This window comes from Oceaniglobus roseus (assembly GCF_002869745.1).
Lineage (GTDB): Bacteria > Pseudomonadota > Alphaproteobacteria > Rhodobacterales > Rhodobacteraceae > Oceaniglobus > Oceaniglobus roseus.
Genome location: NZ_PNOS01000005.1, coordinates 1 through 56,312, shown reverse-complemented (window position 1 = coordinate 56,312; position 56,312 = coordinate 1). Strand labels below are relative to the sequence as shown.

Here is a 56,312-nt window from a genome sequence, read left to right as displayed (position 1 = left end):
GATTACCTGCGCCAGGCGGTCGCCGACAAAGAGGCGGAGTTCGGCCGGATCGAGGTGCAGGACGTGACCACCCAGTGGGGCGTCTTCGCCATCGCCGGACCGAAGTCGCGCGAGGTGCTGAACGCGCTGGTGAAGGATGCCGACCCGGCCACCGTGCTGTCGAACAAGCGATTCCCGTGGCTCTCGATGCGCGAGATCGAGCTGGGGATGGTGCCCGTGCGGGCGATCCGCGTGGCCTATACCGGCGAACTCGGCTGGGAACTGCACCACCCGATCGAGATGCAGAACCACCTGTTCGACCGGCTGATGGAGGCGGGCGAGCCCCACGGCATGAAGCTGGTGGGCGCGCGGGCGCAGAACTGGCTGCGGCAGGAAAAGTCCTATCGCGCCTTCGGCACCGAGCTGGGGCGGGACGCGACGCCGCTGGAGGCGGGACTCGACCGTTTCGTCGACCGCGGCAAGGACTTCCGCGGCAAGGCGGCGATGGAGGCCAAGGGCATCCGCTCGATGTGCGTCACGCTGCTGGTGGACGGACCCGCCGATGCCAGCCCCTGGGGGCGCGAGGCGCTCTATCTCGACGGCGAGCGGGTGGGGCGGCTGACCTCCGGCGGCTGGTCGGTGGCGCACGGCAGGAGCATCGGCATGGGCTACGTGCGGCCGGACCTGGCGGCGCCGGGCACGAAGCTGAAGGTCCGGATGCTGCGCGAGCTGTGGGATGCCGAGGTGACGGTGGACAGCCCCTACGATCCGGAGAACGCGAAGATCCGGGTGGACGGGTAGGGGTCCGACAAGGAAGACCGCGCTTCTTGAACCTGAGGGTGAGCGGGGGAACATCTCCAATGCCGCCGCTCCGCACATGAGGCGGCCCCCCGATCGCGGGCGGGGGAGAAGCCCCCGTCCGTCGTGCCGGAGGCGTGCCTTCGGCGTGACGGGGCGCTCGGGGGCTGGCCGGCCCTGCCGCCGGGCATGACATCTCCGCGGGTGTGCCCGGAGTTTCCCAAACTCCGGCACCTCGAACCGCAAGATTGCGTTCCGCCGTGGCTCGGTGCCCGGCGCCGCCCGTGGCTCATAATACCCCGAGCCCCGGCAAGTTGCCCATCGGCACCTTTCCCGCCTCGCCTTTGCCGCCGCCTTCACAGGCCCACGCCCCGGGTCTATGGTCCCGCCACGCCGCAGAGGACCCGCACCTTGCCCCATGCCGCCCCCCGCCGCCGTGCTCTGATCGCCCTGGCGCTCGTCCTCGTCGCCGCGCTGTCGCTCTGGGCCGTCGCCACCTACCGCGACAACCCGGTGACGGCGCGGGCGCAGGCCTATTCCCAGACCATCGCCGCCACCGCCGCCGCCACCTATGTCACCCTCCGATCGCTCAATGCCTTCCTGTCCACCGCGCAGGAGTTGGAGGTCGGCGTCTCCTTCATCGGCTCGGGCTCGGCGCAGCCCCTGAAGGTGCTCGAGCCCATCGACGACACGGTGGAGCGGATCGCGGGGCTGATCTTCGGCGTCATGGTGGCGACGGGCATCCTGGCCGTCGCCCTCGGACCCGTCAGTGCCGTCGGGTTCGGCATGGTCGCGGTCGCGGCGGGGCTGTGGCTGTTCACGGTCATCCTGTCGCCGCGGCGCAGGCTCCGGCGGCTGCCGCGCAGGCTGGCCTGGTACGGCGCCTTCCTCGGGCTGGCGCTGCCGCTGGCGCTGGTCGCCTCGTCGCAGCTGGCCGGGCGGCTGACCGATGCGACCTACGAGGCGAACCGCGCGGTGATCGCGGAAATCACGCAGACGCTGGACGCCGATGCGCTGGACGGGGAGGAGGGCGCGTTCAGCCTGACGATCGGCGCCATCGACGATTATCGCCAGCTTGCCGTCAGCATCTGGAACCGCGCCGACGAGCTGATCGCGAGCCTCGTCGCGCTGCTCGCCGTCTACGTCTTCAACATCTTCATCCTGCCGCTGATGCTGATGGGCGGGCTGTTCCTGGCGGTCCGCTTCCTGGCCGTGGCGGAGGAGCGCTGAGGCGCCCGCGACGCCCCGGGGCGCGGCGCTACCTGACGCTGCGCCGCTGGACCCAGGCCGCCCAGGCGGCGGGGCTGCCGCCGAAGGCGTTCAGGTCGGTGTTGCCGACGAAGCCCGGCACCTGCCCGGTCGAGGAATACTGCCAGAAGGTCCAGCGCGCCCCGGGATAGATGTTCTCCGGGTGCCGCGCGACGGCGCGCAGCCAGGTCTCTCCGCCAAGGCGGGCGATCTCGTTCCTCTCCCAGAAGTCGGGCGTGGTGTAGATGATCGGGCGCTGGCCGTAGTGGCGGGCGACGATCTCGATGAAGCGCGACACCTGCTCGCGCACCTCCGCGGCCGGGGGCCGGTAGGTGCAGGTGGGCGAGAACGGGTTCCATTCGAGGTCCACGACCGGGGGGAGGCTGCCGCGTTCCTTCGGGACCGTGTTGATGAAGTTCTGCGCCTGCACCTCGGGTGTCGTGCAGAAGTAGTAGAAGTGGTAGGCGCCGCGCAGCACCCCCGCCCGGCGCGTCTGGGCCCAGTATTCGGCGAAGCGGTCGTCGACGCGGTCGCCCCCCTCGGTCGCCTTCAGGAAGGCGAAGTTCACGCCCGATGCGCGGGCCGCCGCCCAGTTCACGTCGTTCTGGAACTTCGAGGCGTCGACGCCGTGGACCGGCCATTCCTCGGGGCCGCGGCCCTGCCAGTCGGTCGGGTTCGAATCGCCGAAGCGGGGCGCGCCGGGGGCCGTGGGTTCGGGGGCGGAACCGCCGCCGCAGGCGGCCAGCAGCACGAGAAGCAGCAGGGGGATGAAGCGTGTCATGGGCGGACCGTGACCGCCTTTCGGCGCCGACGCAAGAGCGGCGACGCGTCTTGCCCGGGGTGCCGCCGCAGGGCCGTTGCCGTCCTGCCGCCCCCGCCCCCGCCGCGGTCATTTCGCGGCTGACGCCGGGTCCGGATCGCGGTAGCGATGCCGGGGCAGCGACAGGGAGAACGACGGCATGGATGCGAAGGCGATAGCGATGGGGGTGGCCTTCGCCATCATGTGGTCCTCGGCCTTCACCAGCGCGCGGATGATCGTGACCGCCGCGCCGCCCCTCACCGCGCTGTCGCTCAGGTTCCTGATCTCGGGCCTGCTCGGCGTGCTGATCGCGCGGGCGATGGGGCAGACATGGAAGCTGACGCGCAGCCAGTGGAAGGCGACGGCGGTGTTCGGGATCTGCCAGAACGCGCTGTACCTCGGGCTGAACTTCGTCGCGATGCAGAAGATCGAGGCCGGGCTGGCCGCGATCATCGCCTCTTCCCTGCCGCTGCTGGTGGCCTTCGCGGGCTGGATGTTCCTTGGCGAGCGCACGCGGCCGCTGGGCCTTGCCGGGCTGGCCGCGGGGATGTTCGGGGTGCTGCTGATCATGGGCTCGCGCCTGTCTGGCGGCGTGGACGTGCTGGGCCTGGTGCTGTGCTGTCTCGGGGCGGTGGCGCTGACCGTGGCGACGCTGTCGGTGCGCGGCGCGTCGAGCCCCGGCAACCTCCTGATGGTCGTGGGGCTGCAGATGCTCGTCGGCTCCGCCTGCCTTGGCGTCGTCGCGCTCCTGACCGAGAGCTGGGCGGTCGAATGGTCGTCGCGGCTGGTGCTGGCCTTCGCCTATACCACGCTGGTGCCGGGGCTGGCGGCGACGCTGGTGTGGTTCGTGCTGGTGGGACGGATCGGGACGGTCCGCGCTTCGACCTTCCACTTCCTGAACCCGTTCCTGGGCGTCGCCATCGCCGCGCTGCTTCTGGGCGAAAAGCTGGGGCCGCTCGACATCGTGGGGGTGGCGATCATCACGGCCGGGATCTTCGCCGTCCAGATCTCGAAAGCGCAGCGGGTGCCGGTGGTGCAGAACTAGGGCGCGGCGCATCGGCCGGGGATGGCCGATGTCTTTTCCCGCAAGGAACATGGCCCCGCGGCGGGTGTTGGTCAGTCAAATGGAAAAGGGAGTTTTTCCAATGACTGAAGCAGCAATGAAAGACCCGGTCGAGGGCAGCCGCATGGTCTCCTCCGGCGACGTGACCGGCACCGCCGTCTACAGCACCGAGGGCGATCACGTGGGCGACATCGACCACCTGATGATCGACAAGGAAAGCGGCCGCATCGCCTATGCGGTGATGAGTTTCGGCGGCTTTCTAGGCATTGGCGCGGACGAGGTGCCGGTGCCGTGGAACGCCCTGCACTACGACACCCGGCAGGGCGGCTACGTGACCGGGATCACCCAGTCGCAGCTGGAGGAGCGACCGCGGCAGGACAGGGACTGGCAGCGCGACCGGGCCTGGGAAGAGCAGTACCACAGCCACTTCGGCGCGCCGTTCTACTGGGTCTGATCCGACCCTGCGACACGGACAGGAGAGGGGCCCCGCGCGGGCCCCTTTTCTTCGTTCAGAGGTCGGCGCGCGGGATCCTGAGGACCTGGCCCGGAAAGATCACGTCGGGATCGCTCAGGACATGGGCGTTGGCGCGGAAGATCGGCTGGAAGTCGGAGTTTCCGTAATGCGCCTGCGCGATCTTCGTCAGCGTGTCGCCCGGGCGCACCGTGTAGGGCTGCCATCCGTCATAGCCCGGCAGGATGCGCGGGCCGAACAGCACGGGGACGATGGCGGTGGGACCGTCCGCGTTGCCGGTATCGTCGGCGAGGGTGACGAACAGGCGGTCGAGCCGGAAGGCGTTGATCTCGGGGACGGCGATGGAGGCCTGGAACTGGCGCAGGCCAAGGGCCCCGACCATGGCGATGGCGTTGAACTCGTCGTGGCCGTCGGAGACGCGGATCGACAGGGTGCCTTCGAAGGCGGTGGCGTTGCCCGCGATCAGGATGGTCGGGCCGACGAGGTCGAAAGGCTGGGGTTGCTGGATGTCGAGGGTAACGGGCATGGCGGTTCCTCCCTGCGCTGGACGCGCGGAGGATACACCACCGCGCGCCACACGCAGAGCGGGAATTGACCCTGCGTCAGCCGATGGCGCCCCTTTGCCCACCGGTCTGTGCCCGGTCGAGCAGCAGGTGGTCGAGCAGGACGCAGGCCATCATCGCCTCGCCCACCGGCACGGCGCGGATGCCGACGCAGGGATCGTGGCGTCCTTTCGTGATGATCTCGGCCGGTTCGCCCGCCTTGGTGATCGTCGCGCGGGGTTTCAGGATGGAGCTCGTCGGCTTCACCGCGAAGCGCACGACCACGTCCTGCCCGGTGGAGATGCCGCCGAGGATGCCGCCCGCGTGGTTGCTGGAGTAGACCGGCCTGCCGTCGTTGCCCATGAAGATCTCGTCGGCGTTGGCCTCGCCGGTCAGGGCGGCCGCCGCCATGCCCTCGCCGATTTCCACGCCCTTCACGGCGTTGATGCTCATCATCGCGGCGGCGAGGTCGGTGTCGAGCTTGCCGTAGACCGGCGCGCCGAGGCCCGGAGGGGTGCCCTTCGCCGTGACCTCGATCACCGCGCCGCAGGAGTTGCCGGACTTCCTCAGCGTGTCGAGGTAGGCGGCCCAGTCCCCGGCGGCCTGTGCGTCGGGGGTCCAGAAGGGGTTCCGGCCGATCTGGTCCCAGTCGAAGCGGGCGCGGTCGATGGCGTGGGGGCCCATCTGGACCATGTAGCCGGTGATCGTCAGGTCCGGCACCAGATGCGCCAGCGCCGCCCGCGCGACGCCCCCCGCTGCCACCCGCGCCGCCGTCTCGCGGGCCGAGGAGCGGCCGCCGCCGCGATAGTCTCGGATGCCGTACTTCTGCCAGTAGGTGATGTCGGCATGGCCGGGGCGGAACTTCCCGGCGATGTCGCCGTAATCCTTCGACCTCTGGTCGGTGTTGCGGATCATCAGCTGGATCGGGGTTCCGGTCGTCCTGCCTTCGAAGGTGCCCGACAGGATCTCGACCGCATCGGCTTCCTGCCGCTGGGTGGTATAGCGGTTCTGGCCGGGCTTTCTCTTGTCGAGCCAGGTCTGGATCCCTGCCTCGGAAATCTCCACCCCCGGCGGGCAGCCGTCGATGGTGCAGCCGAGCGCGGGTCCGTGGCTTTCGCCCCAGGTGGTGACGCGGAACAGGTGTCCGAAGGTGTTCAGGCTCATGCGGCGGGCTCCGTGTTTCGCCGACTGTCTAGGGGGATGGGCGGCGCGAGGGAAGGGGCGTCATCCGCCGCTGGCCTTCACGATCAGCCGCTTCAGCACCGCCAGCTGCGCCTTCAGGTCGTCGATGTCGGCCGCGGCGTGCTTGAATCCGGCCAGCGTGGACTGGAGGAAGGCGGCCAGCTCCCGCGGGCAGAGACCGGCCGCCTCCAGCCGCGCGGCATCGGGGGCGAGGGCGGCGGCGATGGTGTCGACGTACAGCGCGCGGCTCTGATCCGCCTCGTCGGCGGCGAAGCGCGACAGGTCGGCCATCAGGTCCGCCGCCTCGGGCGTCTCCTCGAGCATCCGGCGGGGATGGACGGCGAGGGCGAGGAAGATCGCGTCGAGCCGGTCCTCGAAACTGCGGGCCGTGGCCGCGCCGGCCTGCACCTCGCGCCGGGTCTGGAGGCAGAGCTGCCGGATCGAGGCGCGGATCACCTCGTCCTTGCCCGGAAACACCGCATAGAGCGTCTGGCGCGAGATACCGGCCTCCTGCGCGACGTCCTCCATGGTGGTGCGGCGGACCCCGTATCGGCGGATCACGCGCAGGGCCGCCTTCGCGATGGAACTTTGCCGGTCTGTCATCGGTTCAAGTTGACAAGGCATCGGGCCTTGTCAATCATACAACGTGACACAGTTTGTAATGCTGTAAAGTTCGACGCCCGCATAGGGTGATCTTTCCCGTTGGTTCAGTCCCTCATTCTTCCGAAAGGATCCCCGATGACCTCTTTCACGCTCAACGGAAAGGACGTGTCCGTCGACGTCCCCGACGACACGCCGCTGCTCTGGGTTCTGCGGGACGAGCTGCGCATGACCGGCACCAAGTTCGGCTGCGGGATCGCCCAGTGCGGCGCCTGCACCGTGGTCGTCGACGGGATGAGCCGGCGGTCCTGCGTCACCCCGATCTCGACCCTCGAAGGCGCCTCGATCGAGACGATCGAGCAGCTGGAAGGCCCCGAGGCCGATGCCGTGCGCGCGGCGTGGGAGGAGATCGACGTGCCGCAGTGCGGCTGGTGCCAGTCGGGCCAGATCGTCAGCGCCACCTCGCTTCTTCGGATGATCCCGAAGCCGACGGACGAGGACATCGACAACGCCATGGCCGGCAACATCTGCCGCTGCGCGACCTATGTCCGCATCCGCCAGGCGATCCACAACGCCGCCGACACGCTGGAGGGCTGAGCCATGACCATCACCCAATCGCGCCGCGCCTTCCTGGGCTCCGGTGCCGCCCTCATGATCGGGATGACCCTCCCGTTGCGCAGCCGCGCCCAGCAGGGCCCGGCGGCCGCGCTGGACCAGGGGGCGGGGGCGGCGATGCCCGACGCCTTCGCGCCGAACGCCTTCATCCGCATCGGCACCGATGACACCGTGACGCTGCTGTCCAAGCACATCGAGTTCGGCCAGGGCCCCTATACCGGCCTTGCCACGCTGGTGGCCGAGGAGCTGGACGCCGACTGGTCGCAGATGCGGGCCGAGGGCGCGCCGGCGAACAACGAGCTCTACAAGAACCTGTTCTTCGGGTTGCAGGGCACGGGCGGATCGACCGCCATCGCCAACTCCTACATGCAGATGCGCAAGGCGGGGGCCGCCGCGAAGGCGATGCTGGTCGCCGCCGCCGCCGAGGAATGGGGCGTCCCGGCCGGGGAGATCACGGTGTCTAAGGGCGTGGTCTCTCACCCTTCCGGCAAGTCCTCGGGATTCGGCGCGCTGACCGAGAAGGCCGCGGGGATGACCGCGCCGGACGAGCCGGTGCTGAAGGATCCGAAGGACTTCGTGCTGATCGGCACCGACCTGCCGAAGCTCGACACGAAGGCCAAGTCGACGGGCGAGGCGCAGTTCACGCTGGACGTCTACCGCGACAACATGAAGACGGTGGTGGTCGCCCATCCCCGCGTCATGGGCGCGACAGTGAAGAGCTTCGATTCGGCCGAGGCCGAGGCGGTGCCGGGCGTCACGGCGGTGCGCGAGATCCCCATGGGCGTCGCCGTCTATGCCGAGTCGACCGCCGCGGCGCTCAAGGGCCGCTCGAAGCTGAAGATCGAGTGGGACCTGTCGAAGGCCGAGACCCGGTCGAGCGACGAGATCATGGCCGATTTCAGCGCCTCCGCGAAGGAGGGCGGTGTCGTCGTCGAGGAGGCCGGCGATTCCGACGCCGCCATCGAGGGCGCGGCGACGGTCCACGAGGCCGAGTTCCGCTTCCCCTACCTCGCCCACGCGCCGATGGAACCGCTCGACGCCGTGCTGGAGCTGAAGGACGGCAAGGCCGAGGTCTGGGCGGGGGCGCAGTTCCCCGGCGCCGACCAGCAGGCTATCGCGCAGACCCTGGGGCTGAAGCCCGAGGACGTGACGCTGCATGTGCTTTACGCCGGCGGCAGCTTCGGCCGCCGCGCGCAGACGATCCCGCAGATGGGCATGGAGATCAGCGCCATCGCCAAGGCCGCCGGCGGCGACGGCGCGTGGAAGCTGGTCTGGACGCGCGAGGACGACCTGGCCGGCGGCTTCTACCGCCCGATGACCGTGCACCGGATGCGCGGGGGCCTGGACGCCGACGGCAACATCGTCGGCTGGCAGGATACGGTGGTGAACCAGTCGATCATGCTCGGCACGATGATGGAGGGGCCCGACGCCAACGGCAAGGATGCGACTTCCTACGAGGGGTCCACGAAGATGCCCTATGACCTGCCCGCCCTGAAGGTGGACTGGGTCAGGAAGGAGAACCCGGTGTCGGTGCTGTGGTGGCGCTCGGTCGGGCACACGCACACCGGCTACGCCACCGAGGTGTTCCTGGACGAATTGCTGGAGAAGGCCGGGAAGGATCCCGTGCAGGGGCGGCTCGACCTCATGAAACCCGAGGCATCGCGCGACCGCGGGGTGCTGGAGGCCGTAGCCAAGCTTGCGGGCTGGGACGGGCAGAAGGTGAAGAACGGCCGCGGCTACGGCGTGGCGGTTCACGAGAGCTTCTCGACCTACGTCGCGCAGATCGTCGAGGTGTCCGAGGTGGACGGCAAGCCGAAGGTGCACAAGGTCTGGTGCGCCGTCGATTGCGGCGTGGCGGTGAACCCGAACGTCATCCGCGCGCAGATGGAGGGCGGCATCGGCTATGGCCTCGGCACGATCCTGCACAATGCGCTGATCCTCGGGAAAGGCGGCGAGGTCACGCAGCTGAACTTCGACGACTACCCGATGCTTCGGATCAACGAGATGCCCGAGGTCGAGGTGGAGATCATCAAGAGCGCCGAGGCGCCGACCGGCGTGGGCGAACCGGGGCTGCCGCCGGTGGGTCCGGCGCTGGCCAACGCCTGGCGGGCGCTGACCGGCACATCGGTCACGTCGCTGCCCTTCGGACAAGCAGGAGTTTGAGAGAGATGAAGACGCTGTTCCTGGCGGCCGCCCTGGCCGCCACCCCCCTGCTTGCCTTTGCGCAGGATGCGCAGGAGCTGAAGGCGCCCGACGCCTTTTCCGACATCGCCGACGAAGGCGAGCGCTCGGTCGCGCTGTTCGGCGAGATGATGAAGGTCATCGAGCATCCGCGCTGCCTGAACTGCCATCCGGCGGGCGACACGCCGCTGCAGGGCGACGACATGCACCCGCATGTTCCGCCGGTGGTCCGGGGCGAGGCCGACTTCGGCGCGCCGGGCATGAACTGCACCACCTGCCACGGCTCCGAGAACGTCGCGTTCCTGACCGGCAAGGGCTCGATCCCCGGCCATTCGCCCTGGCAGCTTGCGCCGGTCGAGATGGCATGGGTCGGCAAGTCGGCGCCCGAGATCTGCGCCCAGCTGAAGGATCCCGAGCGGAACGGCGACCGGACGCTGGCCGACCTGCACGAGCATTTCGCCGAGGACGGGCTCGTCGGCTGGGGCTGGCACCCGGGCGAGGGGCGCACGCCCGCGCCGGGCTCGCAGGAGGTGATGGGCCAGCTGGTGCAGGCCTGGATCGACACGGGGGCGGCCTGCCCGGAAAGCTGATCCGCGTCACCGCAGTGAGATACGGACGGGCAGGGGCCGCCGCCTCTGCCCGTTTTTCGTCCTTCAGGGCCTGCCGCCGCGGGCCACGTCCATAAGTCCCTGGCGCAGGTCGTCGGGGCCGATCCCGCTCAAGCCCGCATCGACCGCGTCGTGGGTCGCGCGCCAGACCGGCAGCGCCGCCTTCAGCCTGTCGCGCCCGAGGTCGGTGAGGCTCAGCCGCTTGGCGCGGGCGTCCTTCGTGTCGGCCGCGGCGGCGATCAGCCCCGCCCGCTCCAGCGGTTTCAGCGCCGCGGTCAGCGTGCTGCGGTCCATGCCGAGCAGCGGCGCGATGTCCGACAGGCGGGGGCCGTCGGGGCGGTTCAGGGACATCAGGATCGAGAACTGCCCGTTGGTCAGCCCGAAGGGCCGCAGTGCATCGTCGAAGCGGCGCGCAAGGACGCGGGCCGCGCGCTGGACATGCAGGCACAGGCAGCGGTCGCGCACCTCGTGGGTGGCGGAAAGGGGCAGGTCGGGATCCATCATCGTCATTTATATTGATATCAAACTATATCGGGGTCAAGCTGAAGCGGCGAATCGGAGAAGATCATCAGGGAGGAGAGGCCGATGGCCTATGTGAGCGGATTTGTCCTGGCGGTGCCGGAGGCGCGGAAGGCGGAGTATGCGCGACACGCCGAGGAGATGTGGCCGCTGTTCCGCGACAACGGCGCGCAGGAGATGTGGGAAAACTGGGAAGCCGACGTGCCCGAGGGCAAGCTCACCTCCTTCCCGCTCGCCGTGAAGCGGGAACCGGGCGAGGCAGTGGTGTTCTCGTGGATCCTGTGGCCGGACCGCGAAACGTCGGACCGGGCGTGGGAGGCGATCATGAAGGACGAGCGGATGTCCACCGCCTCGGAACCGCCGTTCGACGGCAAGCGGATGATCTGGGGCAGCTTCGAGACGCTCGTCCACGTGAAGGAGAAATGACGCCATGGGAATCGTGATCTCGACCTTCGAATGGGTGCCGCCGTTCGCGCAGGGCTGGGTGCGCGACCTTCGCCCCCGCTGGGCGCTGGCCGAAGCCGGTCTGCCCTACGAGGTGAATACCCTGGCGCGGGGCGAGGGGGACGGCGCCGCCTACCGCGGCTGGCAGCCCTTCGGTCAGGTGCCCGCCTATCGCGACGACACGGTGGAGATGTTCGAGAGCGGGGCGATCCTGCTGCACATCTCGCAGATGTCCGACGTGCTGCGCCCGCGGTCGGAACAGGAGGCGGCGCAGGTGTCGGCCTGGGTCTTCGCCGCGCTGAATTCGGTCGAGCCGCGGGTCGACAACCTGATCCTGCCCGCCGTCTTCCACCCGGGCGAGGACTGGGTCGAAGGGTTCCGGCCCGTGGCCGAGCGGCTGGTCGAGTTCCGGCTGAAGTCGCTGACCGGCTGGCTGGAGGGGCGGACCTGGCTGACGGACCGCTTCAGCGTCGCCGACATCGTCATGGCGACGGTCCTGCGCGCCCTGCAGGAAGAGCCGGTGCTGGGCCGCTACCCGGTGGTGAAGGCGTACCTCGACCGTTGCCTTGCGCGTCCCGCCTTTGCCGAGGCGATGGAGGCGCAGCTGGCGACCTTCCGCGCCCACGAACCCGCCTGAGCGGGAACCGTCCTGCCGCGGGCGTCGGCCCGCCCGCGGCTTCCGGGGCGGGGGCGGCTGGGCTATCGTCGGGAAAAACCTGCCCGGAGGTCGCCCCATGCCCCTGTCCCGCCGCCCCGAGAACGGGCTGTCCCATGTCCGCGGCGACACCGACTCGCCGCTGCTCGACGTCACGATCCCGAAACTGCTGGCCGACACCGTGGCGCGGTTCGCCCCGCGCGAGGCGGTGGTGTTCCGCGCCCATGGCATCCGCTGGACCTGGGAGGCCTTCGCGGCCGAGGTGGACCGGGTGGCGGCGGGCCTGCTGGCGGCGGGGATCGCGCCGGGGGACCGGGTCGGGATCTGGTCGCCGAACCGCCCCGAGTGGCTGCTGATCCAGTTCGCCACGGCGCGCGTCGGGGCGATCATGGTCTGCCTCAACCCCGCCTACCGTGCCCGCGAGGTCGAGTTCGCGTTGAACGCCGCCGGCTGTCGGCTGCTGGTCATGGCGCGCCGCTTCCGCCAGTCCGACTATGTCGCGATGCTGGAAGAGCTGGCGCCCGAGCTGGCGCAGGCGGCGCCCGGCGCGCTGCGTGCCGCCCGCCTGCCGGAGCTGCGCGACGTGGTGGTGACCGGGGACGATCCCGCGCCCGCCGGAATGCGCAGGTTCTCGACCCTGCAGGCGCAGGCGGATCGGGGGACACTGGACCGTGTCTCGGCCGGGCTGACGCCGGACGACCCGATCAACATCCAGTTCACCAGCGGCACCACCGGCGCGCCCAAGGGCGCCTGCCTGACCCACCGCAACATCGTCAACAACGCCCATTTCACCACGGCGACCATGGCCTTCACCGAGGCGGACTCGCTCTGCATCCCGGTGCCCTTCTACCACTGCTTCGGCATGGTGATGGGCACGCTCGGCTGCGTCACCAAGGGCGCGCGCATGGTGATCCCGGGCGAAGGCTTCGATCCGGCCGAAACGCTCGCCGCGGTGTCGGAGGAGGGGTGCACCGCGCTCTACGGCGTGCCGACGATGTTCGTGGCCGAGCTTGGGCTGCCGGAGTTCGCGGACTACGACCTAGGCAGGCTGCGCACCGGGATCATGGCCGGCGCGCCCTGTCCGATCGAGGTGATGAAGAAGGTGCAGGGCCGGATGAACATGACCGGCATCACCATCGCCTACGGAATGACCGAGACTTCGCCGGTGTCGTTCCAGTCGAACATGGACGACCCGCTGGAGCAGCGCGTCAGCTCGGTCGGCCGCGTGCATCCACATGTCGAATGCCGGATCGCCGATCCCGAGGGGCGCACCGTCCCCGTCGGCACCCAGGGCGAGCTGATGACCCGGGGCTACTCGGTGATGCAGGGATACTGGGGCCTGCCCGACCGGACGGCCGAGGCGATCGACGCCGAGGGCTGGATGCACACCGGCGACCTGGCCGTGATGGACGGCGAGGGATACTGCCGGATCACCGGGCGGCTGAAGGACATGATCCTGCGCGGCGGCGAGAACATCTATCCGAAGGAGCTGGAGGACGTGCTGTTCGCCCATCCCGCCCTGGCGCAGGCGCAGGTGTTCGGCATCCCCGACGACCGGCTGGGAGAGGTGGTCTGCGCCTACGTGGTGCCGCATCCGGGCGCGGCGCCGTCCGAGGACGAGATCCGCGCCTTCTGCCGGGCCGAGATGGCGCATTTCAAGGTGCCGCTGCATATCCGCCTGCGCGAGTCGCTGCCGATGACGGTGACGGGCAAGCCGCAGAAGTTCGTCATGCGGGCGGAACTGATGGTCGAGCTCGGCCTGACCGACCCGGGAGCATGTGGCGCAAATGCGGCGGAGGCGGGCGGCTGAATCGCCCTAAGGTTGAAAAAACCCAATGAATGTGGGGGTTTGGCAACGACACGGCGCCGGATTGAGCCGGGTCTGCAAACGGCGTGTTGCCGCGGGACGCTCCTCGGATACGCTTTCCGCAACGACAAGCAGAGCAGGTATCGGGCGGAATGTCGGGCGTGCAGGGTACGTTCGTCGTCTCCTGGTCGCAGACGGAAGTGGACGGAATGCAGGGTGCGCCGCTGGGTGCGCTCGGGCCGGGGGCGTGCTGGCGCTGGAGCGGGGAACCGGTCCGCGTCGACGGGCCGGGCGACGTCCTGATCCTGAGGGGGCCGATCGACGACGAGGAGCTGAAGCGGAGGGCGGCGCGGGCGGCGCGCCGGATCCTGCGCCGCACCCTGTCGCTGCGCGACGCCAGCCTGTCCGGCGGCCCGGACGAGCCGGTGTTCGACCGCTTCTTCGAGGTCAGCGACGGGCGCACCGTCTTTGCCGTGACCCTGATCGAGATGCCGGAGTCCGCGCGGCCGCTGCTGCTGTTCATCGACCGCATCCCGCCCCGCGACACCGACCTGTCCGTGGTGCGCTGCCCCGACGAGCAGCGCCTTCTCGGCCCGCGCAGACCGAAGCCGCCGGGGGTGATCTGCTTTGCCGACGGCACGCTCCTGCGGACGCCGCGGGGCGAGGTGGCGGTCGAGGACCTGCACCCCGGCGACCTGGTCGAGACCCGCGACAACGGCGCCCAGCCGGTGGTCTGGAGCGGGTATCGCCGGATGACGGGCGCGCGGCTGCACGCGCTACCCGACCTCAGGCCGGTGCGCATCCGGGCCCATGCGCTGGGCCTTTCCTGCCCGGCGCCCGACCTCGTCGTGTCGCCCGGTCACAGGATCCTCGTGCGCGGCGCGGCGGCCGGGGCCCTGTTCGGCGAGGCCGAGGTGCTGGTCGCCGCCGTCGACATGGTGAACGACCGCAGCGTCACGATCGAACACGGGCGGCGCGACGTGGTCTATCGCCACGTCATGCTGCCGGGGCACCAGGTGGTCTGGGCCAACGGCGTGGCCTGCGAAAGCTTCCACCCCGGTCACACCGACCTGTCGAGCATCCCCGAGGACCAGCGCGCCCTGCTGTTCGCGCGCGATCCCGCGTTGCAGGCCGATCCGGGCTGCTTCGGCGCCCCGGTGCGCCGGATGCTGAGCGGACCGGAGGCGGCGGTGCTGCTTCAGGAGGCGCGGGACGCGGCGCGACGGTCGGGGAGGAGACTGGCCGTTGCCTCTTGACTCCGCGCACCCAGAGGATATGCAGCGCGCCTGTCTGGTGCTGCGCCTGCGCGGCGTCCGGATCGTCATTGGTGTTGGTGGCCCCCGCAAGGGGAAGCCTGTCGGAGTCCGGTTCATCAGAGCCGGGGTTCAGAGGACAACGCCCTTCCCTGTCGCCCCCCGGCCCACGCGCCACGGGGTGACGCCCTGAAGAAGGAGATCAGACGGTGACCAAACGCACCTCTGCCAAGTACAAGATCGACCGCCGCATGGGCGAAAACATCTGGGGCCGCCCGAAGTCCCCGGTCAACCGCCGCGAATACGGCCCCGGCCAGCACGGCCAGCGCCGCAAGGGCAAGGTTTCGGACTTCGGCCTCCAGCTGCGTGCCAAGCAGAAGCTGAAAGGCTATTACGGCGACCTGACCGAGAAGCAGTTCAAGCGCATCTATGCCGAGGCCGCGCGGGTCCGCGGCGACACCGGCGAGAACCTGATCGGCCTGCTCGAGCGCCGTCTGGACGCCGTCGTCTACCGCGCCAAGTTCGTGGCGACCGTCTTTGCCGCCCGCCAGTTCGTGAACCACGGCCACGTCACCGTGAACGGCCAGCGCGTCAACATCCCCTCCTACCGCGTGAAGGAAGGCGACGTGATCGAGGTCCGCGCGAAGTCGAAGCAGCTCGTCACCGTGCTGGAAGCCGTGCAGCTGCCCGAGCGGGACGTGCCGGACTACCTCGAAGTCGACCACAACAAGATGACCGCGACCTTCGTGCGCACCCCGGGCCTCGGCGACGTGCCCTATCCGGTGCAGATGGAGCCGAACCTCGTCATCGAATACTACGCCCAGAACTGATCGGGCCGTGGAGGCGGCGCGACGGAACGTCCTTCTGGTCAGTTTCGACGACGCCGCCGCCTACCAGGATTACCGCAACGTCTTCGGCGAGACGTTGCGGACCCCCAACCTCGACCGCATCTGCGCCCAGTCCGCGGCCTTCCGCGCCGCCTATTGCCAGGCGCCCATCTGCGGCCCCTCCCGCGCCAGCATGATGACTGGCCTCAGCCCCCATCAGCTGGGCGTGCTGGACCATTCCACCGAAGTCTTCGACGTGATCGGGCCCGAGGGCATATGGTCGTCCCGGCTGAAGGCCGCGGGCTTCTACTGCTCGTCCGGCGGCAAGGTGCATCACCGCTACAAGCCGCTTCCGACCGCCTATCACCGCGCGCTCTACAACGATGGGCCGAAGACCTTCCGCAGCGACATGAAGATGCTGCCGGACATCGACAAGAAGAAGTACGGCGGCAACCGCGGTGGCTGGGGCACCACCGATCCGAAGGACGACGCGACCTACCACGACCACCAGTCGGCCGATTCCTTCATCGACTTCATCGAAAGCTACGACCGCGACGCCCCCTTCTACCGCGAGGTCGGCTTCTACAGCCCCCATGGCCCCCACTACACCCCCGCGCGCTTCAAGGAGATGTACGACGCCGACGCCTTCCGCCCGCCCGCCGAATGGGCCGCGGGGTTCGATCCGCACCCGTTCACGGACGAGCGGATGCCGCAGAACCCCAAGCTCGGCAAACCGCGCTGGTGGCGGGAGAGCGTGCGCAACTATTTCTCCGCCCTCAGCCACGGCGACCACCACCTTGGCCGGGTCTGGGACGCGCTGAAGGCCTCGCGCCACGCCGACAATACCGTGGTCGTCATCGTGTCCGACCACGGCTTCCACCTTGGCAACCGCAACCGCTTCCGCAAGGCGACGCTGTGGGAGCAGGCGGCGAAGGTGCCGCTGATCCTGCACGACCCGTCACGCCCCGAGGCGCGGGAGATCCACGATCCGGTGGCGCTGCTCGATGTCGGGCCGACGGTGCTGGACCATGCCGGGCTGCCGGGGCTTCCGGGCTGTGCCGGGCGGTCGCTGCGGGGCTACCTCGACGGTGACCGCGACCCGGACCGCGCGGTGCCGACCTTCTACGACGGCAGCATCGGAATCCGGAGGGGCGACTACCGCTTCATCCTCTATGCCGACGGCAGCACCCAGCTGTTCGACCTGGCCTCGGACTATTGGCAACTCAGGGATCTGGGCCCCGGTCATCCCGCCTTTGCGCCCATGCTCGAGGCGCTGGTGGCCTCCGCGGCCGAGCACGGGCTGGACATCGAACCCTGACGCCCGTCCCATTGCGTGACCGGAAAACCGCACCTGCCGGTTAAATCGGCAACTGTGCTGCACGGGCAACATGTCATCTGGTTTTGTTCTCATGGCCCGGCTAGAAGCCGCCGAGGGGAGTTTTTGACATGACACATGCCATCCAGCCGAAGCCCGGAGTCCTTGAAATCGCGCCCTATGTCGGAGGGGAAAGCAAGCTGCCGGGCGCCCGCGATGTCGTGAAGCTGTCCAGCAACGAGAACCCGTTCGGCCCCTCCGATTCGGTGCGGGAGGCGATCCGCAAGTCGGTGCACAGCCTGCACCGCTATCCCTCGACCGATCACGGCCCGCTGCGCCGCGCCATCGGCGAGGTCCACGGGCTGGACCCCGAGCGGATCATCTGCGGCAACGGCAGCGACGAGATCATCTCGATGCTCTGCCAGGCCTATGGCGGGCCGGGCCACGAGGTGATCCATACCGAGCACGGCTTCGGCATGTACCGCATCTCGGCCCTGGCCGCCGGTGCCGCGCCGATCGAGGTGCGCGAGCACGAGCGCAAGGTCGACGTCGACGCGATCATCGAGGCCTGCAACTTCCGCACCCGGCTGGTGTTCATCGCCAACCCCGGCAACCCGACCGGCACCATGATCGGCAGCAACGAGGTGGGGCGGCTCGCGGCCGAGTTGCCCGCCCACGTCCTGCTGGTGCTCGACGGCGCCTATGCCGAGTATGTCGAGGATTTCGACGGCGGGGCGAAACTGGTGGACAAGCGCGACAACGTGTTCATGACCCGCACCTTCTCGAAGATCTACGGCCTTGGCGGGCTCAGGATCGGCTGGGGCTACGGCCCCGCCCACGTGATCGACGCGCTGAACCGGGTGCGCGGCCCCTTCAACCTGTCCGAGTTGCAGATGGCCGCCGCCGAGGCCGCGCTGCGCGACCAGGACCACGTCGAACGCTGCCGGGCCGAGAATGCGCGGATGCGCACCTGGATGGCCAAGGCGCTGGCCGAGATCGGCGTGCCCTCGGACACCTCCTGCGCGAACTTCGTGCTGGCGCGCTTCGACGACACGGCGCAGGCCGACGCCTGCGAGGCGCATCTGCGGGACGAGGGGCTGATCGTGAGGAAGATGGGCGGCTACAAGCTGCCCAACTGCCTGCGCATCACCGTCGGCGACGAGGCGTCGTGCCGCCGCGTGGTCCATGCCATCTCCAACTTCAAGGAGACGCGCGGATGACACCGATCTACGACCGGGTCGCGCTGATCGGCCTCGGGCTGATCGCCGGCTCCATGTCCCTTGCCATGCGCCGCGCCGGCCTCGCGGGAGAGATCGTGGGCACCGCCCGCTCGGCCGACACCCGGGCCGTCGCCGCCGAGATCGGGCTGGTCGACCGCGTCACCGACACGGTGGCCGAGGCGGTGACGGACGCCGACCTCGTCGTGCTCTGCGTGCCGGTGGGCGCCATGGGCGACGTCGCCGCCGAGATGGCGCCCCACCTGAAGCCCGGGGCGACGGTGACGGACGTCGGGTCGGTCAAGGCGGCGGTCATCGCCGCGGTCGGCCCGCACCTGCCCGAGGGCGTGCATTTCATCCCGGCGCATCCGCTGGCGGGGACCGAACATTCGGGCCCCCGCTCGGGCTTCGCCGAGTTGTTCGACAACCGCTGGACCCTGCTGGTGCCGGTCGAGAACACCGATCCCGAGGCGCTGGCGCGGCTGCGCGACCTCTGGGAGAGGATCGGCGCCAACACCGAGGTGATGGACGCCGATCATCACGATCTCGTGCTGGCCGTCACCAGCCACACGCCGCACCTCATCGCCTACACGATGGTCGGCGTGGCGGACGACTTGCGCCGCGTCACCGACAGCGAGGTGATCAAGTATTCCGCAGCCGGTTTCAGGGACTTCACCCGCATCGCGGCCTCGGATCCGACGATGTGGCGGGACGTGTTCCTGACCAACAAGGACGCCACGCTGGAGATCCTCGGCCGCTTCACGGAAGAGCTTTTCGCCCTCCAGCGGGCGATCCGCAAGGGCGACGGACAACATCTTTTCGACTATTTCACCCGCACCCGTGCTATCCGGAGGGGAATCATCGAGGCCGGACAGGACACGTCGGCCCCCGATTTCGGACGCGGTGTGAAGGTGAAATGAAGCAGACCCCCGGACTTTTCCTCCTGTGTTGCACGCTTGCCGCCGGAGCCGCGCAGGCCGAACCGCCTGCCGCGTCGCCGCGCCCGCAGCATCGCGACGCCGACACCGTCAGCCGCGCCGCGCCGCTGGACCTCGGCGCCCCCGTCGCCCGGCCGACGACGGTGGTGCAGGCGGCCATCGCCGGGGTGGTGGCGCAGTCCGTGCGCCCGCCGGTGCGCCCCGAGAACCTCAAGCGGCGCACCAACGTGATCCGCGCGGGCTTCGCCCGGCAGCCGAAGATCACCTACGGCAAGGGCGCGATCTGCGGCGATCCGGGGATAGAGGGGCGGAAGATGTCGCCGATCGGCGGGCGGCTGAACGGCTGCGGGATCGAGGATCCGGTGCAGCTGACCGCCGTCTCGGGCGTCACGCTCACCACCCCCGCCACGGTCGACTGCACCACGGCGAAGGCGTTGAAGTCCTGGGTCGACCGCGGCGTGACACCGGTGGTCGGCCGCCTTGGCGGCGGCGTGGCGAAGCTGCGGGTCGCGGCCAGCTATGTCTGCCGCGGGCGCAACAACGTGAAGGGCGCGAAGCTGTCCGAGCATGGCAAGGGCCGGGCCATCGACATCTCGGCCATCGTCCTGAGGAACGGCGCCGAACTGTCGGTGCTGAAGGGCTGGCGCAACCCGGACCACGCCGCGATGATGAAGACCATGCACCGCGCCGCCTGCGGTCCCTTCGGCACCGTTCTCGGACCGGCCGCGGACCGGCACCACCAGGACCACTTCCACCTCGACACGGCGCGTTATCGCAGCGGGTCCTACTGCCGCTGACGGCGGCGCGGGCTTCGATTTCGGGACGCCTCCGGCGGGGGAGTATTTTGACAAAGAAGAAGCCCATGGCTCTTCTCCACCTGAAATGCCCACAGCGTGACGCCGGACACGCGAGGAAGGTCCGGGCGGCGTGTCGGTCGAAGGTCAGACCTGCCGCAGCCACCCCTCGCTGAAGCTGACGCGTTCGGCCCCGGCGAGGCGGGCGGTGCGCTCCAGCGCGGCGTCGAGCCGCGCGAGGCGGGTCGTGGCGAACCGGATCCCCGGCTCGGGCCAGAGCGCCGTGACGCTCAGCACGCCGGAGGCGCGGTCGGCGCTCATGTCGATGCGGCCGACCAGGCGGTCGCCCTCGAGCAGCGGGAAGACGTAGTAGCCGTACTTGCGCTGCTCGGCGGGCACGAAGATCTCGATCCGGTAGTCGAAGCCGAACAGCCGCTCGGCCCGCTTCCGGTCGCGCAGGGCAGGGTCGAAGGGGCTGAGGACGCGGATCATGCCCGGGGGCGGGGGCAGCGTCGCGGCCGTCTCCACCGTACCGGGGCGGGCGATGTGGCGGCGCGGGCGGCCGTCGGCGCCCTCGACCTCGATCTCCTCGATCTCGCCACGCGCCAGGGCGTCGGCGCACCAGGCCTTCGCCTCGGCGGGGGAGATCAGGGCGAAGAACGCGGCCAGTTCGCCGGAGGTGGCAAAGCCCAGCCGGTCGAGCGCGGCGGTGCAGGCCCAATGGATCGTCGCCGCCTCGTCGAGGGGGTGGTCGCAGTCGGGATAGACGTTTTCGGCGAGGTCATAGACCTTGCGGAACCCCTCGCGTCGGCAGACGGCGAGGGTGCCGCAGCGCCAGAGGAACTCCAGCGCGGTCTTCGACGGATGCCAGTCCCACCAGCCTTCGCCGGTCTTGCCGGTCGCGCGGTCGGCGAAGTGGTCTGACCGGCAGGGGCCGTGATCGCGGATCCGGGCGATGACGTTGCCGAACTCCTCCTGGTAGCCTTCCCGCCGCCATGTGCGCCATCTTTCCTCCAGCCGCTCCTGCGACCGCGCGAAGCGGAGCCGCCAGTGGGGCAGGAAGTCCATCGGGATCGCCGCGGCGTCGTGGGTCCAGTGCTCGAACAGGGTGCGGTCGCGCTCCAGCAGCCGCGCCAGCGCCGGGGGGCGGTAGGCGGTGCGCCGGGCGTGCAGGATCATGTGATGCGCCCGCTCGACCGTCGAGACGCTGTCGATCTGCACGAAGCCGAGGCGGTGCACCAGGTCCAGCAGGGCTTCGCCCTTCGCCGGTCCCGTCGGCGCTTCCAGCAGGGCGTGGCGGTCGAGGAACAGCCGTCGCGCCGTGCGGTTGTCGAGACGCGGCAGGCTCATCGCACGAGGAAGGGCGCGGGGCCGAGGGGGACGGGGCCCAGCGAGACGCGGCCGTCGGCGAAGGTGAGGGGCAGCTCCAGCACCTTAGCGTCGCCCGTGCCCCGCGCCATCAGCTCCAGCGCGCGGATCACCCTGTCGGAGGCGCCGCCGGGCACAAGGCCGAGGCTGACCGCGACGCCGACCATCTGCCGCCACTCGGTCGCCTTCACGGTGATCTCGCCCTCGGCCCGGCCGTTCGCGTCGGGGGTCAGGCGGCCCGCGGCCCGCAGGCTCATGTCGCCCCAGTCGATCCGCGTCTCGGTCACGTCGAGGCTGGTGATCTTCGGATGCGCGTCGGAGAGGGTGAAGTGGTTCCACGGCCCGTCGAAGCCGACGGTTGTGGCAACCGTGATGCTCTGCACCTTCTCCGGCAGGCTCACGGCGGGGTCGAGCCGGGCGCGCAGCACTTCGGACGGGGCGATGTCCGTGGCGGCGAGGGCGATGTCGTGGGCGTGCTGCACCCCCGTTGCGGGCCGGGTGGCGAAGCGCAGCTGCTCCATCGTCGCGCCCCAGCCGGTGTCGGAAGAGACCGCCACCGCGTCCGCCACCGCCGTCAGGTGATCGAGCTCGAGGTCGGTGCCGGGCACGAAGGCGACGCTGGCGCGCATCTGGCTGCTGTCCAGCGTGATCTCCTCGGCCGGGGTGGCGATCGTCTGGGTGTGCGGGAAGGCGAGGATGATCTTCGTCGGGTTGTAGCTGAGCGCGAGGATCTGCACGAAGGGCGCCGACCAGCCGAGCCCGGTGGCGGGATCGGCCAGTTCGACGTTCTCGATCGTGGTGTCGAAGCGGTTGGGGAACCCCCGGGTGGCGAGGCTGGAGTAATCGGCGGTCCAGCCGCGGGTCTCCTGGGCGGCGAACCAGGCGGTCAGGCCGCGCTCCACGGCCGAGGAACCGACGAACCAGTACCCGCTCCAGGCCGCCGCCGCGACCAGGATCACCACCAGAAGTTTCCGCATCGCGCCCGCGTCCCTGTCCCGCTCTTTCGTCTTCCGTCCATTCGGTGTTTACAGGCCCGGCAACAGGAGGGCCAGTGGATGCAGGGAAAGCCGATGTGGGTGTTCGGATACGGCTCGCTGCTGTGGAACCCCGGCTTCCCGGTGGCCGAGCAGCGGGTGGCGACGCTCGCGGACCACGCCCGCAGCTTCTGCATGCGCTCGATCCACCACCGCGGCACGGAAGAGGCGCCGGGGCTGGTGCTGGCGCTGGACCCCGAGCCGGGGTCGGTCTGCACCGGGCTGGGCCTTCGGGTGGAACCGGGGGCGGAGGCGGCGACGCTGCAATACCTGCGCGACCGCGAGCTGATCTCCTCGGCCTATGTCGAGCGGGTGCTGCCGCTGGACCTCGACGACGGGCGGCGGGTAGAGGCGGTGGCCTATGTCGTCGACACCGCCCATGTCCAGTATTGCGGCGGGCTGGCCCTGGAGGAACAGGCGCGGATCATCGCCCGCGCCGTGGGCGGGCGGGGGCCGAACACCGAGTACCTGTTCAACACCGTCGCCCACCTGCACCAGATGGAGATTCCCGATCCCGCGCTCGACTGGCTGGACGCGCGGGTGCGCGAAATCCTCACCGCGGCGCAAAATCCTTAGCCGCTTGGATATCCGCGGCGATGTCACTATGCTGCGGTGCGAAATCAAGCGTCAGGACATGCCCATGATCGGCCGCCCGGAACTTTCTTCGGACGCCCATTTCACCCAGCCGGTGCGCCAGCTCGTGATGATGCTGGTGGTCCTGGTCCTTGTCGCCATGGGCGCCTACGTGGCCTTCCCGAGCGTGGCGCCGGTGTTCCTGGCGAACCCCTGGCTGAACGGCTTCATCGCCGTGGTCTTCATCCTCGGCATCCTCGCCTGTTTCTGGCAGGTGATGCAGCTGTTCCAGTCGGTCGGCTGGATCGAGGGCTTCGTGGCCGAGAACCCGGGCCACGAGTTCGTCAAGGCGCCGCGGCTGCTGGCGCCGCTGGCGGCGCTCCTGCGCTCGCGCGGGCGCGAGATGCAGATCTCGGCCTCCTCCTCGCGCTCGATCCAGGACTCGGTCGCGACCCGGATCGACGAGGCGCGGGACATCACGCGCTATATCGTCAACCTGCTGATCTTCCTCGGCCTCCTCGGCACGTTCTACGGCCTCGCCACCACCGTCCCGGCCATCGTCGAGACGATCCGCGGCCTTGCCCCGCAGAACGGCGAGGACGGGATGCAGGTCTTTGCCCGGCTGATGAGCGGGCTGGAATCCCAGCTGGGCGGCATGGGCGTGGCGTTCTCGTCCTCGCTCCTCGGCCTTGCCGGATCGCTGGTCGTCGGCCTCCTGGAGCTGTTCGCGAGCCACGGGCAGAACCGCTTCTACCGCGAGCTCGAGGAATGGCTGTCGAGCATCACGAGGATCGGCATCGCCGCGGGCGGCGACGGCGAGGGGCAGGGCGACGCGGCGATGATCGCGGGCCTGATGGAGCACATGACCCGCCAGATGGACCGGCTGACCCAGCTCTTCACCGACAGCGAGGTGGGCCGCACCCTGACCGAGGAGCGGCTGGGCGATCTTGCCAGCGCGATCGAGGCGATGACGCGGCGGATGCAGGAGGACGGCAGCGTCAAGGGCGCGCTCGACCGCGTCGCGCTCGGGCAGGAGCGGCTGGCCGAGGCGCTGGAGGCGCAAGCGGAAAGCGGCGGCAGCGGGATCGACGCCGAAAGCCGGATGCGCCTGCGCTCGATCGACGTGCAGCTTCTGCGGCTGCTGGAAGAGGTGGCGGCCGGGCGGCAGGAAAGCACCGCCGAGCTGCGCCAGGACATCAAGGCGCTGGTGCGCGCCGTGCGCGGGCAGGGCCGCGCCGATGCCGCCCAGGCCGGAAGCGGACGGGGCTAGGCCATGGCGCTGTCCCGTCGCGCGACGCAACGGATGTCGGCCAGCATCTGGCCGGGCTTCGTCGATGCGATGACGGCGCTGCTCCTGGTGATGATGTTCGTGCTCACGATCTTCATGGTCGTGCAGTTCGTCCTGCGCGAGGAGATATCGGGACAGGAGAGCGAACTGGAGAAGCAGCAGGACGAGCTGCGCCAGCGCGACGAATCCCTCGCCAGCCTCTCGGACGAGGTGGCGGGGCTGACCCGGCTGCTCGGGATCGAGAAGACCCGCTCGTCCGAACTGTCGGACCAGGTGGACGCCGCGGCCGAGGAAGCGGCGCGGCAGGACCGGCTGATCGCGAGCCTCAGCGCCCGCACCGCCGAGCAGGAGCAGAAGATCGCCTCGTTCGAGGACCAGGTGGCAAGCCTGATGGCCGAGCGCGACGCGGCCCGGGACGAGGGGGTGCGGCTGACTGCCTCGGTGAAGGAGCTGGAGGATGCCCGCACCCGCCTGATGAGCGAGCAGGAGCAGATGCAGCTGGCCCTCGCCCAGGCGCGGGACGAGATCGACGCGCAGGCCGAACAGGCCCGCCTTGCCGCCGCCCGCCGCGAGGCGCTGGAGGCGATGACGGCCCAACTGCGCAAGACGGTGGAAGACCGCGAGGGCTCGCTCTCCGACGCGCTCGCCAAGCTCGACGCGGGGGACAAGGCGCAGGCCGACCTGAGGGCGCGGCTGTCGGAGACCGAGGAGAAGCTCTCGGCCGAGGAGGAGGCGCGACTGGCCGAAACCGCCGCGGCGAAGGCCCTGCGCGAGAAGCTGGCATCGGCGGACTCCGAGCTGACGGCGATGACCCTTGCGCTGGAAGAGCAGCGCAGGAAGGCGGAGGAAACACTGACCCTGCTGGCGGCGGCCCAGTCCGCGGAAAAGGACCTGGACGCGCGGCTGACTGCGGCCCTGCTGTCGCGCGACCAGAACGCCGAAAGCATCGCCGCGCTGGAGCAGGACAAGGCCGACCTGAACCGCAAGCTGGCGCTCGCCCTCCTGACGCAGAACAAGTCGAAGGAAGAGATCGCCGCGTTGCAGATCGCGCTCGACCAGTCCGAGGCGGATGCAAGCGCGCTGAACCGCAAGCTGGCGGATGCCCTTCTGAAAAGCGACCGGAGCGCGGCCGAGCTGGAGACGCTGGAGGCCGACCGCACCGCGCTGAACACCCGCCTGGCCGCCGCCCTGCTGGCGCAGAAGCAGTCCGCCGATGATCTTGCCGCCGCCCGCGCCGCGCTGGAGAACGCCATCGGCACGGCCGAGGATCTGACCGCGCGCCTGACCGCCGCCCTGGCCGAGAAGGGGCAGGCGACGGACCGCCTTGCGGACAGCGAGGCGGCGCTGTCCGCGGCGCTCTCCGCGCGGGAGACGGCCGAGGACAAGGCGGCCAACGCCGACGCCCTGCTGCGCGATGCGCTGCAGCAGCGCGATGCGGCGACGGACGAGCTGGCCGCGATCTCCGATGCGCTCAAGGCGGCCGAGGCGGCGAAGCTGGCCTACGAGGGCGACCTTCAAAGCGCGCGCAACAGGCTGGCGAAGGCGCAGGCCGAGGTGGCCGACCTGCGCAAGGCCGCGGGCCGCGAGGCGAACGAGCGCGACCGCCTTGCCGCCGCGCTGGAAGCCGCGCAGTCCGAAGTCGCGGCCCTGCGCGGGGCCGCCGATGCCGGGGACTCCCTGCGCGAGCAGCTGCAGGCGGCGCTGGCGGCAAAGCTGGCGGCCGAGCGCAAGGTCGACGACCAGATGAGCGAGGCGGAACGGCGCGCGGCGCTCCTGGCGGCGGCGAACCGGCAGCTCGAGACCGAGGAGGCGAAGTCGGCGGCCAGCCAGCGGCAGGTCGCCGCGCTGAACCAGCAGGTCGGCGACCTGCGCGCGCAGCTCGACCAGCTTCAGGCGCTGCTGGACCTCGCGGCCGAGAAGGACGCGGCGTCGAAGGTGCGGATCGAATCCCTGGGGCAGGACCTGAACGCGGCCCTGGCCCGCACCGCCATCGAGCAGAAGCGCCGGGCCGAGCTGGAGGCGGCGGAACGGCAGCGGCTGGAACGCTACCAGTCCGAGTTCTTCGGGAAGCTGCGCGATCTCCTGGGCAACCGCGAGGGTGTGAGGATCGTTGGTGATCGCTTCGTTTTCTCGTCCGAGGTGCTTTTCGAAAGCGCCTCGGCCGACCTGTCGCCGGAAGGACGGTCGCAGATCGGGCGGGTGGCGCGGCTGCTGTTCGACGTGGCGAAGGACATCCCGCCGGGGATCGATTGGGTGATCCGGGTGGACGGGCACACCGACAACGTGCCGCTCAATCCCGGCGCCAAGTACGCCGACAACTGGGAGCTGAGCCAGGCGCGGGCCCTGTCGGTGGTGCGCTACATGACCGAAGACCTGGGCTTCCCGCCCAACCGCCTCGCGCCCACGGGCTTCGGCGAGTTCTATCCCGTGAATCCCGCCGACACGCCCGAGGCGCGGGCGCAGAACCGGCGGATCGAGCTGAAGCTGACCGAGCGCTAGGGGCGGCGGGGCCGGGGGCCCCTCAACGCGCCACTGTCACCTCGACCGCGCGGCGGTCGATCTCTTTCCCGTCGCGCAGCATCGTCACCTCGCCGCGGTAGAGACCCGCGGGCCATCCGCCCGGCGGTGTCCGCTTGCCCGCGGCGCGGTAGAACTGCGCCTGGTCCTTCTCCAGCGTCGCGGTGGTGTCGATCACCGCGCCGTCCGGGCCGCCGAAGGACAGGTGGACCACGTCACCCTCCCGGCCGCCATAGGCGAAACCCCAGAGAACCAGCGCCGGGGCCGAAGGCGGCACACGCGCCACGTCGTAGGTGCCCGCGCGCACGGCGTCATAGTCGGGCGGCGCGTCGCCGAACCCCGCCGAGATCAGCCCGCCGGGGTGGTAGGCGGGCGGATCCTGCCACAGCGTCCTCTCGGGCGGGCTGTCGCAGGCGGTGGCGCCGGTGGGATTGAACGGATCCACCACCTGGCCGTCCTGGCGGACCGACAGGTGAAGGTGGGGGAATTCGGCCATGCCGCTGTAGCCGACCTGGCCCAGCACGGTGGTCTCGGTCACGCGCTGTCCGCGCCGCACCTTCACCGAGCCGCGCTTCATGTGGCAATACTGCGTCTCCCAGCCGTCGCCGTGGCTCAGCACCACGCCGTTGCCGCATTCGCGGTCGCTGACATCGGGGGAGTCTGGGCGGCCCTGCAGCACGTCCTCCATCCCGTCGCGCACGCCGGTGACGGTGCCGGGCGCGGCAGGATAGACATCGACCCCGCGCGCGGCCGCGGCAAGGGAAGGCAGGGCGAAATCCGTGCCCTTGTGCCCGTCATAGCTGAGCGGCCCGCAGGTGTAATCGGCGGCGCCGGGGCCGGGATCGCTGTCGGTATATTGCTGGATGTGGCAGGTATCCCCGAGCTTGCAGTCGACGGGAACGTTCAGAAGCGGATCCCTCGCCTCCGCGAGGGAGGCGAGGGACCATGTCAGCACGAAAGCCGCAGCCGGGGCCTTGGCGAAGCGCATGTTCAGTCCGCGGTCAGCAGCGGCGGCTTCTTCGACGAGAGCCGCCGCGTTTCGGGCGGGTCGATCATCAGGTCGATCTTGCCGTCCTTCACGCCGACGCGCACCACGCCGCCCTTGGCGAGCTTGCCGAACAGCAGTTCCTCGGCCAGCGGCTTCTTGATGTTCTCCTGGATCACGCGGCCCAGCGGTCGCGCGCCCATCTTGTCGTCGTAGCCCTTGTCGGCCAGCCACTCGGCCGCCGCGTCGGTCAGCTCGATGGTCACGTTGCGGTCCATCAGCTGCGCCTCGAGCTGCAGCACGAACTTCTCGACCACCTGCAGGATGACCTCCTTCGGCAGGGCGCCGAACGAGATGATGGCGTCCAAGCGGTTGCGGAACTCCGGCGTGAAGGTCCGCTCGATCGCCGCCGTATCCTCGCCCTCGCGCTTGTCGCGGCCGAAGCCGATGGCGGCCTTCGCCATGTCGGCGGCCCCCGCGTTCGAGGTCATGATGAGGATCACGTTCCGGAAATCCACCGCTCGGCCGTTGTGGTCGGTCAGCTTGCCGTGGTCCATCACCTGCAGCAGGATGTTGAACACGTCCGGATGCGCCTTCTCGATCTCGTCGAGCAGCAGCACGCAATGCGGGTGCTGGTCCACGCCATCGGTCAGCATGCCGCCCTGGTCGAAGCCGACATAGCCCGGAGGCGCGCCGATCAGCCGCGAGACCGCGTGCTTCTCCATGTACTCGGACATGTCGAAGCGCAGCAGCTCGACACCCAGCGTGTCCGCCAGCTGCTTCGCCACCTCGGTCTTGCCCACGCCGGTGGGCCCCGCGAACAGGTAGTTGCCGATGGGCTTCTCCGGCTCGCGCAGGCCCGCGCGGGCCAGCTTGATCGCCGAGGACAGCGCTACGATGGCCGCGTCCTGTCCGAACACCACGCGCTTCAGCGAACCTTCGAGGTCGCGCAGAACCTCGGCGTCGTCCTTGCTGACGTTCTTCGGCGGGATGCGGGCGATCTTGGCGACGACGGCCTCGATCTCCTTGGTGCCGATGGTCTTGCGACGCTTGCTTTCGGCCACGAGGTGTTGCGCCGCGCCGGCCTCGTCGATCACGTCGATGGCCTTGTCGGGCAGCTTCCTGTCGTTGATGTAGCGGGCCGACAGCTCCACCGCGGTCTTGATCGCGTCGGAAGTGTACTTGATGTGGTGGTGGTCCTCGAAATACTCCTTCAGACCCTTCAGGATCTTGATGGTGTCCTCGACCGAGGGTTCGTTCACGTCGATCTTCTGGAACCGGCGGCTGAGCGCGCGGTCCTTCTCGAAGTGCTGGCGGAACTCCTTGTAGGTGGTGGAGCCCATGCAGCGCAACTTGCCGCCCTGAAGCGCGGGCTTCAGGAGGTTGGAGGCATCCATCGCGCCGCCGCTGGTGGCACCGGCGCCGATCACCGTGTGGATCTCGTCGATGAACAGCACGGCATCGGGATGCGCCTCAAGTTCGGTCACGACGGCCTTCAGCCGCTCCTCGAAATCGCCGCGATAGCGGGTGCCGGCCAGCAGCGCTCCCATGTCGAGCGAGAAGATGGTGGCCGAGGACAGCACCTCCGGCGTCTCGCCCTTCACGATCTTGCGGGCGAGGCCTTCGGCGATGGCGGTCTTGCCGACGCCGGGATCGCCGACGAGGAGGGGGTTGTTCTTGCGGCGGCGGCAGAGCACCTGGATGCAGCGCTCGACCTCGTGCTCGCGACCGATGAGGGGGTCGACATCACCCTTGCGCGACTTCGAGTTGAGGTCGACGCAGTATTTCGACAACGCGGATTCCTTCTGGTCTCCGTCTTCCACGGTCCCGTCCTCCTCGGCCTCGGGTGCGCCCGTGACGGGGCGGCTTTCGCCGAAGGACGGATCCTTTGCGACGCCATGGGCAATGAAGTTGACCGCATCATAGCGGGTCATGTCCTGCTCCTGCAGGAAATAGGCGGCGTTGCTCTCGCGTTCGGCGAAGATGGCGACAAGCACGTTGGCGCCCGTCACCTCGGTCCGGCCGGAGGATTGCACATGGATCGCGGCGCGCTGGATCACGCGCTGGAAGGCGGCCGTGGGAACGGCTTCGGAGCCTTCCACGTCGGTCACCAGGGTCGAAAGGTCATCGTCGATGAATTCCACCAGGGTGGTCTTCAGGTCTTCCAGATCCACCGAACACGCCTTCATCACCTTGGCCGCGTCCGGCTCGTCGGTCAGAGCCAGCAGCAGGTGTTCCAGGGTGGCAAGTTCATGCCTGCGCGCGTTGGCCAGGGCCAGGGCGGAGTGAATGGCTTGCTCGAGGGTCGATGAGAATGAAGGCACGTTGAGTGCTCCTCTTGTCTGGGCCGGAAAGGGTGTGACCTTTCACAACCGTGGCCTTTCAATCTTAAAGCTTGGTTTTTTGTAACGACGCTTCAAGACTTTTCTTTGGTCTGGCGGTCACATTTTGAAGGCCAGCGGCGCAGAGCGGGCAGGGACGTCACAAAAACACGCAGTCTCAGAAGTTGTCCTTGCGGCGACGGATTTCGGCGAAGACCTCCGCGTCGCTGCTGCCCGACATATCTAATCCCGATTTCACCTCTGACAATCCCGCCCTGAGGAACGGGTTGGTCGCCAGTTCCTCGGCCAGCGACGAGGGGACGGTGGGCCGCCCTTCGCTCCGCGCCGCCTCGATCTCCTGCGCGCGCCGTTGCAGGGCGGCGTTGCCGGGCTCGACGGTCAGGGCGAAGCGGGCGTTGGCGGCGGTGTATTCGTGGCCCGAGCAGACGGTGGTGTCGGCAGGCAGCGCGGCGAGCTTGGACAGCGAGGCCCACATCATCTCGGCCGTGCCCTCGAACAGCCGGCCGCAGCCAAGGGCCATCAGGCTGTCGGCGGTGAACACGGCCTTCGCGTCGGGGACGTACAGCGCGATGTGGCCCTTCGTGTGGCCCGAGACGTCCATCACCCGCACCTCGTGCCCCGCGAAGTCGAAGGTGTCGCCGTCCTTCACGCGTCGGTCGAGGTCGGGCAGGCGGTGCGCGTCGGCCTCGGCCCCCGTCACCTTCGCGCCCTTCGCGGCGGCGAGATCCGGCAGCCCCTGGACGTGGTCGGCGTGATGGTGGGTGATCCAGACCTCGCTCAGGGTCCAGCTTCGTTCTTCCAGCGCGGCGGCGATCGGCGCGGCCTCCGGGACGTCGATCAGGGCGGTGGCCCCGCTGTTGCCCTCGTGCAGCAGGAAGGCATAATTGTCCGAGAGGCAGGGGACGGTGACAAGTTCCAGGGTCATGGTCTTCGTACCTCGGCTGTTCCGGTTTTCGATTTCAGTCTTTCAGCAATCGCAGGCGGCAGCAATGCATCTGGACGTCCTCGATCTTCGCACCTTCTATTACCGCACCCCGCTCGGGCGTGCGGCGCAGAAGGCGATCCGGGGGCAGCTGGTGGCGATGTGGCCGCCCGCGCCGGGGATCAGCATGGCCGGGTTCGGCTTCGCGGTGCCGCTGCTGCGCCCCTACCTGGACGAGTCGCGCCGGGTGATCGGCCTGATGCCCGGCCCCCAGGGGGTGATGCACTGGCCCGCCGGGCAGCCGAACATCTCGGTGCTCTGCGAAGAGACGCTCTGGCCGCTCGATGCCGGCTCCATCGACCGGCTGGTGGTGATGCACGGGCTCGAGACCAGCGAGGATCCCGCCTCGGTGCTGGAGGAGTGCTGGCGGGTGCTGCGGCCCGGCGGGCGGGGCATGTTCATCGTGCCGAACCGCGCGGGCATGTGGGCGCGGCGCGACCAGACGCCCTTCGGCTTCGGCCGCCCCTACAGCCTCAGCCAGCTCGAATCCCAGCTGAAGGGCCACGGCCTGATCCCCGAGCGCCACCTCGCCGCGCTGTTCCAGCCGCCCTCGGAGAAGCGGTTCTGGCTGAAGGCCGGGCCGCTGATGGAGCGGGTGGGGCAGAGCGTTTCGGGCCGCTATGCCGGGGGCGTGCTGATCGTCGAGGTGTCCAAGCAGGTGCCGCGCCCGGCGGGCACCGGCCTGCGCGAATCCCTGCGCCGTCCGCTGCGGATGCTCGACGGCATCGCCGCGCCGGAACCGAAACCGGCCTGACGCGCGCAGGTCGTTCCTGCTCGCCGCACCGCTTGCGACAAATCGCGCCGGCCGCCCCGTCGCGCCCCCCGAACGCCGGGCGGAAAAGCCGCGCCGCAGTCCGCCGCGCAACATTCTTTTCCCAAGGATGCTGGCAGGATGGCCCGTTCCGGGACCGGCCGGGACCGGCCCGGGCAGCGGTGCCGGAAACCGCGGAAGCCCCCCCGCGCACCGGCCCCGGCGGACCCCCGCGCCCCGACCGGGAGGGCCGATTTCCAGCGTCTTAACAGGTTGCGGGGCCGGAAACCCTCTGCTACATCATCGCCGACTTTTATGACGTGTCCGTGAGGGCGCGTCTTTTGAATTGCCCAGACGGTCCCTCGCGCGGGACCACATCGGGCGAAACGGCATCGAAAGGGTGGATGTGTCAGAACCGGCTTCGATCTCCTCAGGTATTGCCGAACGCTATGCGTCGGCCATCTTCTCGCTGGCCCAGGATGAAGGCGGGCTCGACAAGCTGCAGCAGGACGCAGACGCGCTCGACGCCGCGCTGAGGGAAAGCGAAGACTTCCGGGCGCTGATCCACTCGCCGATCTACAGCCGGGACGAGCAGCAGAACGCCATCGGCGCCATCGCCGACAAGATGGGGCTCGGCCGGATCTTCGCGAACACGCTGCGCCTCATGGCCTCCAAGCGCCGCCTCTTCGTCGTCCCCGCGATGCTCGCCATCCTGCGCGACATGATCGCCGACGCGAAGGGCGAGATCACCGCCGACGTCACCGCCGCGCAGGCGCTGTCGGACGAGCAGAAGGCCGCCCTGGCCGAGACGCTGAAGAAGTCGGTGGGCAAGGACGTCAAGATCAACATGTCCGTGGATGACAGGCTCATCGGCGGACTCATCGTCAAGGTCGGCTCCAAGATGATCGACACCTCGATCCGCGCGAAGCTGAACGCACTCCAGAACAGAATGAAAGAGGTCGGATAAATGGGTATCCAAGCAGCCGAGATTTCTGCGATCCTCAAGGACCAGATCAAGAACTTCGGACAGGAAGCCGATGTGGCCGAGGTGGGCCGCGTGCTGTCCGTCGGCGACGGGATCGCCCGCGTTCACGGCCTGGACAAGGTGCAGGCCGGCGAGATGGTCGAGTTTCCGGGCGGCATCGCCGGGATGGCCCTGAACCTCGAATCCGACAACGTCGGCATCGTGATCTTCGGCTCCGACCGCGACATCAAGGAAGGCGACGTCGTCAAGCGCACGAACTCCATCGTGGACGTGCCCGCCGGTGACGCCCTGCTCGGCCGCGTGGTCGACGGCCTCGGCAACCCGATCGACGGCAAGGGCGCCATCGAGGCGACCGAGCGTCGCGTCGCCGACGTGAAGGCGCCGGGCATCATTCCGCGCAAGTCGGTGCACGAGCCGATGGCGACCGGCCTCAAGGCCGTCGACGCCATGATCCCGATCGGCCGCGGCCAGCGCGAGCTGATCATCGGCGACCGCCAGACCGGCAAGACCGCCGTGGCGCTCGACACGATCCTGAACCAGAAGTCGTACAACGACGCCGCCAAGGACGAGAGCGACAAGCTCTACTGCATCTACGTCGCCGTCGGCCAGAAGCGTTCGACCGTGGCCCAGCTGGTGAAGAAGCTGGAAGAGACGGGCGCCATCGAATACACGACCATCGTGGCCGCCACCGCCTCGGACCCCGCGCCGATGCAGTTCCTCGCGCCCTACGCCGCGACCGCCATGGCGGAATACTACCGCGACAACGGCCGCCACGCGCTCATCATCTACGATGACCTGTCGAAGCAGGCCGTGGCCTATCGCCAGATGTCGCTGCTGCTCCGCCGCCCGCCCGGGCGCGAAGCCTACCCGGGCGACGTGTTCTACCTCCACTCCCGCCTGCTCGAGCGTTCGGCGAAGCTGAACGAGGACAACGGCGCCGGGTCGCTGACCGCGCTGCCGATCATCGAGACGCAGGGCGGCGACGTGTCTGCGTTCATTCCGACCAACGTGATCTCGATCACCGATGGCCAGATCTTCCTGGAAACCGAACTGTTCTACCAGGGCATCCGCCCCGCCGTGAACACCGGCCTGTCGGTGTCGCGCGTGGGCTCCTCGGCGCAGACCAACGCGATGAAGTCGGTCGCGGGCCCGGTGAAGCTGGAGCTGGCGCAGTACCGCGAGATGGCGGCCTTCGCGCAGTTCGGCTCGGACCTCGACGCCTCGACCCAGCAGCTGCTGAACCGCGGCGCGCGCCTGACCGAGCTGATGAAGCAGCCGCAGTATTCGCCGCTGACCAATGCGGAAATCGTCTGCGTCATCCTCGCCGGCACCAAGGGCTATCTCGACAAGATCCCGGTCAAGGCCGTGGGCCGGTTCGAGGCCGGCCTGCTGAAGCACCTGCGCACCAAGCACCGGGACCTGCTGGACTGGATCACCAACGAGGATCCGAAGGTGAAGGGCGATGCCGAGGACCGGATCCGCGCGGCGATCAAGGAATTCGCCGACGACTTCGCCGCTTGAAGACCCGAACAGGCCCAAAAAGGACAGCTGAATGCCCAGCCTCAAGGATCTGAAGAACCGGATCGCGTCGGTCAAGTCGACCCGCAAGATCACGAAGGCCATGCAGATGGTGGCCGCGGCGAAACTTCGCCGCGCCCAGGAAGCTGCCGAAATGGCCCGCCCCTATGCCGAACGGTTCAACGCCGTGATGTCGGGGCTGGCCCAGTCCGTGCAGGGCAGCGACAGCGCGCCCAAGCTCCTGGCCGGCACGGGCAGCGACCAGACCTATCTGCTGGTGCTGATGACGGCCGAGCGGGGCCTTTGCGGCGGCTTCAACTCGTCGATCACCCGCAAGTGCCGCGCCCGGCTCGAAAAGCTCGTGGCCGAGGGGAAGACCGTCAAGGTGCTGACCGTCGGCAAGAAGGGCCGCGACATGCTGCGCCGCGACCACGGCGACAAGCTGGTCGGCCACATCGACCTGAGCGAGGTCAAGCGCGTGGGCTATGCCAACGCGCAGGAGATCGCGAAGGACATCCTGGGCCGGTTCGACGCGGGCGAGTTCGACGTCTGCAACATCTACTACAGCCGGTTCGAGAACGTGGTCACCCAGCACCCGACCGAACAGCAGATCATCCCGGCGACCTTCGAGGAGGCCGAGGAAAGCACGCTCTACGATTACGAGCCCAGCGAGGAAGGCATCCTGGCCGACCTGCTGCCGCGCGGCGTGGCGACGCAGATCTTCACCGCGCTGCTGGAGAACGCCGCGTCCGAACAGGGTGCCCGCCAGAGCGCCATGGACAACGCGACCCGCAACGCCGGCGAGATGATCGAGGACCTGACCATCGAGTTCAACCGCTCGCGCCAGGCCGTCATCACGAACGAGCTGATCGAAATCATTTCGGGCGCCGAAGCCCTCTAAGACGAACCGGAGACACAACATGGCAAAAGCCAAAGGCAAGATCACACAGGTCATCGGCGCCGTCGTTGACGTGCAGTTCACCGACCACCTGCCCGAGATCCTGAACGCCCTCGAAACCGACAACAACGGAAAGCGCCTGGTGCTGGAAGTGGCCCAGCACCTCGGCGAGAACACCGTGCGCGCCATCGCCATGGACGCGACCGAAGGCCTGGTCCGCGGCACCGAGGTGACGGACACCGACGGCCCGATCACCGTGCCCGTCGGCAACGCGACGCTCGGGCGGATCCTGAACGTCATCGGCGAGCCGGTGGACGAGGGCGGCCCCGTGAACGCGGACGAGCACCGCTCGATCCACCAGCCCGCCCCCGACTTCGCCGCGCAGGCGACCTCGTCCGAGATCCTCGTGACCGGCATCAAGGTGATCGACCTGCTGGCCCCCTACGCCAAGGGCGGCAAGATCGGCCTGTTCGGCGGCGCCGGCGTGGGCAAGACGGTTCTGATCATGGAACTGATCAACAACATCGCCAAGGTGCACTCGGGCTTCTCCGTCTTCGCCGGCGTGGGCGAGCGGACGCGTGAGGGCAACGACCTCTATCACGAGATGATCGAATCCGGCGTCATCGTGCCCGACAACCTGACCGAGTCGAAGGTGGCCCTGGTCTACGGCCAGATGAACGAGCCGCCGGGGGCCCGGATGCGCGTCGCCCTCTCCGGCCTGACCCTGGCCGAGCAGTTCCGCGACCAGTCCGGCACCGACGTGCTGTTCTTCGTCGACAACATCTTCCGCTTCACCCAGGCGGGCTCCGAGGTGTCGGCGCTTCTCGGCCGCATTCCTTCCGCCGTGGGCTACCAGCCGACGCTGGCGACCGACATGGGCGCCCTGCAGGAGCGGATCACCTCGACCAAGGCCGGCTCGATCACCTCGGTGCAGGCGATCTACGTGCCCGCGGACGACCTCACCGACCCGGCCCCGGCGACCTCCTTCGCCCACCTCGACGCGACGACCAACCTCAGCCGCGCGATCTCCGAGCTCGGGATCTATCCGGCCGTGGACCCGCTCGACTCCACCTCGCGCCTGATGGACCCGCAGGTCGTCGGCGAGGAGCACTACCAGGTCGCCCGCGACGTGCAGGGGATCCTCCAGCGCTACAAGTCGCTGCAGGACATCATCGCGATCCTCGGGATGGACGAACTGTCGGAAGACGACAAGCTGACCGTGGCCCGCGCCCGGAAGATCCAGCGCTTCCTGTCGCAGCCCTTCGACGTGGCCCAGGTGTTCACCGGCTCGCCCGGCGTGCAGGTGCCGCTCGAGGAAACCATCGCCTCGTTCAAGGCCGTGGTCGCGGGCGAGTACGACCACCTGCCGGAAGGCGCCTTCTACATGGTCGGCGGCATCGAGCAGGTGAAGGCCAAGGCCGAGAAGATGGCCGCCGACGCCGCCTGATCGCCTGACGGCCCCGCACCGCGCGGGGCCGGTCCCGACTGCAAGGAGCCATCATGGCAGAGACGATGAAATTCGACCTGGTCAGCCCCGAGCGGCGGCTCGCCTCGCTCGACGTGACCGAGGTGCAGATCCCGGGCGCCGAGGGCGACATGACCGCGATGCCCCAGCACGCGCCGACCATCACCACCCTGCGCCCTGGCATCCTGAAGGCGACCGGGCCGGAGGGAACGACCGAGTACATGGTGACCGGCGGCTTCGCCGAGATCGGCGCCGAAGGCGTGACCGTCCTGGCCGAGCGCGCGCTCGCCCGCGGCGACGTCACCCAGGCGCACATCGACGACTGGGTGAAGGAGGCGGCCGAGGCCCATGCCAAGGCCCGCGAGTTCCACAACGAACCCGGCCCCGTGGACGATGCGGCCAAGCTGCTGAACGACATGGTCGCGGCGGGCACACACATCGGGCTCGACCCCAAGGTGCCGAACCTCTGACCGCACCCATCGACCGATCACTCCGAAGGCCCCGGCAGTCCGGGGCCTTTTTCGTCTCCCGTGCATCTTTGCTTTCCAAATATCCCGGGGAGCGCGAGGGGCAGCGCCCCTCGCTCCCGCCCTCGCCGCCGGCGCAGGCCGCAACTCATCGCGAGACGCTCCAGCCCCCGCCGCGGACCGGGACGCCGGAGCCTCCGGCGGGGAGATCCGGAAAGCAGCGATCGGCGGGTCAGCTAAGCTGGTCCACCGGGATGATCGGGAAGAAGCGGCCCTCGGACCAGACGCCGAACCAGTCCTTGCCCTCGTGCGGGGCGGCCTCGCCGATATCGACCAGGCGGTAGAAGCTCTTGCGGTCGATCAGCGCCTCCATGCCGCCGCGCACCATGACGTAGGGCGAGGGTTCGCCGGTCCCGGGGTCGCGCAGAACGCGAATCGGATGCTCGGGACCCGCCGTCACCCTGTCGCCGACCTGTGTGGTGAAGGTGACGGACTGCGCCGCGCCCTCGCCTTCGGCCGTGAAGTCCACGGCGACGAAAGGGGCGTCGTCCACGGTGATGCCGACCTTCTCGACCGGGGTGACGAGGAAGAAGCTGTCGCCCTCCTTCTTCAGGATCGAGGAGAAGAGCTTCACCAGGGGTTTGCGGCCGATCGGGGTGCCGAGGTAGAACCAGGTGCCGTCGCGGGCGATCCGGATGTCGAGGTCGCCGCAGAAGGGCGGATCCCAGAGGTGCACCGGCGGCAATCCGCCCTTCGAGGCGGCACGGGCGCTCTTGGCGAGGCTGTCGGCGTCGGGTTTCACGATCATTTGTGCCTTGTTTGCTTTTGCCATTTGTCCGCGACAGGATAGGTCTGTCTAATACGACATGTAGCCCCCATCGGAGAACTGTCATGGCCGAAGCCGACACGCTGATCGCTGAGATCGAAACCCTGGGCGAAAAGCTGGCGGAGGCCAAGAACAGCATCACCAACCGCTTCATCGGCCAGGAAACCGTGGTCGACCTCGTGCTCTCGGCGCTGCTTTGCGGCGGTCACGGGCTGCTGATCGGCCTGCCGGGACTCGGCAAGACGCGGCTGGTCGACACGCTGTCCACGGTCATGGGGCTCGACGGGGCGCGGGTGCAGTTCACGCCGGACCTGATGCCGGCCGACATCCTCGGCTCCGAGGTGCTGGAGACGGCGCAGGACGGCAGCCGGGCCTTCCGCTTCATCGAGGGGCCGATCTTCTGCCAGCTGCTGCTGGCCGACGAGATCAACCGCGCGAGCCCCCGCACCCAGTCCGCGCTTCTCCAGGCGATGCAGGAAAAGGCGGTAACGGTGGCGGGCCAGTCCCATGGCCTCGGCGTGCCGTTCCACGTCCTCGCCACCCAGAATCCGATCGAGCAGGAGGGCACCTATCCGCTGCCCGAGGCGCAGCTCGACCGCTTCCTCGTGCAGATCGACGTGCCCTATCCCGACCGCGACACCGAGCGCGACATCCTGATCGCGACAACCGGCGTGGCCGAGGCGGAGTCGGTCAACGTGTTCAGCGCGCAGGAGCTTCTGGACGCGCAGCGGCTGCTGCGCCGGATGCCGGTGGGCGACAAGGTGGTCGAGCTGATCCTCGACCTCGTGCGCGCCTGCCGTCCCGAGGATCCCACGGCGCCCGAGATCGTGCGCTCTTCCGTCGGCTGGGGCCCCGGCCCGCGCGCCGCGCAGGCGCTGATGCTGACGGTCCGGGCGCGCGCGCTGCTCGACGGGCGTCTCGCGCCCTCGCCCGACGACGTCGCGGCCATGGCGGCACCGGTGCTGACCCACCGCATGGCGCTGACCTTCGCCGCCCGCGCAAGGGGCGAGAGCCTGCCGCACCTGATCCGCTCAGTCGTCTCCGGGGTCACCCGGATCGAGGCGGCTGCGTGAGCGATCCCGCCCTTCTCCGCGCCGATGCCGAGGGACTGGCCGCACCGCTGCCGCCGCTGATGGCGGATGCGCAGCACCTGGCGCAGTCCGTCCTGCTGGGCGCCCACGGGCGCAGGCGCGCGGGGATGGGCGACGAGTTCTGGCAGTACCGCCCCTCGATCCCCGGCGACGAGGCGCGCAGCATCGACTGGCGCCGCTCGGGCCGGTCCGATGCGCATTTCGTGCAGGAGAAGGAGTGGCAGGCGGCGCAATCGGTCCTGCTCTGGGTCGACGCGGCGCGGTCCATGGACTTCGCCTCGGACAAGGCTCTGCCGACCAAGGCGTCGCGCGCGCGGACCCTTGCCATGGCGCTCGCGATCCTGCTGATCCGCGGGGGCGAGCGGGTGGGGCTTTCGGGCTTCGGCCTGCCGCCGCGTTCGGGGCAGGTGCAGCTTCTGCGGCTGGCGGCGGCGATGTCCGACATCGGCGAGGCGCCGGATTACGGCGTGCCCGAGGCGCGGGGGATGCTGCCGCGGTCGCGCGCGCTGTTCGTGTCCGACTTCATGGGCGATCCCGAGCCCGTCTCGGCGGCGCTGACAAAGGCGGCGGACCGGGGCGTGAAGGGGGCGATCCTGCACATCCTCGACCCGCAGGAAGAGGCGTTTCCCTTCGACGGGCGCACGGTGTTCGAATCCATCGGCGGCTCGGTCCGCCACGAGACGTTGAAGGCCGGTGACCTGCGCGGCCGGTATCTCGAGCGTCTGGCGGCGCGCAAGGCGCTGCTGGCCGATCTCTGCCGCACCACCGGCTGGCAGTACCACTGCCACCATACGGGGGCGAGCGCGAGCGCCGCGCTGCTCTGGCTCTACGGCGCACTGGAGCACGCTCACTGATGTTCACGCTTTTCGGCATAGGTTTCACGGCGCCCTGGCTTCTGCTGGGGCTGGTGGCGTTGCCGATCCTCTGGGTGCTGCTGCGCGCCGTGCCGCCCGCGCCGATCCGCCGCCGCTTTCCGGGCGTGGCGCTGCTGCTGGGCCTCACCGACGAGGAACAGCAGAGCGACCGGACGCCGTGGTGGCTGCTGCTGCTGCGCACCCTCGCGGTGGCGGCAGTGATCCTGGGCTTCGCCGGGCCGGTGCTGAACCCCGACGACCGGGTGCCGGGGACGGGGCCGATGCTGGTTCTCGTCGACGGCACCTGGGCCGACGCGCGGGACTGGCCGCGGCGCACCGACCGCATCGCCGGCGCGCTGGAGGAAGCGGCGCGCGACGGGCGGACGGCGGCGGTGGTGTCCCTGACCGACCTGCCGACCGCGGGCGAGCTGCCGTTCCAGGCCGCCGACGCCTGGGCGGCGCGGCTGCCCTCGCTGGCGCCGAAGGCATGGTCGCCGGACCCCGGGGCCGTGCAGGCCTGGGCCGAAAGCCTGACCGGCAGATTCGAGACGCTGTGGCTGTCCGACGGGCTGGCCGCCGACTGGCGCGCGCCGGTGCTGGCGGCGCTGGAATCCCGTGGGCCGGTGCGCGTGTTCGAAAGCCCGCGCCCGGTGATCGGCCTGAAGCCCGCGCGGTTCGAGGACGGGGCGATCGCGCTCTCGGCCGTCCGCGCCGTGGGCGGGCAGCCGCAGGAGGTCGACGTGCTGGGCTTTGGCCTCGACCCCGCGGGGGTGGAGCGGGAGCTGGCACGCGGCACGATGAGCTTCGAGGGCGGCGCGAACGAGGCGGAGCTTTCGCTCTCGCTGCCGCCAGAGCTCAGGAACCGGATCACCCGCTTCCAGGTCGACGGCTGGCGCTCGGCCGGGGCGGTCAGCCTCACGGACGACGGGCTGAAGCGGCGCGAGGTGGCGCTGATCTCGGGGCGCGACGACCGCGAGGCGCTGCAACTGCTGTCGCCGACTCACTACCTCGAACAGGCGCTGGCGCCGACGGCCGACCTGATCGACGGCTCGCTCGACGACGTGCTTCTGGCCAATCCCGACGTGATCGTGCTGGCGGACGTCGCGACCGTGACCGAGACCGAGCAGGAGGCGATCACCGACTGGGTCGACAAGGGCGGCCTGCTGCTGCGCTTCGCCGGGCCGCGGCTGGCGGCCAGCGACATCTCGCGCGATGCCGAGGATCCACTGATGCCCGTGCGCCTCCGCGCCGGCGGCCGTAGCGTGGGCGGCGCGATGAGCTGGGGAGAGCCGAAGACGCTGCGCGCCTTCTCGGAAGGCTCGCCCTTCTTCGGCCTGTCCGTGCCCGACGACGTGACGGTGAACGCGCAGGTGATGGCCCAGCCCGACCCGACCCTGGCCGAGCGGTCCATCGCCTCGCTCGAGGACGGCACGCCGCTGGTGACGCGCAAGCGGGTGGGGCAGGGGCAGATCGTGCTGTTCCACGTCACCGCCAACGCCGAGTGGTCGACGCTGCCGCTCTCGGGCCTGTTCGTGCAGATGCTGGAGCGGCTTGCCGTCTCGACCCGCCCCGCGCGCCCCACGGCCGATGACCTGGCGGGCACGACCTGGGCTCCCGACACGGTGCTGAACGCCTTCGGCCAGATCGAGGACGCGGGCACGCTGCCCGGCATCAGCGGCGAGGATCTGGCGGCGGCGACGCCTTCGCCGACCACGCCGCCGGGGCTTTATGCCGGTGACGACCGGCGCATCGCGCTGAACGTGATCGGCGCCGACACCGAACTGCAGCCGACGCTCTGGCCCGACCGGATCCCGGTCGAGGGGCTGGCGCTGGCGCGGGAGACGGCGTTGAAGGGGCTGCTTCTGACCCTCGCGCTCGGGCTGCTGGCGCTGGACGTGATCGCCTCGCTCTGGCTTGCCGGGCGGCTGTCGGGGCCGCGGGGCAGCGTGGCGGCGGTGCTGGCGCTGATGCTCCTGTCGCTGCCGCAGCCCTCGGGTGCGCAGCCGAAGCCCGAGGACGAGTTCGCGATCAAGGCGACCTCCGAGGTGGTGCTGGCCCATGTCATCACCGGCGATCAACGGGTGGACGACATCGCGCAGGCGGGCCTCCGCGGCCTCTCCGAGACGCTGTTCGCCCGCACCTCGATCGAACCGGCCGAGCCGATCGCGGTGAACCTCGAAACCGACGAGCTGTCGTTCTTCCCCTTCCTCTACTGGCCCGTGACCCCCGACCAGCCGCAGCCGAGCCAGGAGGCCTATGCCCGGCTCAACACCTACCTGCGCACGGGCGGGATGATCCTGTTCGACACGCGCGACGCCGACGTGGCGGGCTTCGGCGGCGGTTCTCCCAACGGGCGGAAGCTGCAGCAGCTGGCCCTGCCGCTGGACGTTCCGCCGCTTGAACCGCTTCCCGCCGACCACGTGCTGACCCGCACCTTCTATCTGCTCCAGGACTTCCCCGGCCGCTTCGCCAGCCGCGACGTCTGGGTCGAGGCGGCACCGGCCGACGCCGAGCAGGTCGAGGGGATGCCGTTCCGCAACCTCAACGACAACGTGACCCCGGTGGTGATCGGCGGCAACGACTGGGCGGCGGCCTGGGCGGTGGACGAGGGCGGCAACCGGATGTTCCCCGTCGGCCGCGGCTATGCCGGAGAGCGGCAGCGCGAGATCGCGCTGCGCTTCGGGGTGAACCTGATCATGCACGTGCTGACCGGCAACTACAAATCCGACCAGGTGCATGTGCCCGCCCTGCTCGACCGTCTCGGGCAGTAGGTGAAACCGCGCCGTTGAACAGTCACGGCAGGAAAGCATACGAGGTGTCGTCATCGACAGCGTGATCTTCGACCCGCTGGTGTCGCTCGGCCTGCTGGCCGGGCTTGGCGCCCTGGCCCTGGCCTTCGTTGCGCTGTCGCTCTGGCGCGGGCTTTCCGGTTGGTGGTTGCGCGCACTGGCCGCCGTGGTGCTGCTGGCGGCGCTGTCCAACCCGTCGTTCCAGCAGGAGGACCGCACGCCGCTGAGCGACATCGTGGTGCTGGTGGTGGACGAGAGTTCGAGCCAGAAGATCTCCGACCGCGCCGCGCAGGTGGCCGAGACGGTGGACCGGGTGCAGGCCGAGATCGACGGCATGGAGAACACCGAGCTGCGCGTCGTGCGCTTCGGCGACGGCGACGGCGACCGCGGCACGCTGCTGATGAGCGCGCTGTCCGAGGCCATGGCGGAGGAGCCCCGGGCGCGTCTCGCCGGGGCGATCCTGCTGACCGACGGGCGGCTCCACGATGTCGAGCAGGCGCCGGACCTGCCCGCGCCGCTCCACGTCCTGCTGACCGGCCGCGAGACGGACTGGGACCGGCGGCTGCTGGTCACCAACGCGCCCGCCTTCGCCATCATCGACGAGCCGGTGCAGCTGACGCTGAGGATCGAGGACCAGGGCGCCGTCCCCGCGGGGACGGGGGGGCTGGCGCAGCTGATGATCTCGGTCGACGGGGCCGAGCCGCAGCGCTTCGACGTGCCGGTGGGGCAGGACCTGGAGCTGCCGGTGACGCTGAGCCATGGCGGCATGAACGTGATCCAGTTCACCACCCCCGAGGCCGGGGGCGAGCTGACGGACCGCAACAACGCCGCCGTGGTGCAGATCAACGGCGTGCGCGACCGGCTGCGGGTGCTGCTGGTCTCCGGAGAGCCGCATCCGGGCGAGCGGACCTGGCGTAACCTGCTGAAATCCGACAGCTCCGTCGATCTCGTCCACTTCACCATCCTGCGCCCGCCGGAAAAGCAGGACGGGGTGCCCGTGACCGAGCTGTCGCTGATCGCCTTCCCGACACGGGAGCTGTTCCTCGACAAGATCGACGAGTTCGACCTGATCGTCTTCGACCGCTACAAGCGGCGTGGCATCCTGCCAGCGCTCTACCTCGACAACATCCGCCAGTATGTCGAACGCGGCGGCGCGGTGCTGGTGGCGGCGGGGCCGGATTTCGCCGGGGCGGCGTCGATCTTCCGCTCGCCGCTGGGCGACATCATGCCAGGTGCGCCGACGGCGCGGGTGTTCGAGGAGGGATTCAAGCCGAAGCTGTCGGACCTCGGGCGCAAGCATCCGGTGACGGAAGGCCTGGACGCGCAGTATCCCGAGGGCGAGGACGGGTTGCCGGGCTGGGGGCGCTGGCTGCGCCAGATCGAGCTGACCCCGGTCGCGGGCCAGACGGTGATGACGGGGATCGACGACAGCCCGCTGCTGATCCTGAACCGCGTCGGCGAGGGGCGGGTGGCGCTGCTCGGGTCCGACCATGCCTGGCTCTGGTCGCGGGGGTACGAGGGCGGCGGCCCGCAGCTGGAGCTTCTGCGGCGGCTCGCCCATTGGATGATGAAGGAGCCGGAGCTGGACGAGGAGGCGCTGGTCGCCACGGCCGAGGGCCAGCGCATGACGATCCTGCGTCGGACGCTTGGCGACAGCGCGGGGGATGTCGAGGTGACGGGGCCGGACGGCGCGGTAACGCTGGTGCCGCTCGAGGAGGCCGCGCCGGGCCGGTTCGTGGCCGAGTACGATGCGCCCGAGATCGGGCTCTATCGCCTGAAGGAGGGCGACCAGAACGCGGTGATCGCCCTTGGACCCTCGGCGCCGAAGGAGTTCGAGCAGACGGTGGCGAGCGGCGCCGCGCTGGAACCCGCGGTGGATGCGACACGGGGCGGAATCGTTTCGGTCGAGGAGGGCGTTCCGGCCATTCGCCAGGTGCGCGAGGGGCGGCCGGCCGCCGGGCGCGGCTGGATCGGCATCACGCCGCGGCAGGCCTACCTGACGGCGGACGTGACGGTGACGCCGCTGATCTCGGCCTGGCTATTCCTGCTGCTTGCCGCGCTGCTGACCGTCGCGGCCTGGCTGCGCGAGGGGCGGCGCTAGACGCCTTCGCGCGGGGCCTACCCGGCGGGGACTGCGAAGACGGTGACGAACAGCAGCACCGCCGCGAGGGCCGCGACGGCCAGCCGCGCGCCCGGTCGCCGGGCGATGCGGAGCGCTACGAGGCACTGGAGGAAATAGTAGGCTGCGAAGGCCCGCGACGCGATGGCGAGGATCTGCAGCGTGCCCGCCGACCAGATCAGCGCCAGCGCGCCCAGGGCCACCAGCAGCGTGCCCCAGCGGGGGGTGATGCGGCCCGCGCTCAGATCCTCGATGTTGCCGGTGGCGGCGTGGGTGTCGGCCACGGCGGCCGAGAACTGGCTCAGCGCGGCGGCAAGGACCAGCGGCACCGACAGGAGGCTCGCGGCGGTGCGCACCAGGTCGATCAGGCTGTTGTCGCCGTAGGTGCCGTCCAGCGTGTGGACCACCGGCAGGGCCAGGGTCACGAAGGCCAGGTAGACGGCGCTGGCCACGACCTGGGACCAGAGCGAGGCCCGCTGCCGGACGGCGCTGTCGAAGACATGGCCGAGGTAGCGCGGCGTCTCGAACCCCTGCACGACGATCAGGGTGCCCGCGACGATGGTCAGGATCTCCCAGGCCCCGTGCGGCTCCGGCCGAGCCAGCACGATGCCGCTGTCCGAGCCCATGGCGGCGATGTCGTACCGCGCGAAGCCCAAGAGCAGCAGAAGGATGATCGCCAGCGTGACGACCAGCGCCCAGGTCTCCAGCGCGTCGAGGGCCTGGAGCCCCTTCGTCATGCCGATGGCCGCGATGGCGACGATCACGCCGCTGGCCAGGAGGTCCGGCCAGGGCCCGCGGTCGGCGCCAAGCCCGCCCAGCACGAAGGAGGCGAGGATGTGGAGGTAGAGGCAGACCGAGATGACATAGGCGACGACCAGCGCCAGGTCCGAGGCGCGGTCGAGCAGGAGCGTGGCGCGGGGCGGATCCTTCTCCAGCACGGGCTCGGCCCGGGCGATGTTGAACCGGATCACGCTGCCCACGGCGAAGGCCATCGCGCAGACCCCCGCCATGGCCAGCGGCGACCACGGGCCGGTGGCGGCGGCGAGAACCGGCACGATCACCAGAAAGCCGCTGCCGAAGATCGACGACAGCGGCGAGGCGGTGGCGCGGGCGAGCGTCTTCAGCATGGGGACCTGCGGGCCGATTGCACGTCGGAGCGCTTCTGCGGGGAGTCCCGCAGGATCCACGAACCGGACGGGGCCGATGTTGCGGCAGTCTGGCCGGGGGTTCAAGGCGCGTCCCGCGGAGCCGGGGCGGGCGGCCTGAAGATCCTGGCCGGGTCGCGGAGGGTTCCGAGGCAGCCGGGCGGCAGGCGATATGTCGGCTGCGCAACCTTGGCGTGAAGCGGCGGAGTGCTTCGGATATCCCCTTACGCAGGGGCAATCTTGGGCTAGGATCTTGGCGCAGGGTGTTCTCCTGAACGGGAGCGGCCCGGGCTTGCCGGGGCAACATGCCGTGCGATGTCTGTGCAAGGGAGAGCGACATGATACCGACGCCGGCCAACCTGATGGCAATGAACGGGCGCAGGCTCGACTTCGACGATCACCTGAATTCGGGGGCGCAGATGGACGGCGTCACGAACAAGTCGGTGACCTGTCGCCTGGTCCGTCACACCGAGCGGCTGAACCTGCGGCCCGCCCACGGGGGCGCAGGGGCGGATCACGGGATCTGGGTTCCCTATTCGACGAACCGGACGGTGATGGCGCATCTGACCGGCGGGCACAGCTGGATGGCCTCGGGCCCGTTCAGCGGCTGCATCCTGTCGGTCGGTTTCGACCGCACGGCGGGACGGGCCTATCTGGCGCATATCGCGCAGGACAACCGTACGAACGCCCTGGGGGAAGATCCCTTCGACACGTGGAAGGGGCACATGAACCGGGGCAATCTGGAGGTCTGGTACCAGAACAAGATTCCGCTGGCATCGCAGGAATTCTACACCGGAACCCATGTGTTCGTCGGGATCCAGGACATGGCTCTTGCCTATATCGTCAAGGTCGATGTCCGCAGCTCGATGGGCGGCGCGAGCGGTCCGATCTTCAACGTGAAGGTCATCCGCGAGGCGACGTGAAGCGCATCCGGTCGCGAGCCTTCCGGCCGGGGTGAGGCGTCAGTATCTTGCCTCGAAGGCCGACTGGAGGATCAGGATCGCGGCGCCCCATGAGGCGAGGACGCGGAAGCCGATGGCGATCCAGGGCTTCTCCCACTGGTCGAGGGCCAGCGTGACGAGCCCGGCGGCGATGGCGACGCCGAGGTTGGCGCCGAAGAGGATGCCGGCATAGACCGCGATGTCGAGGCTGCCGAGGGGGTGGCCGTCGAGCGCGCCTGCCAGCACGGCGAGGCCGGTGGCGAAGGCCAGGGCCTTGACCATCGCAGGCAGGCGGCCGGGAGCGAGGGCCGCGGCGAGCGTGGTGAGGAGGCCGACGAGATGCGGCGCCCAACCGAGCGCGGGCAGGGTCGCGGCGGACAGGAGGAGGCCCGCGACCTGGCCGAGGATCAGGAAGGGCCAGATCCGGACCATGCCGTCGCGGGGCCCGGTTTCGCGCGGTCTCCAAAGGCCGGCGAGGATGCCCATGGCGAGCATCGCGATCAGGGTCGGCGGCCAGGCCAGCACCACGGCGGTGCCTTCGACGAAGGCCTCCCACGCGCCGGCGCCCGACTTGAAGGCATGGGCCAGGGCCGGGGCCGGGACAAGCAGGAGCGCCCCGGCGAGAAGCCCGACGCGCATCGGCTCAGGCAAGGCCGAACAGGAAGGCGCCGCCGACGAGCGCGATGGCCGCGCCGGCGCCTCTGACCGCAATCCGCCCCGCGCTGCTGCCGGTCAGGGCGCCGAGGCCGATCCCGAGCATGTGGAGCAGGCCGGTGGCGATGACGAAGCCGATGCCGAAGGCCAACGGATTGGCGGCGTCGGGCAGTTCCGTGCCGTGGGCGTGGCCGTGGAAGATGGCGAAGACGCCGACGATCACCGCCGCCACGGCCAGGGGGGCCATCACCGCGAAGGCGACGAGCAGGCCGAGGATCACGCCCGAAAGCGCGATGCCGGTCTCGATCGCCGGGACGGGGACGCCGAGGACGCCGAGCGCGCCGCCGAAGGCCATGACCAGCGGGAAGACGACGGGCAGGATCCAGATCGCGGGCTGGCCGAGGAAGGCGCCCCAGAGGCCGACGGCGACCATGGCGACGACGTGGTCCCAGCCGAAGATCGGGTGCAGGAAGCCCGAGGAGAAGCCGCCGACGACGCCCTCGCCGGTGTGGGCCTGGACCTGTGTCGCCACGAGAACGGCGAGGGTGGCGAGGAGGATGCCTTTTGCGCGGGCTGCGGTCATGTCGGGTGTCCTGTTGGCGATGTGTCGGGGGATCATGCCGCAGGAACCGGGCGGGGTCTACGGCCCTGTCGCCGGTTGCGGGGTGTCCGTCAGGGCTCGGGCGTTCCCGGGCCTTCCTCCATCAGCACCTCGCGGGGGCGGGACAGGAACTCGCGCGACCAGAGCAGCCAGAGGGTGAGCGCGGTGGCGAGGATCAGCGCGGCGGGGCCGAGCAGCCAGGCGAGGGCGGCAAGGGCGAAGTACATGGAGCGCAGGCCACGGTTGAAGTTCCAGGCGGCGCGCACGTTCAGCTCGCCCGCCTGCGCGGCGCGGGGATAGGCAAGGGGATGGTCGGGGGCGTTCGGCACCGCCGCCATGACCACGGCGCAATAGCCGAACAGGCGGTTCGACCAGACGAATTTCAGGAAGGCGTTGGTGAGGATCAGCGCGACAAGGCCGAGCTTCAGCTCCCAGATCGCCAGCGGCACCTCGCTTGCGGTGAGGTCGGCGGCGACGCCGGCCAGCCGCTCGGCATTGCCGATCAGCGCGAGGACGCCGCCGATGGCGATGACGCAGGTCGATGCGAAGAACGACGTGCCTTGGCGGAGCGAGCCGAGGATGGTGGCGTCGAAGATCCGCGGCTCGCGCGTCACCATCTCGACCATCCAGTCGCGGCGGTACTGGGCCATCAGCACCGTGACGGAGGGGCGGGCGGCGGCGGGGCGCTCGATCCACCAGCCGATGGCGGCGGAGGCGGCAAGCAGCAGCAGGACCGCCGCGGCGTCGAGCGGCGAAAGCAGCGCGAGTCGGTCGAGCAGATCCATGGGTTTTGTTGTAGGATGGGGGAGGCACGCTTGCCAGATGGCAAAATTGGTTATATTTCCTTACCAATACCGAGAGGGAGAGACGCGATGGACATGCCCGTTCCCGACGCCGCGATCCTGGGCCGCAAGGCCGAGATCGTGAAGCGGCTGCAGCAGGTGCTGCCCGCCGACGCCGTGATCCATGAGCCGCACGAGACCCGCGCCTATGAGTGCGACGCGCTGACTGCCTATCGCTGTGCGCCGCTCTGCGCCGTTCTGCCCTCGACGACCGAGGAGGTCTCGGCGGTGCTGAAGGTTTGCCACGAGGAAGGCGTGCCGGTGGTGCCCCGCGGTTCGGGCACGTCGCTGGCGGGGGGCGCGCTGCCCACGGCGGACTGCGTGATCCTGGGGGTCGCGCGGATGAACGGCGTGATCGAGACGAACTACGCCGACCGCTACATCCGCGTGCAGTCGGGGCGGACGAACCTTTCGGTGACCGGCGCGGTGGAGGAGGACGGGTTCTTCTATGCCCCCGACCCGTCGTCGCAGCTGGCCTGCGCGATCGCCGGGAACATCGGCATGAACTCGGGCGGGGCGCATTGCCTGAAGTACGGCGTGACGACGAACAACCTCCTGGGCGTGACCATGGTGCTGATGGACGGCAAGGTTGTCGAGATCGGCGGCGCGCACCTGGACGCGGGCGGGCTGGACCTGCTGGGGGTGATCTGCGGCTCGGAAGGGCAGCTTGGGATCGTGACCGAGGCGACGCTGAGGATCCTGAGGAAGCCCGAGGGGGCGCGGCCGGTGCTGATCGGGTTCGACAGCAACGAGGTGGCGGGGGCCTGCGTGTCCGACATCATCAAGGCGGGCGTGCTGCCGGTGGCCATCGAGTTCATGGACCGCCCCTGCATCCGCGCGACCGAGGCCTTCGCCCATGCGGGATACCCGGACTGCGAGGCGCTGCTGATCGTCGAGGTCGAGGGGTCCGAGGAAGAGATCGCCGAGCAGCTTTCGGTCATCACCGGCATCGCGAAGACCCACAACCCGGTGGAACTGCGCGAGAGCCAGTCGGCCGAGCAGTCGGCGGCGATCTGGCTGGGGCGGAAGTCGGCCTTCGGGGCGATGGGGCAGATCAACGACTACATGTGCCTGGACGGCACCATTCCCGTATCGTCGCTGCCCCATGTGCTGAAGCGGATCGGGGAGATGTCGAAGGAGTACGGGCTGGACGTGGGCAACGTGTTCCACGCCGGGGACGGCAACATGCACCCGCTGATCCTGTTCGACGCCAACAAGGAGGGCGACCTGGAGAAGTGCGAGGCCTTCGGGGCGGACATCCTGCGGCTGTGCGTCGAGGTCGGCGGCTGCCTGACCGGCGAGCATGGCGTCGGGATCGAGAAGCGCGACCTGATGGTGGACCAGTACAACGGGGTCGACCTGGAGGCGCAGCTGAGGGTGAAGGACGTGTTTGACCCTCAGTGGCTGCTGAACCCGGCGAAGGTGTTTCCGCTGGCATCGTCCGAGTCGCGCCGGGGTGCCTCGTCCCGGCGTGCCGCGTGAGGCGGGCGTCGGGGAATTGAGTATTTTTGCAAAGAAGAAGCAGGGGGTTCGGGGAAGGGGACTTTGCGGGTCTCCTTCTGCGGGCCGGTGGACCGTCCGGCGGGGCCGCGCGGACGGGGAAGGAGGACCGGCATGTTGAAGCCGAAGGACGAGGCGGAACTGTCGGAGATCGTGAAAGGGGCCGAGGGGCCGCTCTGGATCGAGGGCGGCGGCACCCGGGGGCCCGGGCCCGCGACGAACGGGGTCAGGCTGTCGACGGCGGGGCTGTCGGGCATCACGCTCTACGAACCCGGCGCGCTGACGCTGGTGGCGAAGGCGGGAACGCCCCTGGCCGAGGTCGAGGCGGCGCTGGCGGAGGAGAACCAGCGGCTGGCCTTCGAGCCAATGGATCACCGCGGGCTGCTGGGCACCAGCGGAGAGCCGACCATCGGCGGGGTTGTGGCGGCGAACGTTTCGGGGCCGCGGCGGATCCAGGTCGGCGCGGCGCGGGATGCGCTGATCGGCGTGCGCTTCGTGGACGGGCGCGGCGATGTCGTGAAGAACGGCGGACGGGTGATGAAGAACGTCACCGGCTATGACCTGGTGAAGCTGATGGCCGGGTCTTTCGGCACGCTGGGCGTGTTGACGGAGGTGTCGTTCAAGGTGCTGCCGAAGACCCCCGCGTCGGCCACGCTGGCCTTCGGCGGGCTTTCGGTGGAGCGGGCGGTTTCGCTGCTGTCGGCGGCGCTCGGCTCGCCCTTCGAGGTGACGGGGGCGGCGCATCTGCCGGGGGAGGCGCGGACGCTGGTCCGGATCGAGGGGTTCGAGGCTTCGGTGGACTACCGCGTCGGGCGGCTGTCGGAGGTTCTGGCCGGGTTCGGCGCGCCGCAGGTCGAGCGCGACCCGGAAGCGGTGGCGGAGGTCTGGCGCGGGGTGCGCGATGCGTCGATGTTCGCCGGGAACGGGCAGGACGTCTGGCGGATCTCGGTCAAGCCGTCGGACGCGCCCGCCGTGGTGGCGGCGCTGGGCGGTGCCGAGGTGCTGATGGACTGGGGCGGCGGGCTGGTCTGGGCCGGGGTGGCGCCGGGCACGGACCTGCGGGCGATGCTGCCAAGCGTGAAGGGCCATGCGACTCTGGTGCGCGGGGCGGCCGAGACCCACGGGGCGCTCGGGACCTTCCACCCCGAACCGGCGCCGCTGGCGGCGATCAGCGCGGGTTTGCGGGCCAAGTTCGATCCGCGCGGCGTGCTGAACCCGGGGCGGATGGGATAGGCCATGGCGTGCGAGGGGCTCTCCGGCAGCGAGGCGCAGCTCTGCCAGGCGGTGGAGGCCGCGAGCCGGGCCGCCGCGGCGGCCGAGAAGCTGGCGGCGGGGCAGGGGGCGGCGGACCGGTTCGTGGCGGTGACCGAGGCGCTGTCGGCTCTCCTGATCCCGGCGGCGGTGCTGTTTTTGATCGTCAGGCTCTGGCCCGTGCTGCAGGGGATCTTCGAGACGCGGAAGTTCACGGTGAAGATGGGGCCGTTCGAATTGTCGGCGCAGGAGGCGACGGATCAGCTCAGGGCGCAGATCGACGATCTGCAGAGCAAGGTGGCGGCGCTTTCGGAGGCGAAACCCTCGCTTGCGGACTGGTCCGACGACCTGCTCCGTCCGTTCGGCGCCCCGCCGGCGCGGGAGGGAGAGGCGCCGCGCAAGGAGGGCGATCCCTTCGCGCCGGATGCGCCCGGCGGCCTGTTCCCCGAGCCGCCCGCCCAGTCCCCCGCCCCGTCCCCCGCGCCGCCGCCCCCAGCGAGCGCCACGCGGCCGCCGCAGCGGATCCTCTGGGTCGATGACGAGCCTTCGGGCAATGCCGCGCTGATCGCCGCCTTCCAGGCCGAGGGGCTGGAGGTCGAGCTGGTCAGGACCACGCGGGAGGCCATCGCCCAGCTCTGGGCCGAGCCCGACCGGTTTGCCGTGGTCATCACCGACCAGGGGCGGCTGGAGGAGCTTGGCACCTATGTGCCCGATGCCGGCACGCGGCTTCTGAAGCAGATGCAGGGGGCCGACATCCGCGTGCCGACCGTCGTCTATACCTCGGCCCGGGGGGTGCGGCAGGGAGGTGCCGCGCTGGAGGCCGGGGCCGGCCTTGTCACCGATTCGCCCACGGATGTCCGGGGCTTCGTTTTCCGTCACACAGGACTTCGCCATGCGCACTGAATTCACGCCCGAGCAACTGAAGGATCCCGCCACCGCGCGGTCGAACGAGATCCTGAGGGCCTGCGTCCACTGCGGCTTCTGCACGGCGACCTGCCCGACCTACCAGGTGCTAGGGGACGAGCTCGATTCGCCGCGGGGGCGGATCTATCTCATCAAGGAGATGCTGGAGAGCGGGCGGGATGCCGACGCCAAGACGGTGAAGCACATTGACCGGTGCCTGTCCTGCCTCGCCTGCATGACGACCTGTCCCTCGGGGGTGCATTACATGCATCTGGTCGATCACGCCCGCGCGCATATCGAGAAGACGTACAAGCGGCCCCTGTTCGAGCGGGTGCTGCGCTGGACGCTGTCGCGGGTGCTGCCCTATCCGGGGCGGTTCCGGCTGGCGCTGCTCGGGGCGAAGATCGGGCGGCCGTTCGCGTTCCTGGTGCCGGACCAGCGGCTGAAGGCGATGCTGGAGATGGCGCCGAAGACGGTGCCGCCGGTCAGCCGCAACGACGATCCGCAGGTGTTCCCGGCCGAAGGCGCGCGGAAGATGCGGGTCGCGCTGATGACCGGCTGCGCGCAGCGGGCGCTGAACACCGACATCAACGACTCGACCATCCGCCTGCTGACCCGCCTCGGGGCCGAGGTGGTGGTGGCGAAGGGCATGGGCTGCTGCGGCGCGCTGGTGCACCACATGGGGCGCGAGGACGAGAGCCACGCGGCGGCGGCGAGGAACATCCGCGCCTGGCTGGCTGAGGATGCGAAGGCACCGCTCGACGCGATCGTGATCAACACGAGCGGTTGCGGGACGACCGTGAAGGACTATGGCCACATGTTCCGCACCGACACGCTGGCGGAGGAGGCGGCGAAGGTGTCGGCCCTGGCGAAGGACGTGAGCGAGGTGCTGATGGAGCTGCTGCCGAAGACGCCGCACGAGACGCCGCACAACATGGCGAAGGAGCTGGTGGCGGGCACGGATGCGGAGGGCATTCCGGCGCCGGTGCATGGCGGGATGCGGGTGGCCTATCACGCGGCCTGTTCGCTCCAGCACGGGCAGAAGATCAAGACCTATCCGAAGGACCTGCTGAAGCGGGCGGGGTTCGAGGTGGTGGAGCCGAAGGACAGCCACCTCTGCTGCGGCTCGGCGGGGACGTACAACCTGATGCAGCCGGAGATTTCGAAGCAGCTGAAGGCGCGCAAGGTGGCGACGCTGGCGGCGGTGAAGCCGCAGGTGATCGCGGCGGGCAACATCGGCTGCATGATGCAGATCGGGCAGTCCGTCGGCGTGCCCATCGTGCACACCGTCGAACTTCTGGACTGGGCGACGGGGGGACCGAAGCCCGCGGCGATGAAGGAGGTTGCGACGGCGGTCTAGGCGTCGGGCTGGCGGGCCGCCAGCGCCTCGATCTCGGCGCGCACGTCCGGGTGGAGGTCGGGCAGCAGCCCCTCGGCGGTGGCGGCGAGGATGGCGTGGCGGGCGCGGACATAGTGGCGCTCGGCGTTCTTCTTGATGAAGGGCATCCCCATATGGCGCAGCGCCACCAGCGGGACGGAGCCGATGAAGTTCTTCGACTCCGCCGCCGCTTGCAGGATCGCCAGCGTCTCCTCCCGCCAGCCGGGGACGACGGGGGGCCTTGCCAGTTGGGTCTGCCGCCGCTCTTCCAACGCCGGGATCATGCAGACGGCGAAGCGGAGGGCGGCGTGCAGGTCGGCATCGGGGAGGCCGTGCAGCACCGCGTCGAATCGTTCGCGCGGGAAGACGCCTTCGACGGGCAGGCCGCTGGCCATCATGGTGTCCGACAGCGCCCGTTCGCCCCGGCGCAGCACGATCTCCTTGTTCGAGGAGAGACGGTAGTCCTTCCAGAAGCCGGTGAAGGCGGGATGGGCCAGCGCCCTGTCCTTGAACATCAGGAAGTACGACCCCAGCATCGGCGGCCCCCCGCGCCGCCCGTTCGGCTGGCCGAAGCGTCCGAAGACCTGCGCGCCAAGCACCTGCGCGGGGCTGGCCTCCATCCGCTCGATGATGTCGGAGGAGCCGTGGACGGGAAACCAGGTGCTGTCGTTCATCAGCAGCAGGCGCGAGGGGGCGATGCTCTCGGCGGCGAGGTGGCGCAGACCCTCGTGGTAGCCGCCGAAGTCGTAGCCGAAGTTCGGGCGCTCGATCACGCGCCATGTGGCGGCGGTCAGCCGCGCGCGGTCGACCCCGCTCAGGGGCGTGTTGCAGACGGCGAGGGTGGCGTAGCCCTGTTCCGACAGGTGGCGGCAGGTCAGCATCAGCGACGGCGGCAGGCCCTTCGGCTGGTACACCACAAGGATCGCCACCCTGCCGGTCCGCGGCTGCGCCCCCGGCGTCACCCGCGTCTCCGCCGCGCGTCGCCGTTCGTACCGGGCGCGCTGCACCGGGCCGGTCACGATCTCGGTCGCGCCGAGGATCTGCCGGCCCAGCCGGTCGAGCTCGCGGCGGATCTTCCAGAGGGGGGGCGGACTGGCCATGGTCGGGGGGCGCCTCTATGTTCAGGGCCTCCGGGGCGGGCCGGAGCGTTTCCCCGCGTGCTATACGCGCGCGGCCCGCGCGGCAACGGGAGGCAGGACATGGCGAAGCGGTCTCGGGGGCTTTCGGTCTATCTGGCGCTGGCGGCGGTCTCGGCGCCGCTGTGGCGGCTCGCCATGGCGCGGCGGGTGCGCCGCGGCAAGGAGGATCCGGCGCGCCTGCCCGAGAAGTTCGGGCGCGGCATGGCGCCGCGTCGCCCCGGCCGGGTTCTGTGGTTCCACGCCCTGAGCGTGGGCGAGAGCCTTGCCTTGCTGCCGCTCTTGGCCCGCGCGGCGGAGGACAGCGGCGCGCAGGTGCTGCTGACGACCTCGACCCGCACCTCGGCCGAGGCGCTGGGGCGGGTCGGGCTGCCGGCCGGTGTCGTGCACCAGATGCTGCCGGTGGACGCCGCGGGGCCGGTGCGCCGCTTCCTCGACCACTGGCGCCCGGACGTGGCGGTGGTGAGCGAGCTGGACCTCTGGCCCTGCCTGCTTTCCGCCACGGCGGCGCGGGGCATCCCGCTGGCGCTGATCAACAGCCGCATGTCGGCGCACAACTTCGCCAAGCGTCAGCGCTCTCCGGGGCTGTTCGGCGCGCTTCTGGGTCTGTTCGAGGTGGTGCTGGTGCAGAACGAGACGAGCGCCGAGCGGTTCGCGGCGCTTGGCGTGCCGCGCGCGCGGATCGAGGTGCTGGGCCCGCTGAAGGCCGCCGGCGCGCCGCTCCCCTGCGACGGGGAGGAACTGGCGCGGCTGGAAGCGGCATCGGAGGGGCGGTTCCGCTGGCTCGCCGCCTCGTCCGAGCGGCGGGAGGCGGGGTTCCTGGCCGAGGCGCAGCGGATGCTGAAGGCCGAGGGCGGCGCGCCGCTGCTGATCCTCGCGCCGAGGAACGTGACCGACGGCGACGGGGCCGAGGCGGCGGCGCGGGCGCGCAAGCTGAAGGTCGCGCGACGCAGCCGGGGCGAGGCGATCACCGAGGTGACGGACATCTACCTGGCCGATACCATCGGCGAGATGGGGCTGTTCTACCGCCTCGCCCATGTCGTGTTCATGGGCCACTCCCTGTCCGTTCCCGGTCCCGCGCAGCGCGGCAAGAACCCGTTCGAGGCGGTGGTGCTGGACCGCCCGGTGCTGCACGGGCCAGAGGTGGAGGATTTCGCCGAGACCTACGCCGCGCTGGGCGACGCGGGGGGCGCGCGATGCTGCGCCGACGCCGCCGGACTGGCCGCGGCGCTGGCGGCGCTCGGCGATCCGGG

At 69.8% G+C, this 56,312-nt stretch carries 51 protein-coding genes (1 of these 51 running past the window's edge); 35 read left to right on the top strand and 16 right to left on the bottom strand.

From position 1 onward, the window contains the following. Both A7B20_RS04135 and A7B20_RS04130 read left to right on the top strand, forming a co-directional pair. Window positions 1-780, top strand: the final stretch of a protein-coding gene (locus tag A7B20_RS04135) for a GcvT family protein (RefSeq protein ID WP_102107296.1). 1,719 nt of this gene lie to the left of the window's left edge; the window shows 780 of its 2,499 coding nt (coding positions 1,720-2,499); its start codon lies off the left edge, out of view; it ends in the stop codon at window positions 778-780. Between the two features lie 408 nt (window positions 781-1,188). Next, entirely contained in the window at window positions 1,189-2,007 is an 819-nt protein-coding gene (locus A7B20_RS04130; protein WP_102107295.1) for a hypothetical protein, read from the top strand. A 28-nt stretch (window positions 2,008-2,035) separates the two neighbouring features. Here the strand turns inward: A7B20_RS04130 and A7B20_RS04125 are convergent, their stop codons facing one another. Further along, a complete protein-coding gene (locus tag A7B20_RS04125; RefSeq protein ID WP_102107294.1) occupies window positions 2,036-2,806 on the bottom strand; it encodes a glycoside hydrolase family 25 protein in 771 nt (256 codons plus the stop codon). A 178-nt stretch (window positions 2,807-2,984) separates the two neighbouring features. Here A7B20_RS04125 and A7B20_RS04120 point away from each other — a divergent pair, with 178 nt between their 5' ends. Together A7B20_RS04120 and A7B20_RS04115 are read left to right on the top strand one after the other, a co-directional pair. Further along, entirely contained in the window at window positions 2,985-3,869 is an 885-nt protein-coding gene (locus A7B20_RS04120; protein WP_102107293.1) for a DMT family transporter, read from the top strand. 100 nt (window positions 3,870-3,969) lie between these two features. Further along, window positions 3,970-4,341 (top strand): PRC-barrel domain-containing protein, encoded by a 372-nt coding sequence (locus A7B20_RS04115; protein WP_245866538.1) that lies wholly within the window; start codon window positions 3,970-3,972, stop codon window positions 4,339-4,341. A gap of 55 nt (window positions 4,342-4,396) precedes the next feature. Here the strand turns inward: A7B20_RS04115 and A7B20_RS04110 are convergent, their stop codons facing one another. From A7B20_RS04110 to A7B20_RS04100, 3 genes are all read right to left on the bottom strand, one after another. After that, entirely contained in the window at window positions 4,397-4,885 is a 489-nt protein-coding gene (locus A7B20_RS04110) for a LysM peptidoglycan-binding domain-containing protein (RefSeq protein ID WP_102107292.1), read from the bottom strand. Between the two features lie 76 nt (window positions 4,886-4,961). After that, complete coding sequence (gene aroC, locus A7B20_RS04105; RefSeq protein WP_102107291.1) at window positions 4,962-6,065, bottom strand: chorismate synthase; 1,104 nt, start codon at window positions 6,063-6,065, stop codon at window positions 4,962-4,964. Window positions 6,066-6,125: 60 nt separating this feature from the next. Beyond that, window positions 6,126-6,686 (bottom strand): TetR/AcrR family transcriptional regulator, encoded by a 561-nt coding sequence (locus A7B20_RS04100; protein WP_172960958.1) that lies wholly within the window; start codon window positions 6,684-6,686, stop codon window positions 6,126-6,128. A gap of 135 nt (window positions 6,687-6,821) precedes the next feature. Here A7B20_RS04100 and A7B20_RS04095 point away from each other — a divergent pair, with 135 nt between their 5' ends. From A7B20_RS04095 to A7B20_RS04085, 3 genes are read left to right on the top strand one after another with little or no spacing between them, the layout of a single operon-like run. Beyond that, window positions 6,822-7,280, top strand: a complete 459-nt coding sequence (locus A7B20_RS04095) for a (2Fe-2S)-binding protein (RefSeq protein WP_102107289.1) — start codon at window positions 6,822-6,824, stop codon at window positions 7,278-7,280. Between the two features lie 3 nt (window positions 7,281-7,283). Then, window positions 7,284-9,461 (top strand): xanthine dehydrogenase family protein molybdopterin-binding subunit, encoded by a 2,178-nt coding sequence (locus tag A7B20_RS04090; RefSeq protein WP_102107288.1) that lies wholly within the window; start codon window positions 7,284-7,286, stop codon window positions 9,459-9,461. Window positions 9,462-9,466: 5 nt separating this feature from the next. Next, window positions 9,467-10,069 carry an Isoquinoline 1-oxidoreductase subunit gene (locus A7B20_RS04085; RefSeq protein ID WP_102107287.1) on the top strand — a complete coding sequence of 201 codons (603 nt, stop codon included), beginning with the start codon at window positions 9,467-9,469 and terminating at the stop codon, window positions 10,067-10,069. Window positions 10,070-10,132: 63 nt separating this feature from the next. Here A7B20_RS04085 and A7B20_RS04080 read toward each other — a convergent pair whose 3' ends face one another. Beyond that, window positions 10,133-10,588 (bottom strand): MarR family winged helix-turn-helix transcriptional regulator, encoded by a 456-nt coding sequence (locus A7B20_RS04080; protein WP_102107286.1) that lies wholly within the window; start codon window positions 10,586-10,588, stop codon window positions 10,133-10,135. Between the two features lie 84 nt (window positions 10,589-10,672). Here A7B20_RS04080 and A7B20_RS04075 point away from each other — a divergent pair, with 84 nt between their 5' ends. The 9 genes from A7B20_RS04075 to A7B20_RS04035 all read left to right on the top strand — a co-directional run bounded on the left by A7B20_RS04075 (window position 10,673) and on the right by A7B20_RS04035 (window position 19,859). After that, window positions 10,673-11,032 (top strand): DUF1428 domain-containing protein, encoded by a 360-nt coding sequence (locus A7B20_RS04075; RefSeq protein ID WP_102107285.1) that lies wholly within the window; start codon window positions 10,673-10,675, stop codon window positions 11,030-11,032. Between the two features lie 4 nt (window positions 11,033-11,036). After that, window positions 11,037-11,687: a glutathione S-transferase family protein gene (locus A7B20_RS04070; RefSeq protein ID WP_102107284.1), complete on the top strand. Its 651-nt coding sequence runs from the start codon at window positions 11,037-11,039 to the stop codon at window positions 11,685-11,687. Between the two features lie 97 nt (window positions 11,688-11,784). After that, window positions 11,785-13,515, top strand: a complete 1,731-nt coding sequence (locus tag A7B20_RS04065) for an AMP-binding protein (RefSeq protein WP_102107283.1) — start codon at window positions 11,785-11,787, stop codon at window positions 13,513-13,515. Between the two features lie 149 nt (window positions 13,516-13,664). Further along, the gene (locus A7B20_RS04060) at window positions 13,665-14,768 is read left to right on the top strand and encodes a Hint domain-containing protein (RefSeq protein WP_102107282.1); all 1,104 of its coding nucleotides are present in this window, start codon (window positions 13,665-13,667) and stop codon (window positions 14,766-14,768) included. A gap of 206 nt (window positions 14,769-14,974) precedes the next feature. Continuing rightward, window positions 14,975-15,595, top strand: a complete 621-nt coding sequence (rpsD, locus tag A7B20_RS04055; protein ID WP_102107281.1) for a 30S ribosomal protein S4 — start codon at window positions 14,975-14,977, stop codon at window positions 15,593-15,595. Between the two features lie 7 nt (window positions 15,596-15,602). Next, a complete protein-coding gene (locus A7B20_RS04050) occupies window positions 15,603-16,910 on the top strand; it encodes a sulfatase-like hydrolase/transferase (protein WP_157937594.1) in 1,308 nt (435 codons plus the stop codon). Between the two features lie 128 nt (window positions 16,911-17,038). Continuing rightward, a complete protein-coding gene (gene hisC / locus A7B20_RS04045) occupies window positions 17,039-18,127 on the top strand; it encodes a histidinol-phosphate transaminase (protein WP_102107279.1) in 1,089 nt (362 codons plus the stop codon). After that, a complete protein-coding gene (locus A7B20_RS04040) occupies window positions 18,124-19,044 on the top strand; it encodes a prephenate/arogenate dehydrogenase family protein (RefSeq protein ID WP_102107278.1) in 921 nt (306 codons plus the stop codon). The genes hisC and A7B20_RS04040 overlap by 4 nt, the downstream gene beginning before the upstream one ends. Next, entirely contained in the window at window positions 19,041-19,859 is an 819-nt protein-coding gene (locus A7B20_RS04035) for an extensin-like domain-containing protein (protein WP_245866536.1), read from the top strand. The genes A7B20_RS04040 and A7B20_RS04035 overlap by 4 nt, the downstream gene beginning before the upstream one ends. A 144-nt stretch (window positions 19,860-20,003) precedes the next feature. On the opposite strand, the gene A7B20_RS04030 is transcribed toward A7B20_RS04035, so the two are convergent. Together A7B20_RS04030 and A7B20_RS04025 are read right to left on the bottom strand one after the other, a co-directional pair. After that, complete coding sequence (locus A7B20_RS04030) at window positions 20,004-21,206, bottom strand: winged helix-turn-helix domain-containing protein (protein ID WP_102107277.1); 1,203 nt, start codon at window positions 21,204-21,206, stop codon at window positions 20,004-20,006. Continuing rightward, window positions 21,203-22,201, bottom strand: coding sequence for a DUF2125 domain-containing protein (locus tag A7B20_RS04025; RefSeq protein ID WP_102107276.1), 999 nt, complete (start codon window positions 22,199-22,201; stop codon window positions 21,203-21,205). The genes A7B20_RS04030 and A7B20_RS04025 overlap by 4 nt, the downstream gene beginning before the upstream one ends. Window positions 22,202-22,294: 93 nt before the next feature. On the opposite strand from A7B20_RS04025, the gene A7B20_RS04020 reads away from it, so the two are divergent. The 3 genes from A7B20_RS04020 to A7B20_RS04010 all read left to right on the top strand — a co-directional run bounded on the left by A7B20_RS04020 (window position 22,295) and on the right by A7B20_RS04010 (window position 26,618). Beyond that, window positions 22,295-22,834, top strand: coding sequence for a gamma-glutamylcyclotransferase (locus A7B20_RS04020; protein ID WP_102107374.1), 540 nt, complete (start codon window positions 22,295-22,297; stop codon window positions 22,832-22,834). A gap of 67 nt (window positions 22,835-22,901) precedes the next feature. Next, on the top strand, window positions 22,902-24,101 hold the full coding sequence (locus tag A7B20_RS04015; RefSeq protein ID WP_425437122.1) for a biopolymer transporter ExbB: 1,200 nt from the start codon (window positions 22,902-22,904) through the stop codon (window positions 24,099-24,101). A gap of 3 nt (window positions 24,102-24,104) precedes the next feature. Further along, window positions 24,105-26,618: a peptidoglycan -binding protein gene (locus tag A7B20_RS04010; RefSeq protein WP_102107274.1), complete on the top strand. Its 2,514-nt coding sequence runs from the start codon at window positions 24,105-24,107 to the stop codon at window positions 26,616-26,618. Window positions 26,619-26,640: 22 nt separating this feature from the next. On the opposite strand, the gene A7B20_RS04005 is transcribed toward A7B20_RS04010, so the two are convergent. From A7B20_RS04005 to gloB, 3 genes are all read right to left on the bottom strand, one after another. After that, window positions 26,641-27,624 (bottom strand): M23 family metallopeptidase, encoded by a 984-nt coding sequence (locus tag A7B20_RS04005; RefSeq protein WP_102107273.1) that lies wholly within the window; start codon window positions 27,622-27,624, stop codon window positions 26,641-26,643. A gap of 2 nt (window positions 27,625-27,626) precedes the next feature. Next, window positions 27,627-29,945: an ATP-dependent Clp protease ATP-binding subunit ClpA gene (gene clpA, locus A7B20_RS04000; protein ID WP_102107272.1), complete on the bottom strand. Its 2,319-nt coding sequence runs from the start codon at window positions 29,943-29,945 to the stop codon at window positions 27,627-27,629. Window positions 29,946-30,120: 175 nt separating this feature from the next. Further along, window positions 30,121-30,888, bottom strand: coding sequence for a hydroxyacylglutathione hydrolase (gloB, locus tag A7B20_RS03995; RefSeq protein ID WP_102107271.1), 768 nt, complete (start codon window positions 30,886-30,888; stop codon window positions 30,121-30,123). 64 nt (window positions 30,889-30,952) lie between these two features. Here gloB and A7B20_RS03990 point away from each other — a divergent pair, with 64 nt between their 5' ends. The 6 genes from A7B20_RS03990 to A7B20_RS03965 all read left to right on the top strand — a co-directional run bounded on the left by A7B20_RS03990 (window position 30,953) and on the right by A7B20_RS03965 (window position 37,032). Continuing rightward, a complete protein-coding gene (locus A7B20_RS03990; protein WP_102107270.1) occupies window positions 30,953-31,699 on the top strand; it encodes a class I SAM-dependent methyltransferase in 747 nt (248 codons plus the stop codon). A 403-nt stretch (window positions 31,700-32,102) separates the two neighbouring features. After that, window positions 32,103-32,663, top strand: coding sequence for a F0F1 ATP synthase subunit delta (locus tag A7B20_RS03985; protein ID WP_172960957.1), 561 nt, complete (start codon window positions 32,103-32,105; stop codon window positions 32,661-32,663). Further along, a complete protein-coding gene (gene atpA, locus A7B20_RS03980) occupies window positions 32,664-34,202 on the top strand; it encodes a F0F1 ATP synthase subunit alpha (RefSeq protein WP_102107268.1) in 1,539 nt (512 codons plus the stop codon). 31 nt (window positions 34,203-34,233) lie between these two features. Further along, window positions 34,234-35,100: a F0F1 ATP synthase subunit gamma gene (locus A7B20_RS03975; protein WP_102107267.1), complete on the top strand. Its 867-nt coding sequence runs from the start codon at window positions 34,234-34,236 to the stop codon at window positions 35,098-35,100. 19 nt (window positions 35,101-35,119) lie between these two features. Further along, a complete protein-coding gene (gene atpD, locus A7B20_RS03970) occupies window positions 35,120-36,544 on the top strand; it encodes a F0F1 ATP synthase subunit beta (RefSeq protein WP_102107266.1) in 1,425 nt (474 codons plus the stop codon). 53 nt (window positions 36,545-36,597) lie between these two features. After that, window positions 36,598-37,032 carry a F0F1 ATP synthase subunit epsilon gene (locus tag A7B20_RS03965; RefSeq protein WP_102107265.1) on the top strand — a complete coding sequence of 145 codons (435 nt, stop codon included), beginning with the start codon at window positions 36,598-36,600 and terminating at the stop codon, window positions 37,030-37,032. Between the two features lie 229 nt (window positions 37,033-37,261). Here the strand turns inward: A7B20_RS03965 and A7B20_RS03960 are convergent, their stop codons facing one another. Then, entirely contained in the window at window positions 37,262-37,837 is a 576-nt protein-coding gene (locus A7B20_RS03960) for a DUF1285 domain-containing protein (RefSeq protein ID WP_245866533.1), read from the bottom strand. 83 nt (window positions 37,838-37,920) lie between these two features. Here A7B20_RS03960 and A7B20_RS03955 point away from each other — a divergent pair, with 83 nt between their 5' ends. The 4 genes from A7B20_RS03955 to A7B20_RS03940 are packed head-to-tail and all read left to right on the top strand — an operon-like array spanning window position 37,921 to window position 44,690. Further along, window positions 37,921-38,928, top strand: a complete 1,008-nt coding sequence (locus A7B20_RS03955) for an AAA family ATPase (protein ID WP_102107263.1) — start codon at window positions 37,921-37,923, stop codon at window positions 38,926-38,928. Continuing rightward, window positions 38,925-39,800, top strand: coding sequence for a DUF58 domain-containing protein (locus A7B20_RS03950; protein WP_102107262.1), 876 nt, complete (start codon window positions 38,925-38,927; stop codon window positions 39,798-39,800). Before A7B20_RS03955 ends, A7B20_RS03950 begins: the two co-directional genes overlap by 4 nt. Then, window positions 39,800-42,571, top strand: coding sequence for a DUF4159 domain-containing protein (locus A7B20_RS03945; RefSeq protein ID WP_102107261.1), 2,772 nt, complete (start codon window positions 39,800-39,802; stop codon window positions 42,569-42,571). Before A7B20_RS03950 ends, A7B20_RS03945 begins: the two co-directional genes overlap by 1 nt. 52 nt (window positions 42,572-42,623) lie before the next feature. Continuing rightward, window positions 42,624-44,690 carry a hypothetical protein gene (locus A7B20_RS03940; RefSeq protein WP_102107260.1) on the top strand — a complete coding sequence of 689 codons (2,067 nt, stop codon included), beginning with the start codon at window positions 42,624-42,626 and terminating at the stop codon, window positions 44,688-44,690. Window positions 44,691-44,707: 17 nt separating this feature from the next. On the opposite strand, the gene A7B20_RS03935 is transcribed toward A7B20_RS03940, so the two are convergent. Next, window positions 44,708-45,835, bottom strand: a complete 1,128-nt coding sequence (locus A7B20_RS03935) for a hypothetical protein (protein ID WP_102107259.1) — start codon at window positions 45,833-45,835, stop codon at window positions 44,708-44,710. A 356-nt stretch (window positions 45,836-46,191) separates the two neighbouring features. On the opposite strand from A7B20_RS03935, the gene A7B20_RS03930 reads away from it, so the two are divergent. Further along, a complete protein-coding gene (locus A7B20_RS03930; RefSeq protein ID WP_102107258.1) occupies window positions 46,192-46,776 on the top strand; it encodes a hypothetical protein in 585 nt (194 codons plus the stop codon). Window positions 46,777-46,815: 39 nt separating this feature from the next. Here the strand turns inward: A7B20_RS03930 and A7B20_RS03925 are convergent, their stop codons facing one another. From A7B20_RS03925 to A7B20_RS03915, 3 genes are all read right to left on the bottom strand, one after another. Then, window positions 46,816-47,433 carry a hypothetical protein gene (locus A7B20_RS03925; protein WP_102107257.1) on the bottom strand — a complete coding sequence of 206 codons (618 nt, stop codon included), beginning with the start codon at window positions 47,431-47,433 and terminating at the stop codon, window positions 46,816-46,818. Between the two features lie 4 nt (window positions 47,434-47,437). Then, a complete protein-coding gene (locus tag A7B20_RS03920; RefSeq protein WP_102107256.1) occupies window positions 47,438-48,031 on the bottom strand; it encodes a HupE/UreJ family protein in 594 nt (197 codons plus the stop codon). Window positions 48,032-48,120: 89 nt separating this feature from the next. Continuing rightward, window positions 48,121-48,834 (bottom strand): DUF599 domain-containing protein, encoded by a 714-nt coding sequence (locus A7B20_RS03915; RefSeq protein ID WP_102107255.1) that lies wholly within the window; start codon window positions 48,832-48,834, stop codon window positions 48,121-48,123. Between the two features lie 87 nt (window positions 48,835-48,921). On the opposite strand from A7B20_RS03915, the gene A7B20_RS03910 reads away from it, so the two are divergent. From A7B20_RS03910 to glcF, 4 genes are all read left to right on the top strand, one after another. Beyond that, on the top strand, window positions 48,922-50,373 hold the full coding sequence (locus A7B20_RS03910; RefSeq protein WP_102107254.1) for an FAD-linked oxidase C-terminal domain-containing protein: 1,452 nt from the start codon (window positions 48,922-48,924) through the stop codon (window positions 50,371-50,373). Between the two features lie 132 nt (window positions 50,374-50,505). Then, the gene (locus A7B20_RS03905) at window positions 50,506-51,624 is read left to right on the top strand and encodes an FAD-binding protein (protein ID WP_102107253.1); all 1,119 of its coding nucleotides are present in this window, start codon (window positions 50,506-50,508) and stop codon (window positions 51,622-51,624) included. A 3-nt stretch (window positions 51,625-51,627) separates the two neighbouring features. Then, window positions 51,628-52,545: a response regulator gene (locus A7B20_RS03900; protein WP_102107252.1), complete on the top strand. Its 918-nt coding sequence runs from the start codon at window positions 51,628-51,630 to the stop codon at window positions 52,543-52,545. After that, a complete protein-coding gene (glcF, locus tag A7B20_RS03895) occupies window positions 52,535-53,905 on the top strand; it encodes a glycolate oxidase subunit GlcF (RefSeq protein WP_102107251.1) in 1,371 nt (456 codons plus the stop codon). The genes A7B20_RS03900 and glcF overlap by 11 nt, the downstream gene beginning before the upstream one ends. On the opposite strand, the gene A7B20_RS03890 is transcribed toward glcF, so the two are convergent. Beyond that, window positions 53,902-55,023, bottom strand: a complete 1,122-nt coding sequence (locus A7B20_RS03890; RefSeq protein WP_102107250.1) for a rhamnan synthesis F family protein — start codon at window positions 55,021-55,023, stop codon at window positions 53,902-53,904. The genes glcF and A7B20_RS03890 overlap by 4 nt on opposite strands. A 99-nt stretch (window positions 55,024-55,122) precedes the next feature. On the opposite strand from A7B20_RS03890, the gene A7B20_RS03885 reads away from it, so the two are divergent. Continuing rightward, window positions 55,123-56,312: 3-deoxy-D-manno-octulosonic acid transferase (locus A7B20_RS03885; protein WP_102107249.1), on the top strand; the 1,190-nt coding region annotated here is incomplete at its 3' end.

What these genes read in the sequence shown, in the direction of transcription:
- A7B20_RS04095 (WP_102107289.1), top strand. Translation starts at nt 6,822, where the DNA reads ATGACCTCTTTCACGCTCAACGGAAAGGACGTGTCCGTCGACGTCCCC.
- A7B20_RS03965 (WP_102107265.1), top strand. Translation starts at nt 36,598, where the DNA reads ATGGCAGAGACGATGAAATTCGACCTGGTCAGCCCCGAGCGGCGGCTC.
- A7B20_RS04025 (WP_102107276.1), bottom strand. Translation starts at nt 22,201, where the DNA reads ATGCGGAAACTTCTGGTGGTGATCCTGGTCGCGGCGGCGGCCTGGAGC.
- A7B20_RS04110 (WP_102107292.1), bottom strand. Translation starts at nt 4,885, where the DNA reads ATGCCCGTTACCCTCGACATCCAGCAACCCCAGCCTTTCGACCTCGTC.
- aroC (WP_102107291.1), bottom strand. Translation starts at nt 6,065, where the DNA reads ATGAGCCTGAACACCTTCGGACACCTGTTCCGCGTCACCACCTGGGGC.
- A7B20_RS04085 (WP_102107287.1), top strand. Translation starts at nt 9,467, where the DNA reads ATGAAGACGCTGTTCCTGGCGGCCGCCCTGGCCGCCACCCCCCTGCTT.
- A7B20_RS03890 (WP_102107250.1), bottom strand. Translation starts at nt 55,023, where the DNA reads ATGGCCAGTCCGCCCCCCCTCTGGAAGATCCGCCGCGAGCTCGACCGG.
- A7B20_RS04080 (WP_102107286.1), bottom strand. Translation starts at nt 10,588, where the DNA reads ATGGATCCCGACCTGCCCCTTTCCGCCACCCACGAGGTGCGCGACCGC.
- A7B20_RS04070 (WP_102107284.1), top strand. Translation starts at nt 11,037, where the DNA reads ATGGGAATCGTGATCTCGACCTTCGAATGGGTGCCGCCGTTCGCGCAG.
- A7B20_RS03920 (WP_102107256.1), bottom strand. Translation starts at nt 48,031, where the DNA reads ATGACCGCAGCCCGCGCAAAAGGCATCCTCCTCGCCACCCTCGCCGTT.
- gloB (WP_102107271.1), bottom strand. Translation starts at nt 30,888, where the DNA reads ATGACCCTGGAACTTGTCACCGTCCCCTGCCTCTCGGACAATTATGCC.
- glcF (WP_102107251.1), top strand. Translation starts at nt 52,535, where the DNA reads ATGCGCACTGAATTCACGCCCGAGCAACTGAAGGATCCCGCCACCGCG.
- A7B20_RS04020 (WP_102107374.1), top strand. Translation starts at nt 22,295, where the DNA reads ATGTGGGTGTTCGGATACGGCTCGCTGCTGTGGAACCCCGGCTTCCCG.
- A7B20_RS03990 (WP_102107270.1), top strand. Translation starts at nt 30,953, where the DNA reads ATGCATCTGGACGTCCTCGATCTTCGCACCTTCTATTACCGCACCCCG.
- A7B20_RS04090 (WP_102107288.1), top strand. Translation starts at nt 7,284, where the DNA reads ATGACCATCACCCAATCGCGCCGCGCCTTCCTGGGCTCCGGTGCCGCC.
- hisC (WP_102107279.1), top strand. Translation starts at nt 17,039, where the DNA reads ATGACACATGCCATCCAGCCGAAGCCCGGAGTCCTTGAAATCGCGCCC.
- A7B20_RS03975 (WP_102107267.1), top strand. Translation starts at nt 34,234, where the DNA reads ATGCCCAGCCTCAAGGATCTGAAGAACCGGATCGCGTCGGTCAAGTCG.
- A7B20_RS04005 (WP_102107273.1), bottom strand. Translation starts at nt 27,624, where the DNA reads ATGCGCTTCGCCAAGGCCCCGGCTGCGGCTTTCGTGCTGACATGGTCC.
- A7B20_RS04060 (WP_102107282.1), top strand. Translation starts at nt 13,665, where the DNA reads ATGTCGGGCGTGCAGGGTACGTTCGTCGTCTCCTGGTCGCAGACGGAA.
- A7B20_RS03930 (WP_102107258.1), top strand. Translation starts at nt 46,192, where the DNA reads ATGATACCGACGCCGGCCAACCTGATGGCAATGAACGGGCGCAGGCTC.
- atpD (WP_102107266.1), top strand. Translation starts at nt 35,120, where the DNA reads ATGGCAAAAGCCAAAGGCAAGATCACACAGGTCATCGGCGCCGTCGTT.
- A7B20_RS04065 (WP_102107283.1), top strand. Translation starts at nt 11,785, where the DNA reads ATGCCCCTGTCCCGCCGCCCCGAGAACGGGCTGTCCCATGTCCGCGGC.
- atpA (WP_102107268.1), top strand. Translation starts at nt 32,664, where the DNA reads ATGGGTATCCAAGCAGCCGAGATTTCTGCGATCCTCAAGGACCAGATC.
- A7B20_RS04125 (WP_102107294.1), bottom strand. Translation starts at nt 2,806, where the DNA reads ATGACACGCTTCATCCCCCTGCTGCTTCTCGTGCTGCTGGCCGCCTGC.
- A7B20_RS03900 (WP_102107252.1), top strand. Translation starts at nt 51,628, where the DNA reads ATGGCGTGCGAGGGGCTCTCCGGCAGCGAGGCGCAGCTCTGCCAGGCG.
- A7B20_RS03955 (WP_102107263.1), top strand. Translation starts at nt 37,921, where the DNA reads ATGGCCGAAGCCGACACGCTGATCGCTGAGATCGAAACCCTGGGCGAA.
- A7B20_RS03925 (WP_102107257.1), bottom strand. Translation starts at nt 47,433, where the DNA reads ATGCGCGTCGGGCTTCTCGCCGGGGCGCTCCTGCTTGTCCCGGCCCCG.
- A7B20_RS03915 (WP_102107255.1), bottom strand. Translation starts at nt 48,834, where the DNA reads ATGGATCTGCTCGACCGACTCGCGCTGCTTTCGCCGCTCGACGCCGCG.
- A7B20_RS04040 (WP_102107278.1), top strand. Translation starts at nt 18,124, where the DNA reads ATGACACCGATCTACGACCGGGTCGCGCTGATCGGCCTCGGGCTGATC.
- A7B20_RS04035 (WP_245866536.1), top strand. Translation starts at nt 19,041, where the DNA reads ATGAAGCAGACCCCCGGACTTTTCCTCCTGTGTTGCACGCTTGCCGCC.
- A7B20_RS03960 (WP_245866533.1), bottom strand. Translation starts at nt 37,837, where the DNA reads ATGATCGTGAAACCCGACGCCGACAGCCTCGCCAAGAGCGCCCGTGCC.
- A7B20_RS04120 (WP_102107293.1), top strand. Translation starts at nt 2,985, where the DNA reads ATGGATGCGAAGGCGATAGCGATGGGGGTGGCCTTCGCCATCATGTGG.
- A7B20_RS04115 (WP_245866538.1), top strand. Translation starts at nt 3,970, where the DNA reads ATGACTGAAGCAGCAATGAAAGACCCGGTCGAGGGCAGCCGCATGGTC.
- A7B20_RS03905 (WP_102107253.1), top strand. Translation starts at nt 50,506, where the DNA reads ATGTTGAAGCCGAAGGACGAGGCGGAACTGTCGGAGATCGTGAAAGGG.
- A7B20_RS04100 (WP_172960958.1), bottom strand. Translation starts at nt 6,686, where the DNA reads ATGACAGACCGGCAAAGTTCCATCGCGAAGGCGGCCCTGCGCGTGATC.
- A7B20_RS04075 (WP_102107285.1), top strand. Translation starts at nt 10,673, where the DNA reads ATGGCCTATGTGAGCGGATTTGTCCTGGCGGTGCCGGAGGCGCGGAAG.
- A7B20_RS04030 (WP_102107277.1), bottom strand. Translation starts at nt 21,206, where the DNA reads ATGAGCCTGCCGCGTCTCGACAACCGCACGGCGCGACGGCTGTTCCTC.
- A7B20_RS03945 (WP_102107261.1), top strand. Translation starts at nt 39,800, where the DNA reads ATGTTCACGCTTTTCGGCATAGGTTTCACGGCGCCCTGGCTTCTGCTG.
- A7B20_RS04010 (WP_102107274.1), top strand. Translation starts at nt 24,105, where the DNA reads ATGGCGCTGTCCCGTCGCGCGACGCAACGGATGTCGGCCAGCATCTGG.
- A7B20_RS03935 (WP_102107259.1), bottom strand. Translation starts at nt 45,835, where the DNA reads ATGCTGAAGACGCTCGCCCGCGCCACCGCCTCGCCGCTGTCGTCGATC.
- A7B20_RS03910 (WP_102107254.1), top strand. Translation starts at nt 48,922, where the DNA reads ATGGACATGCCCGTTCCCGACGCCGCGATCCTGGGCCGCAAGGCCGAG.